Here is a 55,284-nt window from a genome sequence, read left to right on the forward strand (position 1 = left end):
CAGCCTCGTCAGTCACACCACTCCTACCAGTCACGAGAGAAAGGGCAATTGGATGATTTGGGCGGGCTGGGAATGGGAGGGGGGATGGATAGGGGCGGTTGGTGCAGGGGGTGGCGGGGCCCTGGCCATGAGGATGGCCCAAACGTTCCAATTGCTCCCCGATCACTGCCATCCAGTCCCCGCTGCCTCTCCTTCCCCACATCCCCCCCTCCCTCCGCTTCCCAGCCCGCCCGAGCCCCCGCCTCCCCTCGCCCTCCCGCGCCTCCGCCTTCTCCCCTCAGCCCCTCCCCTCACCCCCACTCGGCCGCAATCGCCGAGCCTGCCGGGCGTGCAGGCGAGGCGCGGATGCGTCTCCCCGGCCCCGGACCGCGAGGCAACTGGCGGTAGGGCCAACCCCGGTGAGGTCGGCAAGGGTGGCCCTGATCTCCTCGACCATGTACGCAGGGCGGTGGAAAACGTCCTCGGCGCTGAAGCGGAGGAGGCCGCGGATCTCCGGGCACCGCAGGAGCTGGTTGAAGCGGGCGATGTCCTGGCGGTGGGCGTCACGGGTGCCGCGGTAGGCGTAGCCCTCGATCTCCACGCCCAATCCCGCCGCCCGGAACAGGAAATCGACGGTGCGATGGCGTCCCTCCGGTGTACGCAGCTCGGCCTGGCTCTCGGGGTGAAGAGCAGCGTCGTACATACGGAGTCGGGCAACCGTCTCCGCCGGGGAACCGGCGCGTGGGTCGCACAGGCGCAGCCAACGCCGGGCCCGTACCGAGCCCTGAGCCTGCCCCGCGGACTCCAGCGCGGCCACGACGTCGTCCCACCGGGTGAGGAGTGCCCGGCGGACGTGTCCGACCCTGCGGTAGGTCAGCGCCGAGTCCACGGCGACGACCGCCTCGTTCCTCGGACCGCGTCGGAGCAGGTCGGTGACCGTACGGGTGGGGTTGGTGAGGCGCAGCCCCTGCCGTTCCACCACGTCCGCCGGGTCGAGAAGCAGGCGGTGTACGCGTACGCCGTTGCTCATACGGCGGAGAGTGAGCTCTGGATCAATGAACTCCAACGGCGCCTTACGGCTACCACGGCTGCCGCCGAGCAACTCGATGCGCCAGAGGGCAGCCGCCGAACCGTGGCTCACGATCAGCCGGGGTTCGCGGAACAGCACCGCCCGGAGCCGGGTGAGCAGGTCGGGGTCGCGGCCCGGCTCCGCCCAGGCGCCACGCCGGAGTTGGGTCCAACCCTTCGCGCGCAGCGCACGCGTGAGACCGCGCCGGGGCCAGCCGGCCTCGACGGCACGTGAGGTGAGCAGGACGCCCCTGTCCGCCAGCGCCCTCAGGTCCCTGCGCTCCACCAGGGCAAGATCGCAGAAACCACGCCCTGCCGCTTGCCCTGTGGATAACCCTGCTCAGCCCTTGAGCGAGCCGACGAAGGCGTGCCAGGCGAGGGGCGGGAAGAGGAGCACCGGTCCGCCCTGCGCCTTCTTCGAGTCGCGGACGGGGACCACGCCAGGGTGAGCGTCGGAGACTTCGACGCACTCGCCGCCGCTTCCGTTGCTGTAGCTGCTCTTGCGCCAAACAGCCGTGCTCAGGTCAGTCCCGGTGCTTGCCATCTCGGTAGTCCTCTGCCGCTTGTTCGACCATGGCCAGGGACGCCTCTGGCGGTAGTGCCGCGGCCCTGAGCAGATCGTACGACCTACGGTAGTTCTTCACGAGCGCTGGATAGTCGATGAGTTGGCCATTGTGGAGGCCCTCGGTGTAGGCGACCGGTGGTGCGTCTGGGAAGGTCATGACCCGCATCATTCCCATCATGAACGGGTGGGCGTGCGCCGTTTCCGGGAGGATCTGCAGAACGCCCTGCGTGGAGCGGATCACGTGAACGATGTGTTCCAGTTGCACCGCCATCTCCGCCGACGGGAGGAGAGGTTTGTGGACGAGGGACTCGTGCAGGACAGCCCAGAACGACGGCCGCTCCTCGCGTTTCCAGATCTCCGCCCGCTTCAACCGGGCCTGGACCTGCTTGTCGACCGTCTCGGGCGGCAGCCACGGCAGTGACGTGTGGACGACGGCCTCGGCGTAGGCCTGCGTTTGCAGTAGCCCCGGCACCAGCATGGGCGCCCAATCGTCGATCGTCTCCGCATGCTGCTCCATCTCCGCCACATCCGCGAAGTACTCCGCATGCCCGGACTGCCGTGCCCTGCGCGCGTCTTCACAACGCCGCTCGAAAAACCCGTCCGTCTTCAGGACCTTGTCGACATGCCGGGCCAGATCCACCGGCATGCGGCGCTCGGCGCGTTCGATCTGGCTCAGGAAAGGGACGCCACGGAAGCTTCCTTCCGCCAGTTGTTCCAGGGTCAGCCCTGCCAGTTCCCGTCGGTAGCGCAACTCGGCGCCGTAGAAGGAGGGGACGTTGGCCGAGGCGTCGGGGTCCTTGCGTGGGGGCACAACTCATCACCGCCGTTTGCCTGTTGCTCTGCGTAGCCGAAAGCTCTTCAAACGGTACCTGCGGAGACGCCACTCTGTGACCGTTTCCTCACAGAGAGCACAGGGAGGCGTACGCAGCCATGCCGTCGTCCGAAGCCGGTCACTCCGGCAACTCCGTCTACGACATCACCCTCTGCGTGGATGACCTGCGCGCCGCCCTGTCCGCCCACGGCGTCACCCTGCCGTCCCTCCGGGTGGACCTGCCGAGTTTCGCGGGCGCATACCGGCCACCGGCGGGCCTGGTGGCGCTCGGTAACTGCAATGCCGCCATGGCGCGCAGGCTGGCGGCGGCGCTGCGGGGCTCCGACGCGGCACCGGGCCGGCCGCCACTGGATGTCGAGCTTCCCGCCGTACCGGAGGCGCTGCGGGGGCTTCGCCGTACCGTTCGCCGCTATCTGGGCGCACCCTGCCCGGATGCCGAACTGTGCGTCACCGAACTCGTCACCAACGTGATCCGGCATGTGGGGGAGGGGACATCGGTCCGTGTGCGGGTGGCCCGGACGGACGGTGATCACATCCGCGTCGAAGTGACGGACCCGGCCGGGCAGGCCCTCCCCCTGTCCCGGTCCGCCGCGCTCGACGACGAGGAAGGACGCGGTCTCGCCCTGCTGGAGGCGCTGGCTCTGCGCTGGGGCGTGGAGCGGGGGGTGGAGGGCAAGACGGTGTGGTGCGAGTTGGATGGCGCTGGATGCGCCGACGGGGCCGAGCGCGGGCTCGGCCCCTGCTGAAGTGGTTGTTCAGCTGTGGCTGCCCGTGGCGTGGGTGTTGTCCGGCGACACGATCGTGGCGTGGGTGTTGTCAGGGGTGGTGATCGTGGCGTGGGTGTTGGCCAGCGCCGGGCTCACGGCAGCAGCAGTGGCGCCGAGCACCAGGGCGGCGGTGGCGAGGATCTTCTTGGTACGGCTCACTTCAGCTCCTGTTAGGGGTGTGATCTCCGAACGCACGTGACGCTAGCGCTAAGGGGGGGGCAAATGTTCGAGTAGATCGAAAGGTTCCCGCCATGGATTGGCCTGGATTTACCCCTAGACACACCTCGGCCGCGACGGCTCCCCCTCGGCGCCGTCGCGGCCGGTTCCCCCGTGTGGGAGGTGGCTCAGCTGGGGTCGGACGTGATGTGGACGTTGTCCGTGGTCACCGGGGCGTCGGTGATGTGGACGTTGTCCGTCGTGACCGTACCCGTGCCCTTGGCCGGGGCGTCGGTGATGTGGACGTTGTCGGTGCTCACCGTGTCGGCCACCTTGGCGGGGGCGTCGGTGATGTGGACGTTGTCCGGGGTGACGGTCTCGTCCTTCGTGGTCTCGCTCATGGTGCTTCCTCCCCATTGGCGCTGTTCTCGACTGTCGAGCCCGTCCGGCCGTTCCCCCGATGGACAGCCGGACGGGCCGCGGATCGCCTAACCCTAGATTGTTCGCGTAGGCGACCTCACAGTCGGTCCGTCTGCCCCCCGACGCGACGGATCGACAGGAGGAGACTGCCGTGGCGCGATAAACGAACGATGAACGTGCCCGTCCGCCTGCCCGTTGACTTCAGGCCGCGGCGGACGGCGCCAGCAGCGCACGGACGGTCTCGGTCTCCGGGGAGTGCAGCGACTCGTAGATGGACAGGGCTTCCTGCCAGCACACCTGGGCCCGTCCGGACTGCCCGATGCCGGCCAGCGCCCGGCCGAGGACGGTGAGGACCATCCCGCGCCGCCACTCTCCGCCGATGCCCCGTAGCACGGTCACAGCCGTCTCGGCGCTAACCGAGGCCTGGGCGTGCCGGCCTGCGGCCAGATCGAGTTCGGCGAGCCGGAACAGCGTCATTCCCTCCCACAATCGCTGTCGGCTCTCCCGGAAGACCGTGAGCGCCTCGTGCAGCCGCTCGGCGGCCTCGATGGGCAGGCCGTTCTGCGTGAGGGCCATACCCAGGGCGTAGCGCCCGTTGGCGGTCTTCACGGCATGCCCCAGACCCTCGTACATGCCGACACCCTGCTGGGCCAGTTCCACGGCGCTCTGCGGGCGTCCGGTGGCGACATGGATACGGGACAGGTTGCACAGGACGCTGGCCTCGCCGGCACGGTCACCGCAGTCCCGGAAGTCGGCGAGTGCCTGCTGGAGCAGTTCCTCTGCGTCGGCATAGCGGCGCTGGTAGAAGGCCATGGCGCCACGGATGTTCGCCGCCCAGCAGCGGGCCAGCGCGTCACCGGTGGAGTCGCCCAGCCGCAACGACTCCAGGGCCGAGTCATCCGCCTCCGCGAACCGCCCCGAGAGCTGGTGGGCGTTGGCCAGGACGACCGAAGCCCGCACCTCCGCATGCCGGTTCCCGCAGGACCGGGCCGCGTCGAGCAGGGCGATGGCGGCGGCGTCGTACTCCCGCGAGTTGGCGCCCGACTCGGTCAGGTCCACCGCGGCCCACAACAGATCGATGGCGCGCGGCAGTGTGCCCGGCTGGGCGAACTGCCGCACGCACGCCAGCAGTGAGACGGCCTCCGCGTACAGCCAGTCCTGCGCTCGCTTCCGGTCCTCCAACCGCAGGCCCGGATACTCCGTGCGCTCCAGATGATCCACCAACCGGTCCCCCGGCCGCTCCATCGCATACACCTGTGCCGCCGTCGCCAGGTAGAAGTCCAGCAGGCGGGACATCGCCGCCTCCCGTTCGCTCGGCGGCTGTTCGTCCCTCTCCGCGCACGCACGCGCGTAGAGCCGGACCAAGTCGTGGAAGCGGTAGCGGCCGGGCGCCGCCGACTCCAGCAGAGACGTGTCCACCAGGGACTCCAGCAGGTCTTCCGTCTCCTCCGCCGGGAGGTCCAGGACGGCGGCAGCGGCCGCGAGTGAGATGTCCGGGCCGTCGGCCAGGCCCAGCAACCTGAACGCCCGTGCTTGAGCCGGCTCCAGCTGGCCGTAGCCGAGCTCGAACGTCGCCTTCACCGCCAGGTCACCGGCCTGGAGTTCGTCCAGGCGGCGGCGCTCGTCGGCCAGCTTGGCGGCCAGGACCGAGACGGTCCAGGTGCGGCGGGCCGCCAAACGCGACGCTGCGATGCGGATCGCGAGCGGCAGGAAGCCGCATGCCGCGACCACGTCCAGTGCGGCCTCCCGCTCCGCCGCCACCCGTTCCTCGCCCACGATCTTCGTGAAGAGGGCCAGCGCCTCCTCGGGGGACATCACGTCCAGGTCCACCAGGTGGGCGCCTGCCAGGTCGACCATGCGGACGCGGGACGTCACCAGGGCCGCGCAGCCCTCCGTGCCCGGCAGGAGCGGGCGTACCTGGGCGGCGTCCTTGGCGTTGTCCAGCAGGACCAGTACCCGCCGGCTGTCCAGGACCGAGCGGTACAGGGCCGCCCGTTCCTCCATGCTGTCCGGGATCGCCGAGTCCGCCGTGCCCAGCGCGCGCAGGAACGAGCCCAGGACCGTCTCCGGTTCGGCGGGGCGGGGGCCCGCGCCCTGGAGGTCGACGTAGAGCTGGCCGTCCGGGAAGGCCGTGCGGGCCCGGTGGGCCACGTGCACCGCCAGGGTCGTCTTGCCCACGCCGCCGATGCCCGCCAGCGCGGAGACCGCCATCACGCGGTTGCCGGCGTCCGCCGACTCCGACGCCGAGGCGAGTACCTCGCTCAGTTCCGCGACCAAGGGCTCCCGGCCGGTGAAGTCGGGTACGGAGGCGGGCAGTTGGGCCGGGCGGACCGCACCGACGGCCGGTTCCGCCGACGGGGACGAGGGCTCCGCCAGCGCCGGGTCGGCCTGGAGGATGCGCTGCTGCAGCTCGCTGAGGCCCGCGCGCGGGTCCACGCCGAGCTCCTCGGAGAGCAGGCGGCGGGTGTCGGCGTAGACGGCGAGCGCCTCGGCCTGCCGCCCGCTGCGGTAGAGCGCCAGCATCAGCAGCTCGCGCAGGCGTTCCCGGAGGGGGTGGGCGGCGGTCAGCGCGGTCAGTTCCGAGACGGCCTCCGCGTGGCAGCCCTGCTCCAGGTCCATGTCCAGGCGGGATTCGAGCAGGCCCAGGCGCCATTCCTCCAGGCGGACGCGCTGGGTCTCGGCGTACGGTCCGGGCACGCCCGCCAGGGGTTCGCCGTCCCAGTGGCCGAGCGCGTCGTTCAGCAGGTCGCGGGCCCGGTGCAGGTCTCCGGCGGTGCGGGCCTTGTCCGCCTGTGCCGCCAGTTCCTGCGCCTGTGCCAGGTCCAGGGCGCCCTCGCGCAGGCCCCGGACGGCATAGCCGCCGGACTCGCTGACCAGCACGCCGGGGTCCAGCACCTTGCGCAGCCGGGAGGCGTACGTGCGCAGCGCGGCCAGTGCCTGTGAGGGCGGCTCGGCGCCCCACAGGGCGTCGATGAGTTCCGCCGCGGTCGCCGTACGGCCCTCGCGCAGCAGCAGGGCGGCCAGCAGGGCGCGCTGCTGCGGGGAGCCCGTGCCCAGCGGCTCGGTGCCGCGCCAGGCCCGTACCGGACCGAGTACGCCGAACCGCAGCGCCTGCGCCTCCGTGACGTTCACGGAGGCGGGGCGCCGCTGCTCAGGCACTCGCGGCCCATCGTCCATGCGTTGGTCCCCCTCGGGTCCACGAACAACCCCGTCAGTTTGCCTTGTTCCGGGCGGTTGCGTCAGCCGTGGGAGACGGCGATCACAGGTCGGCGCGACGGAGTGCACAAGGCCCTCACACGGTCTTCGCACACAGTGGACCCCATCTCGGTAGCTGACGGGTCGTCAGATCGGCGCTACCGTGAGGGACATGGAGACACCACAGTTCCCGCTGATCATCTCCGTCGACGACCACACCGTGGAGCCCGCCACCGTCTGGCAGGACCGGCTGCCGAAGAAGTACCTGGACGTCGGACCCCGGATCGTGCGCGCGCCGCTGAAGGAGATGACCTTCCTCGGCGGACGGTTCAGGCCCGTCATGGGCGATCCCGGCAGTGCGGACGGCCCCCTCGGCGACTGGTGGGTCTACGAAGACCTGCGGCGGCCGCTCACCCGGCTCGACACCGCCGTCGGCGTCGACCGCGACGAGGTCAGGCTCGAAGTCATCACGTACGAGCAGATGCGGGCCGGGTCGTACGACGTTCCGGCCCGGCTCGCCGACATGGACGTCAACCACGTCCAGTCGGCCGTCTGCTTCCCGACCTTCCCGCGCTTTTGCGGACAGACCTTCACGGAGGCCGCGGACAAGGAGCTCGGCCTGCTGTGCGTGCGCGCCTACAACGACTGGATGGTGGAGGAGTGGTGCGGGCCGCAGGCGCGCGGCCGGCTGATACCGCTCACCCTCATACCCCTGTGGGACGCCGAGCTGGCCGCCGCGGAGGTGCGGCGCAACGCGGCACGGGGCGTGCGGGCCGTCGCGTTCTCCGAGATACCGCCGCACCTGGGCCTGCCGTCCGTGCACGCCGACGACTGGGACCCGTTCCTCGCGGCGTGCGACGAGACCGGCACGGTCGTCGCGATGCACATCGGCTCCAGCAGCCGGATGCCCTCCACCTCCGCCGACGCCCCGCCCGCCGTCGGCTCCACCATCACCTTCGCCAACTGCTGCTTCTCGATGGTGGACTGGCTGATGAGCGGGAAGTTCGAGCGCTTCCCGAACCTCAGGGTGATGTACGCGGAGGGGCAGATCGGGTGGATCCCGTACATCCTTGAGCGCGCCGACGTGGTGTGGGAGGAGAACCGGGGGTGGGGCGGGGTCGCCGACAAGGTCACCCGGCCGCCGTCCGAGACCTTCGCCGGCCACGTCTACGGCTGCTTCTTCGACGACGCCTTCGGGCTCAGGAACCTCGACTCCATCGGCGTCGGCAACGTCCTGTACGAGACCGACTACCCGCACTCCGACTCCACCTGGCCCAAGTCCCGCGAGGTCGCCGAGACGCAGATGGGGCATCTGGCGGACGACGTGGTCGAGCGGATCGTGCGCGGCAACGCCATCGAGCTGCTGGGGCTGACGGAGGACGGGTTGTGGCGGGGGCCGAAGTGACCTCCCTCGCTCACGGCATGCAGCTGCCCGTCCAGTCGCAGAGCACGATCTACGCCGAGGAGTGGGAGGCCGGGGCCGGGCCCGCCGACCTGGTGGAGATCGCGCGGGCGGCGGACCGGGCCGGGTTCGGCTATCTCGCCGTCTGCGACCACGTGGCGATCCCGCGCCGCCTCGCCGGCGCCATGAGCACGGTCTGGTACGACCCCGTCGCGACCCTCGCCCACCTCGCCGCCGTCACCGGGCGGGTGCGCCTGCTCAGCCACGTCGCCGTCGTCGGCCTGCGGCACCCGCTCCTCACCGCCAAGCAGTACGCCACCCTCGACCACCTCTCCGGCGGCCGGCTGATCCTCGGGGTGGGCGCCGGGCACGTGCGGGAGGAGTTCGAGGCGGTCGGGGCCGACTTCGAGCGGCGCGGAGCGGTGCTGGACGAGACGATCGATGCCTTGCGGGCCGCCCTCGGGCCGGCGGAGTTCCCCGAACACCACGGTAAGTTCTACGACTTCGCCGGGCTCGGCCAGCTGCCCCGGCCCGCCCAGCCGCACGTCCCGCTCTGGGTCGGGGGCTCCTCGCCCCCCGCCCTGCGCCGGGCCGCCCTGAAGGGCGACGGCTGGCTGCCGCAGGGGGATCCCCGGGAGCGGCTGCCCGCGCAGATCGCCCGCATCCGGCGGCTGCGCGAAGAGGCGGGCGTCGAGGGGGCGTTCACCGTCGGGGCCATCACCGAGCCGCTGTACGTCGGGCGGGCCGGCTGGGAGGTCGGGCGGCGGACCCTCACCGGGGCGCCGGAGGAGATCGCCGCGTCGCTGCGGGCGTACCGGGCGATGGGCGTGGACCAGATCCAGGTGCGGTTCCGCAGCCGGAGCCGGGCCGAACTCGTCGATCAGATCTTGGTGTTCGGGGCCGAGGTCGCACCCGGGCTGGGCTGAGAAGGGGGGCCTGGGGCGGCTGGACGGGCGGGTGTTCGCCGTTACGTGGGCTGTGTGCGGCAGTCAGGGGTGCGGGTGGGCTCAGATGTGGCTTCGCGGCTGGAGTGGGGCCGAACTCGTCGATCAGATCTTGGTGTTCGGGGCCGAGGTCGCACCCGGGCTGGGCTGAGAAGGGGGGCCTGGGGCGGCTGGACGGGCGGGTGGCTGCCGTCGCGCGGGCCGTGTGCGGCGGGCCCTGGAGGCGCGGCGGATTCAGATGTGGCTTCGGAGCCGGGTTCGGGCTCCGGCTCAGTCGAGGAGGATTCCATGGGCAAGCTGGACGGGCGGGTCGTCGTCATCACCGGGGCGGCCCGCGGGCAGGGCGAGCAGGAGGCGCGGCTCTTCCGGGCGGAGGGCGCGCGGGTGGCCGTCGCCGATGTGCTGGACGAGCAGGGCGAGGCCCTGGCGAAGGAGATCGGCGCGCTGTACGTGCACCTCGACGTGGGCGACGAGGACGGCTGGCGTTCGGCCGTCGGGGCCGTGAAGGAGGCCTACGGGCGCATCGACGGGCTCGTCAACAATGCGGGCATCCTGCGCTTCAACGCTCTCGCGGACACCCCGCTGGACGAGTTCATGCAGGTCGTGAGGGTCAACCAGGTCGGCTGTTTCCTGGGTATGAAGGCGGTCGTGCCGGAGCTGCCGGACGGCGGCACGATCGTCAACACCGCCTCCTACACGGCGCTCACCGGCATGGCGGCCGTCGGCACGTACGCCGCCACCAAGCACGCCGTGCTGGGGCTGACCCGGGTCGCGGCGCTGGAGCTGGCCGGCCGGGGGATCCGGGTCAACGCGATCTGTCCGGGCGCCATCGACACCCCCATGTCCAACCCGGCCCGCCTGGACCCGGACGCCGACCCGGAGGAGATGAGCCGCGCGCTGGACGAGCTGTACCGCAAGCTCGTGCCGCTCGGCCGGGTCGGGCAGCCGGAGGAGGTGGCCCGGCTGGCGCTCTTCCTGACCTCGGCGGACTCCTCGTACATCACCGGGCAGCCGTTCGTGATCGACGGCGGGTGGCTGGCGGGGGTCAGCGTCATCTGATCCGCGTCCGATCCGCCGGGTGCCCGGCAGGTATCTGACACAGTGTCAACTATTGACGAATCTGACGGTACGTCAGAAAGTTCGTAGGACTCACAGGACTCGCAGGACCACCTGGACCGGGATGGTGAACCGCCGTGGAATTCGGGCTCTTTGTACAGGGATACGTGGGCAAGCGCGCCGCGACCGACCCGCTCGCCGAGCACAAGGCGCTGATGGAGGAGACCGAGTACGTCATCCAGGCGGACCGGTCCGGCTTCAAGTACGCCTGGGCCTCCGAGCACCACTTCCTGGAGGAGTACTCGCACCTGTCCGCCAACGACGTGTTCCTGGGCTACCTGGCGCACGCGACCGACCGGATCCACCTGGGCTCCGGGATCTTCAACCCCCTCGCCCAGGTCAACCACCCCGTTAAGGTCGCCGAGAAGGTCGCCATGCTCGACCACCTCAGTGAGGGCCGCTTCGAGTTCGGCAGCGGGCGGGGCGCGGGGTCCCACGAGATCCTCGGGTTCATACCGGGAGTGACCGACATGAACTACACGAAGGAGATCTGGGAGGAGACGATCGCCGAGTTCCCCAAGATGTGGCGCGAGGACGAGTACGCGGGCTTCCAGGGCAAGCACTGGCAGCTGCCGCCGCGGAAGGTCCTGCCGAAGCCGTACGGGAAGTCCCACCCGGCGATGTGGTACGCGGCCGGGTCGCCGGCGTCGTACGCCATGGCCGCGAAGAAGGGGCTCGGCGTGCTCGGCTTCAGCATCCAGAAGGTCTCCGACATGGAGTGGGTGCTGGAGCAGTACAAGACGGCGGTCGTGAACGCCGAGCCGGTCGGTGACTTCGTGAACGACAACGTGATGGTGACGACGACCGCGATCTGCGCGCCCACGCACGAGGAGGCCATCCGGATCGCGGTCGGCGGCGGGCTGCACTACCTGCCGTCGCTGGTCTTCCGGTACCACGACACCTTCCCCCGGCCGGAGGGCTTCCCGGTCTGGCCGGAGACGCTGCCCCCGTACACCCCGGAGTTCGTGGAGCTGCTGATCGAGGAGGAGCTGCTGATCTGCGGTGACCCGGACGAGGTGCTGCGCCAGTGCAAGCGCTGGGAGCAGGCGGGCGCGGACCAGCTCAGCTTCGGGCTGCCGGTGGGGGTGCCGAAGGAGGAGACGCTGCAGACGATACGGCTGATCGGCGAGCACGTGATCCCGAAGATCGACACGGATCCCGTGCACCGGACGAGCCGGTTCCGGCAAGCGGTCTGAGGGGGTTCGCGGGAATGCTGGACCACGTGATCAAGGGCGCCACCGTCGTCGACGGCACCGGCGCCCCCGCCCGCACCGCCGACGTCGGCATCCGGGACGGCCGTATCGCCGCCGTCGGCGAGGTCACCGAGGAGGCCCGCACCGCCGAGGACGCCGCAGGTCTCGTCCTCGCCCCCGGTTTCGTGGACCCCCACACCCACTACGACGCCCAGCTCTTCTGGGACCCGTACGCCACCCCGTCGCTCAACCACGGGGTGACCACGGTCGCCGCCGGGAACTGCGGGTTCACCCTCGCCCCGCTGAACCCCGCCCGCCCCGAGGACGCCGACTACACGCGCCGGATGATGTCCAAGGTGGAGGGGATGTCCCTGGTCGCGCTGGAGGAGGGGGCGCCCTGGAACTGGAACTCCTTCGGGGAGTACCTGGACGCGCTCGACGGCCGGATCGCCGTCAACGCGGGCTTCATGGTCGGGCACTGCGCGCTGCGGCGGCACGTGATGGGGCCGGACGCGGTCGGCGGGCAGCCGAACGAGGAGCAACTGGCCGAGATCGTACGGCTGTTGCACGAGGCGATGGACGCGGGCGCCTGGGGGTTCTCCACCACCCAGTCCAGCACCCACTCCGACGGCGACGGCAGGCCGGTCGCCTCCCGGCACGCACGGCCCGCCGAACTGCTCGCCCTGGCGCGGGCGGTCGGGGAGCACGAGGGCACGCAGATCGAGGCGATCGTCGCCGGGTGCCTGGACCAGTTCAGTGACGACGAGATCGATCTGCTCGTGGAGATGAGCGCGGTCGCCGGGCGGCCGCTCAACTGGAACGTGCTCACCGTCGACGCGGCCGTACCGGAGCGGGTGCCCCGGCAGCTGAGCGCGAGCGAGCGGGCGCGGAAGGCGGGCGGGCGGATCGTGGCGCTCACCATGCCCATCCTGACCCCGATGAACATGTCCCTGGGCACCTTCTGCGCCCTCAACCTGATCCCCGGATGGGGGCCGATTCTCGCGCTGCCGGTCCCCGAGCGGATCGCCAGGCTGCGGGACCCGGAGGTCCGGGCGGAGATGCTGCGGCGGGCCCGGTCCAAGGAGGCGGGGGTCTTCCGGCGGCTCGCGAACTTCGGGCGGTACGTCATCGGGGACACCTACAGCGAGGCCAACCAGGGCCTGAGCGGCCGGGTGGTGCGGGACATCGCCGAGGAGCGCGGGCTCGACCCCTTCGCCTGCCTGGTGGAGATCTGCGCGGCCGACGAACTGCGCACGGTGCTGTGGCCGATGCCGACCGACAACGACCCCGCCTCCTGGGCACTGCGCGCCGAGACCTGGCAGCACGAGGACGTCCTGCTCGGCGGCTCCGACGCCGGGGCGCACCTGGACCGGATGTGCGGGGCGCCGTACACGACCCGGTTCCTCGGGGACTGTCTGCGCCGGCGGAAGCTGGTCGGTCTGGAGCGGGCGGTGCAGATGCTGACCGACGATCCGGCGCGGCTGTTCGGGCTGCGGGAGCGGGGCCGGATCCGCGAGGGCTTCCACGCCGACCTGGTCCTGTTCGACCCGGAGCGGATCGACGCCGGGCAGGCGCGGCTCGTGCACGACCTGCCGGGCGACAGCCCCCGGCTGGACTCGGCGGCCATCGGCGTCCGGGCCGTGTGGGTCAACGGGGTCGAGGCGATCCGGGACGACGTGGTGAGCGGCGCCGTACCCGGCAAGGTGCTGCGCTCGGGGACCGACACGCGGACGGTGGGGACGCGGTGAGCGACGGGCAGCGGCTGTTCGTCGGCGGCCGGTGGGCGGAGCCGGACGGCGGGTACTACCCGGTGACCGACCCGGCCACCGAGGAGACCGTCGGCCGGGCGCCGGAGGCCTCGCCGGAGCAGGCCAGGGCGGCCTGCGCGGCGGCCCGGGAGGCGTTCGGGCCGTGGTCGCGGACCCGGCCGCAGGAGCGGGCGGCGGTGCTGGCGCGGGCGGCGGAGATCATCCGCGGCCGGCTGGTGCCGTACGCCGAGCTCGCCCGCGCCGAGACCGGGGCGACCACCGCGACCGCCCGGGCCATGCAGGTCGGGGTGGCCGCCGCCCGGTTCCGCCGGTACGCGAGCGTGGAGAGCGCCGAGTGGGCGATCACACCGCAGATCAACGAGGCCGGGCCGATGGGGAAGGCCGGCGTGATGGGCGCGCTGGCGCTGCGGCAGCCCGTCGGCGTCGTCACCTGCATCACCTCGTACAACAACCCCTGGGCCAACCCGGCCGGAAAGGTCGCCCCGGCGCTGGCCATGGGCAACACGGTGGTGGTGAAGCCCGCCCCGCAGGACCCGCTGTCCGTCTACCGGATGGCCGAGGCGCTGGAGGCGGCCGGGGCGCCGCCGGGCGTGGTGAACGTGGTCTCCGGGCGGGACGTGGCCGTGGGCGAGGCGGTGGTCGCGTCCGAGGACGTCGACATGGTCAGCTTCACCGGCTCCACGGCCGTCGGCCGGCGCATCGCCGAGGTGTGCGGGCGGGACATGCGGCGCCAGCTGATGGAGCTGGGCGGCAAGGGCGCGGCCCTCGTCTTCGACGACGCCGATCTCGCCTCCGCCGTCGCGGGCATCGGCACCACGTTCTCCTTCTACAGCGGCCAGATCTGCACCGCGCCGACGCGGGTGCTGGCGCAGCGCGGGGTGTACGAGCGGCTGGTCGACCAACTGGCGCAGTACGCACGCCGGTTGAGGATCGGCGACCCGGCCGCGCCGGACACGGTGGTCGGTCCGGTGATCTCGGCGGAGCACCGGGCGCGGGTCGAGTCGTACGTCGACCTGGGCCGCAAGGAGGGCGCGACGGTGGTCGCCGGCGGTGAACGGCCGCCGCTGGAGCGCGGGTTCTACGTGGCCCCCACCCTCCTCGCCGACTGCGCCAACGACATGCGGGTGGCCCGCGAGGAGATCTTCGGCCCGGTCGTGGTGGTCGTCCCCTTCGACGACGAGGACGAGGGGGTGGCCCTCGCCGACGACTCCGACTACGGCCTCATCGACTACGTCTGGTCCGGCGACGTCGCCCGCGCCTTCCGGGTCGCCCGGCGGCTGCGGGCCGGCGGGGTCGGCATCAACACGGTCGGCCGCAACATGGAGGCCCCGTTCGGCGGCTTCAAGAAGAGCGGGGTGGGCCGCGACGTGGGCTCGTACGCCCTGCACGCCTACAGCGAGGTGCAGGCGATCGTGTGGCCGGGGTGACCCCCGCCGCTCCCGCGCCGCCCTGTCTCAGTCCTCCAGATCCACGCGCACCGTCAGCAGGTCCGTGCCGAACGCCCGTACCGCCGTGCTGTTGAAGAAGGGGAGGGCGCTCAGGCGGGTGCGGGGGTCGTCGTCGGGGAGGAGGTGGGCGGTGCCGTGGTGCCAGCGGCCGGCGAGGCGGACGCGGACCTTCGGGTCGGCCTGGATGTTGCGTACGTACTGCGACTTCTGCCCGAACTCGGAGACCAGCCAGAAGGACTCACCGACCCGACGGCCCCCGACCGGGGTCTGCCGGGGCAGGCCGGAGGTGCGGCCGGTGGTCTCCAGGAGGGTCTGGAACGGCAGCCGCCGGTTGAGGGGGTTGGCGATACGCCGCTGGAAGGCGGTCACGATGCGGTGCTTGCGGTCTGCGGAGGCTGGCATGCCGTTGCTCTCCCGGTCTGATGGCGCGGTGTCGCGGCGGGGATGGTGTGTCGACTCGGTGCGGGGCGCGTGACACCCGGACTTTCGGTCGGCTGTCGCGTGTTAGCCTCCCCCGCGGTCGTGATCATTTCAACGGGGGAGCCTGATGGGCGCGTCTTCGGACGGCTCCACGGTCAGGTCCGGGATGTCCGGACCGGCGAAGGACCTGGACGCCGCGGGCGACGACGCGGGCCGGATCGGCCGGGCGATCCAGCCCGGCATGTGCTACATGGCGCCGCCGCCGGGGAGGCGGAGGCAAAGGCCGTGGAATCGGCGCTGCACGAACTGGCCGACAAGGTACGGCTGGCGAAGGGCGCCTACCACGGCGGCGACAGCCTCGTCGACGCGAGTGTCCGCAGTGTGCGGGTCGGCGACGGCTCCGTCAGCACCATGCCCGCGACCATCATCGCGCAGCAGGGCGACAAGCTGCAGGTCTGCAACCCCTGGGGCTCGACGACCTGGGTCAGCGAGAACGACCTCATCGACGGACACATGAGCAAGGCAGCGGACAGTGGACTCAACGACGCGTACAGCGTGTACCTTCCGACGGCGAAGTCGGGCGGGCGGCGCCGTCGCGGCGGCCGGGCTGCTCGCGCTCGTCGCGGGCTGCGGGTCGGGCACCGCCGCGCCCACCCCCGTCGCGCACCCCACCGGCGAATCCCGCATCACCACGAAGGTCGGGGAGCGCTTCACGCTCACCGTCCACGAGAACGCCTCCGCCCGCGAGCACTGGTACCTGTCCGCCCCCCGGCCGGACGCCGCGGTGGTCCGCGACCGGGGGCAGCACAGCGCGTCGGACTCCGGCGACAAACACCTGGTGGGCGGCGGCAGCAGCCTCACGTTCACCTTCGAGGCGACCGGCCGGGGCAGCACCCGGATCGTGCTGACCCACTGCACGTTCGCCACCACCTGCGGCGACGGCGACGGTACGCCGGCTCCGGCGTCGACCGCCCCGTACCGGGAGTCCGCGCCCGAGCGCGTCGTCTACACCGTCACCGTCCGCTGAGCCGACCCGCCGAGAGCGATTCCGAGACCGCCGTGAACCCCGACCGCACGGACGACGAACTGGCCCGGCTCGACATGGGCGTGCTGCTCCGCTACGGCCTGACCGCACCGCCCGGCCCCCGGCGCACCGCCCTGTTCGGCGACGGCGCCGCGGGCGCGGCCGTGCTGCTCGACCGCCTCGGCACCCAGCCGCGTTCGGTGGCCTTCCTCGCCGACACCGTCCGGGCCGGCGGCCTCGCCTACGCCGCCGGGCTCCCCGAGCCGCTGCCGCATCCGGAGGCGGCGGTTGGCGAGGACCGGGCGGAGCTGACCGTCATGACTCGCCGGGCGTCCCGAGGAACACCGGGTTCGTGAACGCGGCCAGCGCTCCCGGCACCGGTCCGGCCGCCGTCTCGTGCCGCACCTCGGCGCGCACGTAGGCCGCGTAGGAGGGCGTCGTACGCCACTCGACCGTGCCCGTGCCCGCCACCGGCAGTGGATCGCTGGTGAACAGCACGCCCTGGTCAGTGACGAAGCGGATCGAGCAGCGCGGGGCCCCCGAGACCTCCAGCCGTACGGTCACCGGGGTGTCGGCGGCCACGTCCAGCCGCTCCCCGATGCCCGCCTGCTGCCCGCGTCCGCCCGACACCGTGAAGCCGAGGGTCACGTTCTTCGACTCGGCCACGTACGAGCGGCCCGCGCGGATGCCCTCCTGGATCGCCTCCCGGGTCAGGTCGTCGGCGAGGACGACGGTCTGGGGCGAGCCGACGGCGTCCGGGTCGCGGTGTGCGTCGCTGTTGCCCATCGCCGGGAGCCAGGCCCGCCCCTGCCGTACGGAGGCGACCAGCTGGTTGTCCCAGTCGGCCAGCGTGATCTCGTCGTCCGGGGTGTACGGGCCGTTCCACACCTCCACGGCGTCCGCCTCGGCGAAGCCGAACTTCCAGCCGCAGCCGACGCACGTGGCGTGCGGGTGGGCGGGGACGACCAGGCCGCCGGCGCGCCGGATGTCCCGGGCGAAGCGGGCCCAGCGGTTGTCCCGGGCGCGGTAGCGCCAGTCCACGAAGGTGCCGGGCTCGGTGCCGAGCGCGACCACGTGGCCGTTGCGGGTGGTGACCTCCTCGCCGAGCATGATCAGCAGGTCGTCGCCCGCCTGGTCCGCCCAGTGCGGGTGCGCGGAGTGGGTGTTGTGGTCCGAGGAGTTGATGAAGTCCAGGCCCGCCGCCCGCGCGAGGGCCGCGATCTCGGCCGGGGTGCGGCGGCCGTCGGAGTACCAGGAGTGCAGATGGCAGTCGCCCCGGTACCAGGCCCGGCCCCGCCCCTTCGCCCGGGACGGCGGATAGACGGGCCGCGGGGTCGTCCCGGCCGTGCCGTAGGTCAGCGTGATCGTCAGCTCGTAGGCGAGGCCCTGCGGCGCCACCGTGTAGGGGCCCAGCGCGACGTACCAGGTGCCTGCCCGCACCGGGCCGGGGACGTACCCGGGGGTCGCGTCGTCGGCCCGGACGAAGAACTCCGTGCGCGCCCCGCCGGACCAGCCGCGAAAGCCCCGGCCGCCCAGGTCGGTGCCGTGGTCGTCGAAGAGGCCGATGTCGAGCGCGTTGCCCTGGGTGCCGGCCGGGACCGAGGGCCTGTCGTAGGTGTAGGAGACCCTGATCTCCCGTACGCCGGCCGGGACTTCGACCGGGACGTACACGAAGTCGGGGGAGCCGGGCGGCAGCGTTCCGCGTACCGTCCGCGTCTCGTGGTCCTGCCCGTCCGCCGCTGCGAAGCTCACGCTTCCCAACGTAAGGGCAGCCGCGGCTCCCGTCACGAACAGCGCGCGTCTGCCGATGCCATGGGCGTGATCGTGCGTGTCGTCACACATGGTGCTCACTGTCCCCTCCCGACGTGAACGTCCCCGGAAGAAAAGGGAATCCACAGGCATCCGTATCCCGGTGCGCGGCGACACGGAAGGCGGGACACGGGACGACATAGGATGCCGACCAGTCGGTATGGACACTTCGCGCCATCCCCGGTACAGATGGGTCATGCGCATCGCCGTCACGATCTTCCTCACCGACGAGACCATCGCTCCGGTCCGGCTCGCCCGCGAGCTGGAGGCACGTGGCTACGCCGGCCTGTACCTGCCCGAACACACCCACATCCCCGTCGAGCGGACCACCCCGTACCCGGCCGGCGGCGACCTGCCGCGCGAGTACGGCCGCACCCTCGACCCCTTCGTCGCCCTCGGGCAGGCCGCCGCCGTGACCGAACGCCTCGGCCTCGGCACCGGCATCACCCTGGTCGCCCAGCACGACCCGATCGCCCTCGCCAAGCAGATCGCCACCCTGGACCACCTCTCCGGCGGCCGCTGCACCCTGGGCCTCGGCTACGGCTGGAACGTCGAGGAGGCCGCCGACCACGGCGTCGACTGGCGCGCGCGCCGCGAGCTGGTCCGGGACCGGGTGCGGCTCATGCAGGCGCTGTGGGCGGCGGAACCGACCGCCTACGAGGGCGAGTTCGGCTCGGTCCGGGCCAGCGACGCCCACCCCAAGCCGGCGCAGAAGGCGCGCGGCCCGGTCACCGGCCCGCGCACGCTCGTCGGCGGGGCGGCCGGGCCGAAGCTGTTCGCGCACATCGCCGAGTACGCCGACGGCTGGCTCCCGATCGGCGGGCGCGGCCTCACCGAGTCCCTGCCGGTGCTGCGCACCGCCTGGGCGGACGCGGGCCGCGACCCGGCCGCCCTCCAGGTCGTCCCGTACGCGGTCCTGCCGACCCCCGGCAAACTCGCCCACTACGCCGAGCTGGGCATCGAGGAGGCCGTGCTCCAGCTGCCGCCGGCGCGGGAGAAGGAGGTGCTGGGGGTGCTGGACGAGTACGCGGGTTTTCTGTAGGCCGGACGGAGTCATCAGGGCCTGATCACCTCGAACGTATGGTGGAGGGATGACGACTTCCGCGACCTCCGGAACCGGCCCCACCGAGAACTCCATGCGTCGCGCCCTCAAACGCGCCCGGGACGGCGTCGCCCTCGACGTCACCGAGGCGGCGGTGCTCCTCCAGGCGCGCGGCGAGGCCCTGACCGACCTCGCCGCGTCCGCCGCCCGGGTGCGCGACGCGGGTCTCGAACAGGCGGGCCGGCCCGGCGTCATCACGTATTCGAAGAGCGTCTTCATCCCCCTCACCCGGCTGTGCCGGGACAAGTGCCACTACTGCACCTTCGTCACCGTCCCCGGCAAGCTGCGCCGCGCCGGGCACGGGATGTTCATGTCCCCGGACGAGGTGCTGGACATCGCCCGCAAGGGCGCCGCCCTCGGCTGCAAGGAAGCCCTGATCACCCTCGGCGACAAGCCCGAGGACCGGTGGCCCGAGGCCCGCGAGTGGCTCGACGCGCACGGCTACGACGACACCATCGCCTACGTCCGCGCCGTCTCCGTCCGCATCCTGGAGGAGACGGGCCTGCTGCCCCACCTCAACCCGGGCGTGCTGACCTGGACGGACTTCCAGCGCCTCAAGCCGGTCGCCGCGTCGATGGGCATGATGCTGGAGACGACCGCGGACCGGCTCTGGTCCGAGCCGGGCGGCCCCCACTACGGCTCCCCGGACAAGGAACCGGCCGTACGGCTGCGGGTGCTGGAGGACGCGGGCCGCTCGTCCGTCCCCTTCACCTCCGGTCTGCTGATCGGCATCGGCGAGACGTACGAGGAGCGCGCCGAGTCGGTCTTCGCGCTGCGCAAGGTCTCCCGGGCCTACCACGGCGTTCAGGAGCTGATCATCCAGAACTTCCGCGCCAAGCCGGACACGGCGATGCGCGGCATGCCGGACGCCGAACTGGACGACCTGGTCGCCACGGTGGCCGTCGCCCGGCTCATCATGGGCCCGAGCGCCTGCCTCCAGGCGCCGCCGAACCTGGTGGACAGCGAGTACGAGCGGCTGATCGGCGCCGGCATCGACGACTGGGGCGGCGTCTCGCCGCTCACCATCGACCACGTCAACCCCGAGCGTCCCTGGCCGCAGATCGAGGACCTGGCCGAGCGGTCCGCGGCGGCCGGCTTCGAGCTGCGTGAACGCCTCTGTGTCTACCCGGAGTTCGTGCGCCGCGGCGAGCCCTGGCTGGATCCGCGGCTGCGCCCGCACGTGGCCGCGCTCGCCGATCCGGAGACGGGGCTCGCGCGCGAGGGCGCGGTGGTCGAGGGCCACCCCTGGCAGGAGCCGGAGGAGGTGTTCGTCGCGTCGGGCCGCACGGACCTGCACGCGTCGATCGACACCGAGGGCCGCACCGCCGACCGGCGCGACGACTTCGACGAGGTCTACGGCGACTGGGAGGCGCTGCGCGAAGCGGCCGCGCCGGGGATGGCCCCGGAGCGGATCGACACGGACGTACGCCAGGCGCTGCGCACCGCGGCCGACGACCCGACCAGGCTGACCGACGCCGAGGCGCTCGCCCTCCTGCACGCGGACGGCCCGGCGCTGGACGCGCTGTGCCGGGTGGCCGACGACGTCCGCAGGTCGGCGGTCGGGGACGACGTGACGTACATCGTCACCCGGAACATCAACTTCACCAACGTCTGCTACACCGGCTGCCGCTTCTGCGCCTTCGCCCAGCGCCGGACGGACGCCGACGCGTACACGCTGTCGCTCGATCAGGTGGCGGACCGTGCCCAGCAGGCCTGGGACGTCGGCGCGGTCGAGGTGTGCATGCAGGGCGGCATCCACCCCGACCTGCCGGGCACGGCGTACTTCGACATCGCGAAGGCGGTCAAGGAGCGGGTTCCCGGCATGCACGTGCACGCCTTCTCCCCGATGGAGGTCGTGAACGGCGCCACCCGCACCGGCATGAGCATCCGGGAGTGGCTGAGCGCGGCGAAGGAGGCGGGCCTGGACACCATCCCCGGGACCGCCGCCGAGATCCTGGACGACGAGGTCCGCTGGGTGCTGACCAAGGGCAAGCTGCCGGCGGCCACCTGGACCGAGGTCGTCACCACGGCCCACGAGCTGGGCATCCGCTCGTCCTCGACGATGATGTACGGCCATGTCGACCAGCCCCGCCACTGGCTCGGCCATCTGCGCACCCTGGCCGGGATCCAGCAGCGCACCGGCGGCTTCACGGAGTTCGTCACGCTGCCCTTCATCCACACGAACGCGCCGGTGTACCTGGCGGGCATCTCCCGGCCCGGCCCGACGACGCGGGACAACCGGGCGGTGACCGCGGCGGCCCGGCTCCTTCTCCACCCCTGGATCCCGAACATCCAGACAAGCTGGGTGAAACTGGGCACGGAGGGTGCGGCGGAGATGCTGCGCTCGGGCGCGAACGACCTGGGCGGCACGCTGATGGAGGAGACGATCTCCCGGATGGCGGGCTCGTCGTACGGCTCGTACAAGTCGGTCCACGACCTGGTGGCCGTGGCCGAGGCGGCCGGCCGCCCGGCGAAGCCGCGCACCACGCTCTACGGCGACGTCCCGGCGGAGCGGCAGCGCGCGGCCGAGGCCTCCGACGGACACCTGCCGGAACTGCTGCCCGTCCTGGACTGAGTACGATGATCCGACCCCGGACCGCGTAGGGACGGGGACCCGTAGCGGAGGAGATGCGTACCCGTGGCTGCCCGACTGCCCTCCTGGGCCTGGGTCACCGGTCTGACGGCCGGTGCGACCGCGGCCGTCGTCGCCCTCGCCGTACAGGCGAACCACGGGCCGCATCCCACGGCCGCCGTGGCGAAGCCGCGCCCGTCGGCCTCGGCGGGCGCGCACGCGTCCGCCACTCCGCACTCCTCGGCGCCGCCCGCCCTGCCGGGCGGGTCGGGCGAGGGGCGGCGGATCGTCTACTCCGTGGGGGCGAAGCGGGTGTGGCTGGTCGACGCGACCGGCCGGGCCGCCCGCACCTTCCCGGTGTGGCCGGGCACGGTGAGCCCGCAGCCCGGCCGCTACTCGGTCACCCTGCGCATCCAGTCCCTCAAGGGCTCGGACGGCGTGGAGATCGAGCACGTCATGTACTTCACCAAGGTCGACGGCGTGAACGTCGCCTTCTCCAACGCCCTGGACGGCGCCTCGCCGCCGCCCGCGGACGGCAAGAAGCTGGGCGGCATCCGGATGGACAAGGGCGACGGGACCGCCCTGTGGTCCTTCGGCGACCAGGGCACGACGGTGACGGTCGTCAGCTAGCGTCCTCCTGCCGTCCGCCCGTCATGAGATTGACGATGAGGGCGACACCGGCGAGCGTGAAGACGCGGATCGCTGCGTCCTCGCCGTTCCACGTCTTCGACTGCCACATCGAGAACCACTCGCCGCCGATCGCGATGAACCCGGCACCGAAGAGCAGCAGCAGCATCAGCAGGCCGTACGTGGAGATACGCCGGGCAAGGTCGTCTTTGCGCCATGCCCAGAGCCAGGTCCCTCCGATCAGTACGAGCGCCGCCACGGTCTCCCACACGATGATGAGGACATAGGCCGTGTCCTGAAGACCCTTGCTGGTGACGGCCCGCCACATCAGATCGTGGTCCTTGAACGTCGTGTCCATCGCCAGCACATGCCGGACGAACTGCTGGTTCGTACCGAAGTCGGTGATGTTCCCGAGGGCGACGAGGGCGATGTAGAGGGCGAGTATCCCGGTGAGGACACCGGCGGCCAGCCTGAGGCTGGAGTTACGCGTGGGGGTGGTGGTCATGGCTGAATTCTCCCCTGTTCCGGGCCCGGTCAGCACGTGCCCATTGCGCCACAATGAAAGGGCGGGCTCCGGGGGAAGGGCGGGCGTACGGATGGCGCAGGCACGGCCGTCGATGCAGGAGCTGATCGGACGGCGCAGACGGGCGGGATTCGTCGGCCGCAGCGACGAACGGGCCGCGTTCCGGGAGAACCTGGACCTCCCGCCCGAGGACGAACGCCACCGCTTCCTCTTCCACGTCCACGGCAACGCGGGCGTCGGAAAGACCTTCCTGGTCCGGGAGTTGGAGCAGATCGCCCGCGCGCGCGGGGCGCTGACGGGGTACGTGGACGAGGGCGCGGGCAGCGTGCCGGAGGCGATGGCCGTGCTCTGCCGCCAACTCGACCGGCAGGGCCACCGGTTGAAGAAGCTGGAGGAGGCGCTGGTCGCCCACCGCGAGCGGCGGCACGAGGCGGAGGCGGAGGCGGCGGCGCTGGAACCGGCCCCCGACGGATCCGCCCCCGACGGCCCCTCCCCGCTGACCACGACCGCCGTCCGGCTGGGCATGGCCGGCGTGGGCGCCTTCGTGCCCGGCGCCGGCGCCTTCGTCGGAGCGGTCGACGCGGGCCAACTGGCCGACGGCGCGGCCCGCTTGAAGGCACGGCTCAGCGCCCGCTTCCGCAGCCAGGAGGACGTCCAGCTGGTCCTCTCTCCCGAACGGATCCTGACCCCGAAGCTCCTGGACGAACTGACGGACGTGACGGCGTCGGTCCCCTGGCTGGTCCTGTTCTTCGACACCTACGAACGCACGGCCCCCTTCCTCGACGGCTGGCTGCACGCGCTGATGACCACCGACCGGTACGGCGCCCTGCCCGCGAACGTCCTCGTCGTCACCGCCGGCCAGCGCCCCTTCGACACCGCCCGCTGGGGCGGTTTCGCCGACTTCATGACCGACCTGCCGCTCGGCCCGTTCACGGAGGCGGAGTCGCGCGGGCTGCTCGCGGACCGGGGCGTCGTGGCCGAACCGGTGGTGGCGGAGGTGCTCCGGCTCACCGGCGGCCTGCCGGTCCTCGTCTCCACCCTCGCCGAGGCCCGCCCCGCGGACCCGGACGACGTGGGCGACCCGAGCGCGACGGCCGTGGAACGGTTCCTGAGGTGGGAACCGGACCCGGTACGGCGCTCGGTGGCCCTGGCCTGCGCACTGCCCCGCAGCCTGGACGCCGATGTGTTCCGGGCGGTGGCGGCGGCGGAGTGCGGCGAGGACGAGGCCGACGCCGACGCGCTGTACGACTGGCTGCGGAGCATGCCGTTCGTCAGCGAGCGGGGCGAGCGGGTGCAGTACCACGATGTCGTACGGGCACCGATGCTGCGGCTGCAGCGCAGGCGCTCGCCACGAGGATGGACGGAACGGCACCGGCGGCTCGCGGACACGTTCCGGGGGTGGCGTCAGGAACGGCAGGAGGACCTCACCGACCCCTGGGCGGACGAGGAATGGCGGGAACTGCGGCTGGCGGAGGCCTACCACCGGCTGTGCGCGGGGGAGCGGAGCGCGCCGGCGTTCGCGCTCGACGGGGTGGTACGGGCCTGCGGCTGGCGCGACGAGGAGGCCCGCCGCTGGGCCCGGATGCTGGCCGAGGCCGGAGCGGACGCCCCGGCCGAGGACGCGGCGCGCTGGGGCCGGGACCTGCTGAACGCCATGGCCTCGGGTACCGTCGAACAGGCACTGACCCTGCTCCTGGACCGCGCCCCTCTCGACACCGCGTCCCGGGCCGTCGGGCATGCGGGCCGCGGCACCCTGCTGCGCCTGGCCGACGCCCCCGAGCGGGCGGTCGCCGACTACGACCGGGCCCTCGCCCTCGACCCGGATCTGACGTCCGCCCGGTACGGCCGCGCCCACGCCCGTGCGGCCCTGCGGGACTACCCGGGCGCGGTGGCGGACCTGGACCGGATCCTCGGCCAGGATCCCGACAACGCCGACTGCCTGCGCGCCCGCGGCGACTACCTGCGGCTGTGCGGGCGCCACGAGGAGGCCCTGCGCGACCTGGACCGGGCGATCGACCTGGACCCCACCCTGCGGGCCGCCTGGGGCGCGCGCGGCGCCACCCACCACGCCCTGCGCCGCTACGACGACGCGCTCGCGGACCTGGACCGGGCCTTGGAGATCGACCCGGAGTTCGTCTGGGGCCTGGTACGCCGGGCCCGGCTACAGCGCTCCCTCGGCGACCGGGAACGCCAACTGGCCGATCTGGAACGTGCGTTGGAGCTGACTCCCGAAGCGCCGTGGGTCCTGTGCGAGCGCGGCGACGCGCTCGCGGCGGTGGGCCGCGAGGCGGCGGCGCTGGCCGACTACGAGAAGGCGATCGGCCTGGCCCCGGACTACGCCTCCGCGTACGCCAGCCGGGGCGCCCTGCACGGCAGGCACGGCCGCGACACGGAGGCCCTGGCCGATCTCGACCGGGCGCTGACCCTCGTCCCGGACTACCCCTGGGCCCTGGTGCACCGCTCCCAGGCACACCGGCGCCAAGGCGCGTTCGACCGCGCGCTGGCCGACGCGCGCCGCGCGGTGGAACTCGACCCCGAGGGCGCGTGGGCCCTGTCGAACAGGATCCAGACCGACATCGGCGTCGGCCGGCTGGAACAGGCGCAGTCGGCCGTCGAGCGGTACGTCGCCCTGGGCGGCGACCCCGCCTGGGCCGACCGCGAGGCAGCCGCGCTCCGTCCGGACGCGCGCCTGGGCGTGGCCCTCAGCCTGGCCCTGGAGACCAGCCGGCGGGAGGGCATGGCCGCCGCCCGCCCCCGATGGACGAGCTGCGCGCGTCTGGCCCGCCACCTGGACACCCACCCCAACACCCCGCACGACCTCGTCGAGGTGCTGATCAACGCGGGCCTGCAGGCCTGGTCCGACCTGGACGACCGCCTCCACCAGGCGCTCTCCGTCCCGCACGAGTGGCCCGACCTGGCCACCCTGGCCTCCGGCCTCGACACCCTCCTCCACAGCCCCGACGCCGACCACGCCCGGCTCGCCCCCGCCCTGGCGACGGTGACGGCGGCGCGGGACGCGCTACAGGCGCGTTACGCGGACTGAACGGCGAAGTCGAGGAACTCGGTCCACGTGGTGCCGGTGACGGTGAGTTGGGCGCGGTGCTTGTCCTTGGAGTCGCGGATGTGGATGGTGGCGGGGGTTATCGCCACTTCGACGCAGTCGGGGCCTTCGTTGCTGCTGTAGCTGCTCTTGAACCACGTCAGCGTGTGGGTGGTCATGTCTCTTCTCCCAGCACTTTCTCGATGAAGGTCAGTGACTCCCGGGGCGGGAGAGCCTGCGCTCGGATGATTCCATAGCGGATCTCGAGAAGCTGGACTTCCCGGGGATCGCTGATCAGTCGGCTGTAGGTCTGTCCTTCTTCGTGGGCGACGGTCTTGCCGTTCCGGAGCTTCAACAGACGGAACGGCCCGCCCATGCCCGCGTGGTCCTCTCGGTCGGTCGGCATCACCTGAATCTCGACATGCCTCAACTTGGCGATATTCAGAAGGTGTTCCAGTTGCCGCCGCAGGGCCGCACCGCCGCCGATGGGGCGCCGCAGCGTCACTTCTTCCTGGACGAAAGTGATCGACGGGCTCGGTACGCGCTCGAAGACCACCTGTCGTGCCAGGCGGGCACCGACACGACTGTCGATGTCCTCTTCGGTGTACGACGGGCGCCGGATCGTGTACAGGGCCCTCGCATACTCGGGGATCTGCAACAGGCCATGCACGTAGTGGTTGGCGTAGGCACTCAGCTCAACCGACTCGTCCTCCTGCCGCTTCAGATCCCGAACGTTCTTCGGATACCGGGCCTTCTCGACGTCCTCCTTCATTGCGGACAACTTCCCGCCCGCACCGAGTACTTCATCGGCGGCGTCGAGGAAGTCCGACTTCGGAGACCGCCGCCCGCGCTCCACGGACGAGACCATCTCCTCGCTGTACTTGATCCGCGCTCCGAGCTCTCCCTGCTCATCCCGGCGGCCTCCCGCCAGAACTTGATCTGCCGCCCGACCATCTTGAGTACGGCCTCGGCTTCTTCGTCCTCCACGTTGCCCCCTTGCTACGTACGAGCCGTACGACCACGCCAACCGCCCGGACAGTCACGCTGCGTACCGTGGTCGTCGCTGTTCGGAGTAGGGAAGCGCGACCACGCTGGGTGACATGAATCAGAAAAACCACCTCAGGATCCAGCTGTCGGCGACCCGAAGAGGCGCCCGCCTGGCCCGGCTCCTCACCGGGCGTCAACTGGCCGAGTGGGGCGCGCCGTTCGAGGAGGCGACGCAGGTGGTGGCGGAGCTGGCGTCCAACGCCGTACTGCACGGGCGGGTACGGGGGCGGGACTTCCGCCTGGGCCTGACACTCCACGACGACGGCACCCTGCGGATCGAGGTGACCGACGCCCGGGGCGACCGGGTCCCGCGTCTCCACGACCCGGTGGCCGAGGAGTCGGAGTGCGGCCGGGGTCTGCGGATCGTGGCGGCCTACGCGGACCGCTGGGGCGTGGCGGAGGCGTTGGCCGGGGCCAAGATCGTCTGGGCGGAACTCGTACCGGGGCGCGGCGGGCCGTGACCCGGCGGCGCCCGACGCCAAAGACCAAAGAACCGGGGAAAGAACCGAACCCACCCCCACCGCCCCCGTCGCTCACTCGCCGGAGTGAATATGCCCAACGCAACTGGCGTGGCGGGGCAGTTGTGGTGCAGCGTCGGCTGCAACAGCCCGTAGACATGCATCGGCCCTCGCCGGGACTGGCATCCCACTGCGAGGGCCTGATCACCAAGGAAGCAGACCCTTCCCCGTGACTGAGAAGAAGCGTAACGCGCCCGCGCGTCCCAGGACCCGTCCTTCGTCCGGCGTCACCCACGAGAACGAACCCCTCCGCGACAACTTCACCGTGATCAGCAACGAACTGCTCCAGCACCCGGAGCTGTCCACGCTGGCGAAAGGCCTCGGGAGCTACATCCAGTCGCTGCCCGAAGGCACCCCGGTCGGCATCAAGGCGCTGGCCGAGCGGTTGCCCGAGGGCGAGATCCGGATCGCGGCGGCGCTGCGCGAGCTGGAGAAGCACGGGTTCCTCTCACGCACCAAGGAGCGCCTTCCATCGGGGCAAGTGACGACCCGGACGACCTCGTACAACAAGCCCCGACGCGCCCTGGCCGCGGCGGCACCGCCCACCCCTCCCGAGGCCGTAGCCAAGGCCAAGGCCGACCGGCCGTCCCGCGGGGCGAAGGCGAGCGATCTGCTGGCCGGGCTGCGGGCCCATGACTCCCGGCTGCTCCTCACCGAACGGGACGTACACCGCCTGGCCCCGGCCGTCGCCGAGTGGCTGGAGCGGGGGGTGCCGCCCACGGCCGTCGTACGAACCCTCACGACGGGCCTGCCCCAGGACCCGATCAAACACCCGGCGGCCTTCCTGTCCCACCGCCTCACCGCGCAGCTCCCCCCGCACCTGCCTGCCCCGCCGCCCAGCCTCACAGCGCCCCGTCCGGATCCCCTCCAGACCTGTGACGGCTGCGACCGGGCGTTCCGCGCCACCCGTCCAGGCCGCTGCCGCGACTGCCGAGGCGCGGCGGCCGCGGCATGAGCACCGCGTCATCGGCGTACCGACGCCTCCACCGGTACCGTACGAGGACCGACTCACCTGCACCGGAGGTCACCGTGAGCGCACAGACCGACGGCCCGTACGGACCGCTGATCCCCATGCCCGAGCTGACCCCGGACGCGCTGCGGGCGGCGGTGACCCGCATCGCTCCAAGTCGGATTCCCGCTCTCACGCAGCACCTCTTCGAAGCCACGACCAACGCGCAACAGATGCAGAGCCTTGCTCCGCTGCGCGCCTTCGTGCATTCGTGGGCCGTGTTCGTGGCCATCGAGCGGCATCCGCAACAGGCGGCCCGCTTGCGGGAGTTGGAAGCCGTCGTGGACGCGGGGGAGCAGGATCCGGTGGCCGCCATCGCGGAGATCCGGGCGATCCGCGAGGCGGCAGAGGCGGAGGCCGGGCTGTGACGGACTGGGCTTGGGACTACAACCCGAGCGCGGAGTATGTCGCGGGAGGGCTGCCGTCGGGAGTGGTTGCCGAGGTGGAGCGCCTCGCGGTCGAACTGGCAGCGCTCGGCCATGACTCCGTCAAGGTCGGCCGACCCCTCGATCGGGAGGGCGGACTCCGCGAGTTCGACATCCTCGGCGGACGCGGTTTCATCAGCTTTCTCGCCGTGCCTCGTCACGAGTGCGTCTACGTCTGCAACGTCACGTGGTACGGCTGACCCCGCCCTGACGTCCCCCCTCAGCCACCCGCCGCCTCCCCCGTCACCACCGGCCACACCCTCGTCAGCATCAGGTCCAGGAACTGCTCCGGGTGCCGGAATGACGCGAAGTGGCTCGCCTCGCGGATCAGGGCGAAGTCCTTCACGGGGGCCGTGACCGCCTCGTAGAAGCGGCGGGCCGGTTCCGGTGGGGTGAGGACGTCGTGGTCGCCCTGGAAGAGGAAGAAGGGGAGGCGGAAGGCGGTGCCCTCGGCGTGCTCGTCGACCGTCATCGCCTGGGGGCCGAGTTGTTCCGAGAAGGTCATGCCCTTCAGGTAGGCGCGCAGGCCGCGCAGGGTGTGGAGCGGGGAGAACCAGAGCGAGCGGATCACGACCGTCTTCATCGTGTCGTAGGTGAGGGGGTCGGTCGTGACCACGGTCTTGGCGTACTCCGACCACTGCTCGGGACTCCAGGCGGACCGGTCCGGGCCCATCGCTGCCACCTTCGCCCGCTCCTTCTTCTTGCCCGCTTTCGCCAGGCGGGCCAGCAGCGCCTCGTAGGAGGAGGCGTCGCGGCCGCCGCCGATGATGTTCTGGTCGGTGCCGACGTAGGCCGAGTAGAGCTCGGGGTGGTCGCGGGCCAGGCGCAGGCCGGTGACCGTGCCGAAGCTGTTGGCGAGCAGTACGACCCTGTCCACACCCAAGCGGGTGCGGATGTGGTGCGTCACCTCCAGGGCGTCGGCGTACATGCGGTCGAGGGTCATCTCGCCCTGGCCCTCGGGGCCGCCCGCCGCGAAGGTCTTGCCGGCGCCGCGCATGTCCCAGCGGACGATCGTGAAGTGCCGCTCCCAGGGGCGGGTGCGCGGGGTGAAGACGAGGTTGGAGGCGCCGGGGCCGCCGTGGACCTCCATGATCACCGGGTTCGACAGGTCCTCGCCCCGGATCGACATCCACTGGTCGATGCCGCCGATGCGGACGTACGACGCCTCGTCGATGCCGTTCGGCGTCCGGATCTCCAGCTTCTTCGCGTTCGCCCGGCGCTTGAGAGCGCGGTAGGTCAGCAGCATGGTGTCCCCCCTAAACTGTTTATGACGTCAGCTATTTGGATGTGCTTACGGTATATACAGTTGTCTGGTGGAGTCAACGGGTCACGAGCGGGAGGGTTCATGAGCGGACGGAACAAGGACCAGGACGGGTCACGCGACCCTCGCGCCGGCCTCGCGCTGCTGTGGGGCGAGCAAGGGCAGCCGACCCGGGGGCCCAAGCCGAAGCTGAGCCCGCGGCGCATCGCCGCCGCGGCCGCCGAACTCGCCGACGCGGAGGGGCTGGACGCCGTCTCCATGAGCAGGGTGGCGGGCGGGTTCGGGGTCTCGGCGATGGCCCTGTACCGGTACGTCCCCGGCAAGACCGAACTCGTCGCGCTGATGGTCGAGTCCGTGCTGGCCGAGGCCCCGGACCTGTCCGGGGTGCCGGAAGGGGACTGGCGGGCGGCCGTACGCGAGTGGACCCGGTGCTGCGCGCGCGTCTACGCCGACCATCCCTGGCTGCTCGGGGCCACCGCCATGCGGCGCCAGCTGATGGGCCCCTGCCAGCTGTCCTGGCTGGACGCGGCGCTCGCCGCCCTGGAGCCCACGGGTCTCGGCGCCGCCCACCGCCACCAGGTCTTCCTGCTGCTGATCGGGCTCGTCCGCAACCTTGCCCAGCAGCTCGGTGACCAGGACGAGGAGGGGAGCGAGGAGTGGGACCGGCTGAGCGGTGAGCTGCTCGCACGGCATGCCGACCGCTTCCCCGCGCTCGCTCGGGCCGTCGCCGAGGGCGCCTTCGAGCCGGACGGCACCGACGCGCTGGCGTTCGGGCTCGACCGCATTCTTGACGGGGTCGAAGCGCTCATGACTGGGCGGGAATGACCCTTCGGGGTCGGTTTGCCCCACTGAACGGGCCGTTCCAGGTCGATTACAGTGCTGAGCGTCGTACGGACGGACGGTGCCGTGAGGAGGTCTTCAGTGAGTGCGACGACCGGCGCCGTCTGGGGACGCGCCGAGCAGCAGGACTTCCGGAGCAGGGTGCGCGGCACACTCCTCGGGGCCGCCGTGGGCGACGCGCTGGGCGGGCCCGCCGATCCGCTGGCCCTGGAGGAGATCCGGGCCGCCTACGGCCCCGAGGGGCTGCTCGACCTCGCCTTCGGGCAGGGCCGGCGCGGCACGGTCACGCACCACACGCAGCTCACCCTCTTCACGGTCGACGGGCTGATACGCGCCCAGGTGCGCCGGGACACCGGCGCCTGGCATCCGCCGACCGATCTGCACCGGGCGTATCTGCGCTGGGCGGCGACCCAGCGGGACTGGGGGCCCGACGAGCGCCGCAAGGACGACGGCTGGCTGGCCCGCGAGGAGTGGCTGTACGCCCGCCGCGAGCCGAGCCGGGGCCTGCTCACCGGGTTCGGCGACGAGACCATGGGGACGCTGGAGAAGCCCAAGAACCCGGGGGAGTCGGGGCCGGAGGCGGTCGCCCGCTCGGCGCCGTTCGGGCTGCTGGTCGGCTGGGAGCCGCAGCTCGTCGCCCAGCTCGCCGTGGAGTGCGCGGCACAGAGCCACGGGCATCCGATCGCCTACCTGTCGGCGGGCGCGTACGCCGTGATCGTGCACGCGCTGGCCCGCGGCGAGAGCCTCGACGGGGCCGTGCAGCGCGCCCTCGGCCTGCTCTCCGCGCGCCCCGGCCACCAGCCCGTCTCCGACGCCCTCCAGCACGCGCTGGGTGCGGTGCGCCAGGGCATCCCGGGCCCGACGCGGGTGGAGGAGCTGGCCGGGGACGGGACGGCGGACGGACTGCTGGCCGCGTCCGTGTACTGCGCGCTGGTGGGGGAGGACGTGCGGCACGGGCTGTGCCTGGCGGTGAACCAGAGCGGCCCGTCGGCCGCCGCGGGCGCCCTCACCGGCGGGCTCCTGGGTGCCCTGCACGGCGAGACGGCGCTGCCGCCGGGCTGGCTGGCGGAGTTGGAGGGCCGCCCCACGATCCTGGAACTCGCCGACGACTTCGCCATGGAGATGACCCAGGGCCCCGCCCTGCACGGGCCCGCGGGCTCGTCACCGGGGTGGCTGGCCCGCTATCCGCGCTAGCGGCCCGCGTGGCCGGGCGGCGCGCCAACTCCCTTTAGTTCAGGGAGGTTTACTCGACTTCGTACACACGGAAGAGGGTTCGTCCCGCCGGGCTGGTCACTCAGCGTCCTCGTGCGGATACCTTGAGGAGTGGAACCAGAAGGTCGCGTTCCGTTCCCATCTCTTCTCACCTCCACAGGAGACATCTGTGCGCCGACAGCTCACCAAGCTCGCCGGACTCGTCACCGCAGGCCTTCTCGCCCTGACCGCCGCCCAGACCACCGCCCACGCCGCACCCGCGAAGGCCGCCGGCGAACGGGCGTACTTCGTCATGACGGACATCACCCACGAAGACTTCGTCATCGAGCTGACCGACCCCGCGAAGATCGAGCACGCCCGGGAGCTGGTCAACGGCGAGACCACGGACAGGCCGCACGTGATCGGACGCATCCTCAAGCGCACGGCGCCCTACAACCCGCGGTGGAGCTACCACTACAACCCCGACACCACCGACTTCTTCGACGTGTCGATCGAGGTCTGCGACGCGACCATCCCGTACGTCGAGGACCACCTCGACGAGGCGGGCGGGGCCTTCCTGCCCGGCTTGTACTTCTGCCCGTGGACCTCGCGGCTGGTACGCGAGATTCCCCGGCCGTAACTCCCGGGCCGGACAGGCCTAGTCCGTCGCCGGTGCCCCGATCACGTCGTCCCCGGCGCTCGCGGGCACCGGCACCGCCGCCACCCCGTCCCCGTCCGTGTTGACCTTCTCGATGATCGCGAGCCGCTCGGGGGTGTCCTCGGGCCTCAGGTAGCCGATGACGATGTACAGGACCAGGGACACCGCCAGTGGGACCGAGACCTGGTACTGCAGGGGGACGCCGCCGGAGACGCTCCAGTTGACGGGGTAGTTGACCAGCCAGAAGGCCAGCAGGCCGGCCGCCCAGCTGACGAGGGCCGCCGTGGGGCCGGAGCGGCGCAGCGGCCGGAGCAGGCCCAGCATCATCGGGATCGCGATCGGACCCATCAGCCCGGCCACCCACTTGATGACGACGGTGATGATGTCCTTGAACGTGGGGGAGTTGACCTGGGTCGCCACCGCCATCGACAGGCCGAGGAAGACCACCGTCGTCACGCGGGCCGCGACCAGCCCCGAGCGCTCGCTCCACGCCCGGGCCTGCCGTGACAGCACCGGCGCGACGTCCCGGGTGAAGACGGCGGCGATCGCGTTGGCGTCGGAGGAGCACATCGCCATCGTGTGGGAGAAGAAGCCGACGACGACCAGACCCAACAGGCCGTGCGGGAGCAGCTGTTCGGTCATCAGGCCGTAGGAGTCGGAGCCGTCCGGCTTCTGCGCGTGCACCAGGAGCGGGGACATCCACATGGGGAAGAACAGGACGACCGGCCAGACCAGCCACAGGATCGCCGAGAGCCGGGCCCCGCGCTCGGCCTCGCGCGGGCTGCCCGTCGCCATGTAGCGCTGGGCCTGGTTGAGCATGCCGCCGTTGTACTCGAAGAGCTTGATGAAGAGGAAGGCCAGCAGGAAGACGGTGCCGTAGGGGCCGACGAGCGGCTTGCCGTGGCCGTGCAGGGCGGGCTGGTTCCACGCGTCGAGGAAGCCGATGTGCTTGTCGTGCAGCTTCAGTACGACCGCCACGAACATCGAGGCACCGGCCAGCAACTGGATGACGAACTGGCCGAGTTCGGTCAGCGCGTCCGCCCACAGGCCGCCGATCGTGCAGTACACGGCCGTGATCGCGCCGGTGATGAGGATGCCCTGGTTCAGGGTGATGCCCGTGAACACCGACAACAGGGTGGAGATGGCGGCCCACTTGGCGGCCACGTCCACGATCTTCAGCAGCATGCCGGACCAGACGAGCGCCTGCTGCGTGGAGAGGTTGTAGCGGTTCTTCAGGTACTCCAGCGGGGAGGCCACATGGAGCCGGGAGCGCAGCCGGTTGACGCGGGGCGCGAACAGCTTCGACCCGATGGCGATGCCCAGCGCGATGGGGAAGGACCAGGTGACGAAGGAGGTGACGCCGTAGGTGTAGGCGATCCCCGCGTACCCGGTGAACATCACCGCGCTGTAGCCCGACATGTGGTGGGAGATGCCGGACAGCCACCAGGGCATCTTGCCGCCGGCCGTGAAGAAGTCGGAGACGTTGTCCACGCGCTTGTGCGACCAGACGCCGATCGCGACCATCACGCCGAAGTAGCCGATGAGCACGGCCCAGTCGAGACTGTTCATGTGCTCGATCGTGAGTGCGGCCGCATGAACGCGACAAGCAAGCGTAAGGTCAAGTCACCGTAAAATCGTTCGGCTTGATGACCCCTGTTCACTGACATGAACCGCTACCGCATCAACTCCCCGGCGTTCACCAGCAATGACTGTCCCGTGATCGCCCGTGCCCGGTCCGAGGCGAGGAACACCGTCGCGTCCGCCACGTCCCCGTCCGTCGCCAGCTCCGGCAACGCCATCCGCTCCGTCAGCCGCCCCAGCACCTCGGCCTCCGGCACGCCGTCCGCCTGTGCCGTGAAACGGACGTACGCCTGTACCGGCGGGCCCCACATCCAGCCGGGCAGCACGGTGTTGACCCGGATCCGCTGCGGTCCCAGCTCCCGCGCCAGGGAGTACATCGCGCTCGTCAGCGCCCCCTTCGACGCGGCGTACGCCGCCTGCCTCACCTGCGAGGGCGCGGCGACCGCCGACTGCGTGCCGACGAAGACGACGGATCCGCCCCCGCCCGCCTTCAGTGCCGGGAGGCACGCACGCGTCATCCGCAGCGTGCCCAGCAGGTTCACGTCGATGACCGACTGCCAGGTCGCGAAGTCCGCGTCCTCCAGCCCGCCGAAATAGGAGTCCCACGCGGCCACCTGCACCACCGCGTCGATCCCTCCGAACCGCTCCCGCGCCAGCGTGGCCAGCGCCTCGCACTGCCCCTCGTCGGTGATGTCCGTCGCCCGGTACGCCGTGTGCGCGCCGGCCGGATCGATCTCCGCCGCGCTCTTGGCCAGGTTCGGCCCGGTGCGGGCGCCCAGGACGGCGTTCCCTCCGTCCCGTACGACGGCCGCGGCGACCTGGTGGCCGAGTCCGGCGCCGACTCCCGATACGACCACTGTCTTGCCGGTGAGCAGGGACATCGGTGCCTCCCGCGGTCTGGCGCTTCATCTGACGGGGCGTCAGGATATGGGTCACGGCAGGAAAGGGGAACCGCATGAGCGAGGAGACGGACACCCGCAGCGAGGTGTACGGAGAACTGGCCGCCCTCGGCCCCTACGGCGTGCACCCCGGCCACGCCCTGATCACCATGGTCGAGCCGCACCCCGGGCACGAGTACGCCTACAACCGCTGGTACGAGGACGACCACTACTACGCCGGCGCCATGGCCATGCCCTGGATGTACGCGGGCCGGCGCTGGGTGGCGACCAGGGAGCTGCAACTGCTCCGCTCCCCGGAGAAGTCGGCGATCGCCCAGCCCGTCACCGCCGGCTGCTACCTCTCCACGTACTGGATCACCGCCGGCCGCTACGACGACCACATGCGGTGGACCGTCGCCATCAACAAGCGCCTCAACCGCGACGCCCGCGTCCACCACGCCCGCACCCACGTCTTCACGGCCTTCCAGGACCACGAGACCACGGTCTACCGCGACGGCGCCGTCGGCCCGCGGGACTTCCACGCCCTCGACCACCCGTACGCCGGCCTGGTCCTGGAGGTGATCGACGCGCACGAGCCCGGGCAGCGCCCGCAGCTCCTCGACCGGCTCCGCACCCGCGACCTCCCCCGCCGCCTGGCCGGCTCCCCCGCCGCCATGGTCACGGTCTTCCGGCCCACCCCGCTGCCCGGCGACCGCATGACCTACGTCAAACAGGTCGAGGGCACGGGCACCCGGCTGACCCTGCTGTGGTTCCTGGAGCAGGACCCGCGGGAGTGCTGGGAGGAGCACTTCACGGGACGGGAGAAGGACATCTCGGACTCGGGCCTCGGCCGCCTGGAGCTGCTGGCGCCGTTCATCCCGACGGTGCCGGGCACCGACCGGTACGTCGACCGGCTGCGCTGAACCTCACCGCGGCTTGAGCTCGTCCGGACAGGGAGTGCCGCGCGGCAGCTGGTACGGCGCCGCCAGCCGGTAGGTTCCCGCCCTCGGCGCCAGCAGCATCGTCCACTTGTCGCCGTTCGCGTCCTGCGGCGTCTCCGCCAGACACCCGTTGAGGTTGTCGTACGACTTCGGCGTGCCGTCCGCCCGGTGCTTGGAGGCCTCCGTCTCCTGCGGCGGCTTCACGCTCTTGCCGTGCTCGTCGACGATGCTCAGCCACGGCGAGTACGGGATGCGGATCAGGATCCGCCCGGCCTTGCGCACCTGCAGCGTCATCTCGCCCTGCTCGGCCCGGTCCACCACCGCGTTCGGCTCGGCGAGCGGCGCCGGATCGGTCACCTGGAACAGCTGCCAGTTGGCGTCGCCCCAGATCTGCTTCAGATACGGCATTCCGCGCTGCAGCAGCGCCCGCTCCCGCTCACCGCCGTCCCCGTCCGGGTTGTCCTTCGGCAGCACCACGAAGTGCACGGCCCACCGCTGCAGCCACTCGTGGTAGTTCGCCGAGTTGAGCGTGTCGTCGTAGAAGAGCGGGTTGCGCTCCATGTCGGCCTGCCGGTTCCAGCCGCGCGCCAGGTTGACGTACGGCGCGAGCGCGGAGGCCTCCCGGTGCGAGCGCGCCGGGACCACCTCGACCCGGCCCTTCTCGGCGCCGACCTTCTGGAGCTGGTTCACCAGCGGCGCCAGCTCGCGCGCCCACGACGCGGCCGGGGTGGTGTGGATGATGTCGTCGACCGACTTGTAGCCGACCCAGCCGACGAAGCCCAGGAACGCCAGCACGGTCAGATACCACTGGCGCGACTTCGGCACCGTGAACGGCAGCGCCGCGATCAGCGCCGCACCCGCGAACAGCATCGGCAGCCGCGAGATGTTGGACCCGATCTGCGAGCTGATCAGCCACACCAGCACGACGCTGAGGCTGTAGACGGCCGCCGTCAGCCGCACCGTGATCCACTGCTTCGGCACCAGGAACAGGCACAGCAGGCCGTACAGCAGCGGCATGACCACCGAGCCGAACGTCATCGGCTGGGTGCCGGAGAACGGGAAGAGGAAGTAGGAGGCGGCGACCACCACGGCCGGGGCGAGCCCCAGCGACCAGGTGCCGGGCCGCCGCTTCTGCAGGAACAGCGCGACCGCGACGAAGCCCACGAACAGCCCCGAGACCGGCGAGGACATGGTCGACAGCGCGGCCAGCGTCGCGGCCACCGCCGCCTTCGACCGGAGTTTGTGCCGCCACCGGTGCGGCCAGCAGAACACCGCCGCGACCGCGCCGAGCGCGAACATCGTGCCGAGCCCGAAGGTCACCCGGCCCGAGACCGCGTTGGCCAGCAGCGCGAAGACCCCGGCGAGCGAGGCCCACAGCGGGTTGCGCACCGCCCGGCTGCGGATCAGGACCATGGTCAGCAGGCCCGCCGAGGCCGTCCCGGCGATCATCATCGTCGTACGGACGCCGAGGACGGCCATCAGATACGGCGAGACGACGCTGTACGACACCGGGTGCATGCCGCCGTACCAGGCGAGGTTGTACGCCGAGTCCGGGTGCCGGCCGACGAACTCCGCCCAGGCGTCCTGCGCCGCGAGATCGCCACCGCTGTTCGCGAACGTGAAGAACCAGATGATGTGCAGGACCCCCGCGAGCGCGGTGATCGACAGCACGGGATGCCGGAGCATCCGCTGCCGCAGGGGCTCGGCGGCGACGAGGAGACGCGCGAGCCTGCCGGGCCGTACGCCGTCGCCGCGACCGTCCGCGTCGTCAGCCCTGGGCAGGCCCGTGTCAGCTGCGGGCAGGCGTATTCGCGGGCCGGACCCCGGGGGGTTTCCCGGGCCCGGATCGGCGTCGTCGGCGCGTGTCGGCTCCGCTGTGGCCACCTGAAGGCACTCCCCGTGTCCCGTCTCTTGTTCTCGGCCGCGTCCCTCGGAGGTTCCCCGTGGGTCCCGAGGTGTTCTCGGCCGCTTCTCGTGCTGTTGGCCGCCCCGTCCCGTGACCGACGACCTGCCCCGATTCGTGACGCTAGCACGCACCCCGCCGCCGGGCTCCCGGGGTGGGGCTCCGACGACGGGGTGCGGGGGCGGTGCGGGGGTGGTGCGTCCGCCCGGACGGGGCGGCTCGCGCGGGTCAGCTCACGCGGGTCAGCTTCGCGCCGAAGCCGGGCTCGGCGAGATCCTTCTGGAGGGCCACCGGAACCTTCACCGCTCCGGCCGAGCCGTCACCCACGGTCAGCGTGCCCACCGTGGTGCCGGCCTTCGCGGTGTGCGGAACGGCGTCGGAGGCGAAGGACAGCTTCACCTTCAGCCCGGACCAGCCGACCGCCGTCACGTCCTTGGTGACCACGATCGGGGTCTGCCCGCCGAGCTGGTCGTCCACGTAGCCGACCACGTCACCCTTCTTGAGGATCTTCTCGCCGGTCAGCGCCTGCTGGGCGCCGGTCAGCGCGGTCTGGCTGACCTGGTTGACCGTGTCGAGGATCGACGGCTTGTGCTGGCCGAGGATCGCGCCGACGATCGTGACCGTCTGGCCGCCGACCGTCTTGCGGGAGGCGAAGAGCAGATTGCCGCCGGCCGCGGTGGTGCTGCCGGTCTTGATGCCGATCGCGCCCATGCGGTAGGGCAGCGCGTTCCAGTTGGGCCAGTTGTGACCGGTGGGGTCCGTCCAGCTGGCCGCGCTGGTGATGGCCACCAGGGCGGGGATCTTCACGACCGCGCGGCCGATCTTCACCTGGTCCTCGGCCGTGGAGACCGTGGTCTCCTTCAGACCCGAGGGGTCGGTGTACGTCGTGTTCGTCATCCCCAGCTCCTTGGCGGTCGCGTTCATCTTCTTGACGAACGCCGCCTCCGAGCCCGCGTCCCAGCGCGCCAGCAGCCGGGCGATGTTGTTCGCGGAGGGGATCATGACGGCCGACAGGGCCTGCTTCTCGGTGAGGTAGTCGCCGGCCTTGATCGTGTTGAGGGTGGACTCACCGCTCTTGTCGTAGCCGCCCTCTTTCTCGGCCGTCGAGTCGACCTTTATCTTCGGCCCCTCCTCGCCGGGCTTCAGCGGGTGGTCGCGCAGGATGATGTACGAGGTCATCGTCTTGGCCACCGAGCCGATCGCGACCGGCGTCTGCTTGCCGAAGTGGCCCATCGTGCCGATGCCGTCGCCGTCCATCCAGCCCTGGCCCTCGCTCGGCCAGGGCAGGTTCACCGCGCCGCCGTCGAAGGTGTAGCTGTCCTTCGCGGTCAGCGCGAGCGTGGGGGACGGCAGCGGGCGCAGCGCCTGTACGACGACGAAGACGATCGCCAGCAGTACGACGAGCGGGGTCCAGATCTTGACCCGGCGCACGAGCGTGCGGACCGGGGTCTCCGGGGGCGGCGGTGTGTTCGTCAGCTCCGCCAGCAGGTCCAGCGGGGGCTTGGGCGGCAGGGGCTGCTGCGTCGTACGCTCCGGGCCGACCTGCGGGACCGGGGTGGTGACGTCGGCCTTGGCCTCCGGCTTCGGCTCCCGCAGATCCGGCTTGAGCGCGACGAACTTGCTGGTGCGCTCGGGGTCGGACGCGGGGTCCTTCGGAGACTCGGGGGCCTTGGGGGACTCGGAGGCCTTGGTGGCGCCGCCCAGCTTGAGCATGGTCGTCGGCTGATCGACCTGCGGCTTCCGCACGGTCTTGAAAACGGCGGTCGGCTGGTCGACGGCCTTCGCCTCCGGCGCGTCGGCGGGATCGTCGGCCGCCTCGGCCTCCGGTGCGTCGCCGGCCTCGGTCTTCTCGGCCTCCGCGCCCGCCTCGGGCTTCTCAGCCGCCTCGGGAGCTTCGGCGGCGTCCTCGGTGTCCCCGGTGCCCTCAGCCTCCGCGTCGGCCTCGTCGTCGGCCGTCACGGCGTTCTCGGCCTTCTCGGCGTCCCCGGCCCCGGCCTTGTCCTCGTCGGCGTCCGCCTTCGGCTCGGCCTCCGTCTCGGCTCCGTCCTTCGCATCTGCAAGCGCTTCTGCGTCGGTCTCGGCGGCCGTGTCGTCGTCGGTCTCCGGGGCGGCCTCCGCGGTGTCCGCGGTGTTCTTCGCGTCAGCGGACTTCGTGTCCCCGTCGGCTCCGCGCACCCAGGCGGACACGGCGTCGCGCAGGGCGGCGTCCGCATCGGAGGCGGTCGTCGACGCGGTCTCGGCAGGCTCCCCGGAGTCGGCCGTGTCGGCCGTGTCGGCCGTGTCGGCCGTGTCGGCCGGGTCAGCCGTGTCGGTCGTATCGGCCGCGTCGGCGTCGGACTCGGCGGTGTCCCGCACCGTCAGGATCTTCGTCGCCGTGTCCACGCCGCCGCCCGAGGAATCCTTTTCCCGGGAGACCGCGAGGCGCGGATCGGGGGTCTCGGGAACCGAGCCCCCGCTCCCCGGCGTCGGTTCCGCCGACGACTCGCGCTGCTTCGACCTGTCGGGGGACTCGCCCGCCACCGATGCCTCCTCCGTGCGGCGCGCGGCTCTGTCCGCGCGCCCTGTCCGAACCATGTACCAGTGTCCTGTGTGAGGGCTTGGCCACTGCGGTAGACGAGAACGACATACCTACCGGTTCCCTCACGAACCGGTCACGCACCCTCGACAGACCAATGTGAGAGGGGTCACCCTGTCATTCATCCACGCGGGGAGGCATGGATGGGCAGGAGCCGCAGAACAATTCCGGAGGAGCTTCTGCTGCTCGCACTGGACCCGGCCACGGGTACCACTGCGCAGCCGCAGTCGCTCGACCTCGGTCTGGCCGGAGCACAGCTAGTGGAGCTGGCGCTGGCCGGACGGATAGCCCCAGACGGGGATCGTATCGCCGTGGTAGCCCCACGGCCGACTGGAGATCCAACACTGGACTGTGCGTTGGAGTTGCTGCGCAGGCGCGGCGCTCCCGTGCGTGCCGTCCACTGGATCGGCGGGCCCCGGCTGGGGCTCCGGCAGACGTATCTCTCGCATCTGGAGCGGTGCGGCATGGTCGCCGCCGTGCCGGGTCAGATGTGCGGGGTGCTGCCGACGACGCGCTACCAGGCGACGGACACCGCCATCAGCCGGGAGATCAGGGCCCGGCTGGATTCCGCGATCCGCACCGGCGTACCGCCGGACCCGCGGACCGCGGCGCTCGCCGCGCTGGCGCACGCCGTCGGGCTCGGAAAGCACCTGTATCCGGGGAACGAGGGCCGCTCGTCCCGCTCCCGGCTGCGGGACCTGATCCGGCACGATCCGATGGGCGGTCTCGTCGCGCACGCCGTGATGGACGTCCAGAACGGTGCGGTCGCACAGCCGCGTCGCCCTCCCGCCGCCGCCGGGCGGCAGGGTGCGGCCGGCGCCAGGACCGCGCCGGAACCCGCACGCGGGGTTCCGATGCAGCCGCACCGCGGGTCCATGGCACGCGCCGTGGCCCACTAGGCCGTAACCCCCGTCCCCACAGACCCGGTTCGGGAGCCGCTGGTCGGAGCGGGACGGCGAGACCCTCGATTCGAGAGGTGTCTCGCCGTCCCGCTCGACTGCATGTGTGGCGGGGGGTGGCGAACTGACGTGCACGCGCCGCATATCCCTCGTTTCCCAGCGGTAGAAAGCACCCAGGTGGCAGTCTGCTCAACAGCAGATACGGAAAGTGTTAAGCAACAGGCAGGCAGCCGGAGGTGCACGTCCCGTGGCGTCCAATGTCAATCCCACCGTCAGGCGGCGCCGGCTCGGCCAGGAGCTGCGCAGGCTCCGTGAGCTCAAGGGCATGACGGCCGAGGAGGTTGCGGAGCGGCTGCTCGTTTCGCAGTCGAAGATCAGCCGGCTGGAGAACGGCCGCAGAAGCATCAGCCAGCGCGACGTGCGTGACCTGTGCGGGGTGTACGAGGTCGAGGACCAGCGGATCGTCGACTCGCTGATGGAGATGGCCCGCGACTCCCGCCAGCAGGGCTGGTGGCACACGTTCGGGGACATCCCGTACAGCGTCTACATCGGGCTGGAGACCGACGCCGAGTCGCTGCGGGTGTACGAACCCCAGCTGGTGACCGGCCTGCTGCAGACCCACGCCTATGCCGAGGCGCTCGTCCAGGGCGCCCTGCCGGAGACGTCGCCGGCCGACATCGAGAAGCGGGTGCAGGTGCGCCTGCGCCGACAGGAACGTATCACCGCCGAAGGCAACCCGCTCCGGCTGTGGGTGGTGCTCGACGAGGCGGCGCTGCGCCGGGTCGTGGGCAGCAGGCTGGTGATGCGCGAGCAGCTCGACCACCTCATCGAGATGTCGCAGCTGCCGCATGTCACCGTGCAGGTCCTGCCGTTCGAGGTGGGCGCGCATCCGGGGCTCAACGGCCAGTACGCGATCCTGGAGTTCACCGACGCGGCCGACTCCAGCGTGGTCTACCTGGAGGGCGTCACCAGCGACCTGTACCTGGAGAAGGCTCAGGACGTGCAGAAGTACGCCGTGATGTACGAGCACTTGCGGGCGCAGTCCCTCAATGTGGAGCAATCCCGGCAGTTCATTGCGAAGGTGGCCAAGGAGTACGCGGACTGAGCCGGTGTCGCGAAAGGCGCGGGATCGTACATCACCGGTCCACTCCATTGGAAGGCCCGTCTGGAATATGCCATCCGGTCGAGTGAACGACTACTCCAGCAGAGGCAGTTGCCCGGTAGCGTCGATCACGCCAATCAGCCAAGAAGGTTGGCGTGAACCGCACCATCGCAACTCGCACAACAGGAGTGGACATGGCACTGATTCAGGGCGCTTCGGAGACGTGGATGAAGTCCTCCTACTCGGCGGGCAACGGCGCCTGCGTGGAGGTCAGGAAGGCCACCGCCGCCGAGCTGTCCGTCCGTGACTCCAAGGACGTCGCGGGCCCGGTCCTGGCCTTCCCCGCCGACGCCTGGAACGCCTTCGTGGCCACGGTCAAGGCCTAGGGGGCTCTCCCTGACTCCTGGCGTCACTGACGAGGATCGCAACGGTGTCGCTGGCGAGGATCGCAACGTAGAGCCCACAGACGACACAACTGCACAGCACCACCTCCCACAGAGCCCTCTCGACCGGTCGCCGTCCTTGCCGAGAGGGCTCGGTGCTGTTCAGTTCACGTCGCCTCGCACATCACCGCGCGGCGACCGGAAAGGCGACGTCGCACACCGGGTCCTGCGGCCCCGCCGCGTCCCAGTCGGCGAAGTAGACCTCCCGGCACGGCCCGGCCATCTCCAGGCCCTGGCCGGCCAGCCACTGCTCCACCGCCTCGAAGGCGGCCAGGATCTGCGGATGCGCGACCTGCGCCTTGGTGATCCGCGTGAAAGCCAGCCGCGCAGCCGGCTCCACCCGCACCCCCGTCTGCCAGGCCCGCCCGGCGCGCTCGGCCCACGATCGCGCCGCCGCCTCGTCGGCCACCGGCACACAGGACTCGGCCGGCCCGTCGCTCTCCATCGACACCTCGGCGTGGTAGACCACGAACGGCGCCCCGGTCACGCCGCCGCACTCACGCGCACCGGCTTCCAGCCGCCCGAGCGACGCGCCGATCCACGTCGGCAGCTCGTCCGCGAGCGTGTGCCGCGACTCGGTGAGCACCACCTGCGCCGGTACGTCGACGGTCTCGACCACGAACTTCTCGTACATCTCGGAGCTCCTCCCCGACAGTCGTCCACGGAGGTACTCGGCAAGGGTCCGCTGCCCGGCCACCCGGGTCTCCACGTCCGCCCACCAGCCAGTCAGCCGCTCGGCGGCCTGTGCGCCGCCCTCCGCCCCGACCACCTCGGCGATCCGGGCGAGCGGCATGTCCAGCTGCCGCAGCAGGGCCACCAGCCGGGCGCGTTCGACCTGGTCGGCGCGGTAGCGGCGGTAGCCGCTGACCTCGTCGACATGCGCCGGGGTCAGCAGGCCGAGCCGGTCGTACAGGCGCAGGGCCTTGGCCGACAGCCGGGCCCGTGCGGCGAACGCGCCGATGGTGAGCAGTTCGTCGTCCACGGGAGCATCCTCCGTCACCGGGCGCGGTCCGCCCGGTGACAGGGACGCTCGGCCCTGCCCCAGGGGCAAGGTCAACCGTGCGGGGCGGCCCGCTCAGCCGAGCTGGGCCTCGATCGCCGAGACGACCTCGGCGGACTCCGGCTCGGTCTGCGGCGAGAAGCGCGCCACGACCCGGCCGTCCCGTCCGATCAGGAACTTCTCGAAGTTCCAGCGGATGTCCCCGCTGTGCCCCTCGGCGTCCGCGAAGCCGACCAGCCGCTCGTACAGCGGGTGCCGGCCCTCGCCGTTCACCTCCACCTTCTCGGTCAGCGGGAAGGTCACGCCGTACGTCGCCGAGCAGAACTCCGCGATCTCCTCGGCGCTGCCGGGCTCCTGCCCGAGGAACTGGTTGCAGGGCACGCCGAGGACGGTGAAGCCCTGTGCGCCGTACCGCTCCTGGAGCTTCTCCAGGCCCGTGTACTGCGGCGTCAGACCGCACTTGGAGGCCACGTTCACGATGAGCACGGCCTGGCCGGCGTACCGGGCCAGCCCGGCGGGGCCACCGGTGAGCGCGCCGATCTCGACATTCAGGGGGGTGTGGTCAGCAGTCGTCATGCCCGAAGGCTAGCTCTGCCCCTCCCGGTCCCCTCCGCGGCCTCCCCCAGGACGTCGCCCGCCGGTGTCCGCCCGTACAGCACCGAGCGGCCCGCCCGTTGACGCGGCCCTGCGCGCCTGCAGCGAAGCCGCTTACTGGGCCGGTGACGTGGCTTTCGCGAAGGATGTGAAAACCAGCACGTGATCAAGAAAGTGTGCGATGCGTACGCCACACTGAGGGCCCATCCGAAGGCCGGGAACCTGGGCAGGCCGGGTTCGAAGCGGTACCGCCGTGCCGTGGAGAAGCCGATCACGTTCCGCGCGCAGGGGGCGCAGCCGTACGACGACCGGATGCTGTCCTGGCAGATCGACCAGCGCCGGTGTGCCGGGACGGTATGTGGTTTCTGATGGCCGCCTGCGAGGTGCCACGTCCGACGGCGAGATCACGGCCGGACGGGCATCTGCGAGCGGGTACGGCTTCGCAAGCCCCAACGGGCCACCCTCTCCAGGTCTCGCAGGCCCGCTTCGCGTGCCGGTCCTGCGGATTCGTTGATCACGCGGACCGGACGCAAACGCCGCGCCACAGCCAGTGGCGCCCGTGGTGCAAGCCCGCCGCTTCAGCTGCGGGTAGCGCGGCGCTGGCCGGCACCGTGGTCCAGGTCACCTCGCCCGCCGCGGGGATGACGACGATGGCGGCGGGCTCGGTGCTGGTGACACTGGCGCTGGTTACGGCCGGCCGTCGCTCTCCGGAGCCGGGGCCGGGGTCTGCTGCGGCGGCCGGGGCGACCCGGGCGACCGGGGCGCGTCGGGGTTGAGGTCCGCGTCGATCTTCTGCACGGCCCGGTCGAAGTAGCGCAGCAGCTCGACGGGGAACGGCATGACGAGCGTGGAGTTCTTCTCGGCGGCCACCTCGACGACGGTCTGGAGGAGGCGCAGCTGCATGGCCTCGGGCGTGTCCGACATGATCCGGGACGCGTTGGCGAGCTGCTGCGCCGCCTGGAACTCACCGTCGGCGGTGATGACCCGGGCCCGCCGCTCCCGCTCGGCCTCGGCCTGCCGCGACATGGACCGCTTCAGCGACTCGGGCAGCTGGACGTCCTTGATCTCGACGCGGTCGATGTGGATACCCCATCCGGCGGCCGGGCTGTCGATCATCAGCGCCAGCCCTTCGTGCAACCGCTCCCGGTCGCTGAGCAGGTCGTCCAGATCGCTCTTGCCGATGATGGACCGCAGGGAGGACTGGGCGACCTGCCCGACGGCGAAGACGTAGTCCTGCACCTCGATGGCCGCGCGCACCGGGTCGGTCACCCGGAAGTAGACGACGGCGTCGACCTTCACCGACACGTTGTCCCTGGTGATGCCCTCCTGGGTGGGCACGGGCATGGTCACGATCTGCACGTTCACCTTGCGCATCCGGTCGGCGAACGGGATCAGGAAGGTGACGCCGGGCTGCCGGTGGTTCGGCAGCGCCTTCCCCCACCGGAACACCACCCCGCGCTCCACCTGGTTGACGACCCGCATCCCGCTCTTCAGCACGAGCAACAGCAGCAATGCCACCACGACGACCGCCACCACGGTGCCCTCCATGGCACTCCCTTCCTCGCGACCGGCACGAGCGCCGGTACGGACACCGGCAAGGACACCACCCGGGCCCGGCCGGATGCGACCCCCGCGTCAGGACTCCGTCAAAACGCGTCTCCGGGCCGGGTCGTGACGCCCGGTCAGCGGGGCGGGGCGTAACCACGGGTGCGGACGAGGTCGTGGGTGAGCTCGGCGAAGGCGCGGGCGGCGGCGCTGCGGTAGGCGCCCTCGCGGTGCAGGAGGGTGACGGTGCGCGGGGGCAGCGGCGGGTCGAGGGCGACGGGGGTGAGGTGGGGGTGGTCGTGGGTGACGGCGTCGGGCAGCACGGTCGCCAGGGGGGTGCGCCGCACGATCTCGGTGAGGGCCTGCACGGAGTTGGCCTCGACCGCGATGCGCGGGGCGACCCGCTGCCGCGCGACGTAGGCGTCGATGTGGGCGCGGGTGGCGAAGTCGCCGCTGAGCAGCGCGAGTTGCACGTCCCCCAGGGACCGTACCGGCAGGGGCTCCGGCAGCGTCCGCAGGTGGTGGGTGCCGGTGACGAGGCCGAGGGTCTCGGTGAACAGCGGCGTCGGGGCGACACCGGGCAGGTGGGCGCCGCTGAACGCGATGCCGAGGTCGAGGTCGTCGGCGAGCAGGGCGGTCTCGATCCGGTCCTGGGTCGTCTCGGTCAGGGCCAGGCTGACGCCGGGGTGGCGGGCGTGGAGCGCGGCGGTGAGCGGGCCGACGAGGTAGGCGGTGAAGGTGGGGGTGACGCCCAGGCGCAGATGGCCGCGGGAGAGGTCCTGGACGTCGTGGACGGCGCGTTCGGCGGCGGCCAGGTCGCGCAGCACGCGGCGGGCGTGGTCGGTGTAGACGGCGCCTGCGTCGGTGAGCCGTACCGTGCGGCCGGTGCGGTCCAGCAGTTGCACGCCCAGGGTGCGCTCCAGCTGCTTGACCTGCTGGGAGAGCGTGGGCTGGGAGATGTGCAGCTCCTCCGCGGCGCGGGTGAAGTTGCCGTGTTCGGCGACGGCGAGCAGATAACGCAGGTGACGCAGCTCCAGTACGGCCATGAACACCACTGTAGCCGTAACTATAGATACGACCACTTACTCTCATGCCCAACAGCTCTTGGACTCTATAGGAGCAGGTCATGCATGGTGGATTTCGCCAGCCCGCAGGGGCCGGTCACCACCGAAGGGAGTGATCCATGCAGGACCTCGCCGAGGGCGTCGCCCGTTTTCAGCGGGACGTCTTCCCGGCCAAGGCGGAGCTCTTCGCCCGCCTGGCCACGCATCACACGCCCCACACGCTGTTCATCGGCTGCTCCGACGCCCGCGTCGTCCCCGAGCTGATCACCGGGTGCGAGCCCGGTGAGCTGTTCGTCATCCGCACCGCCGGCAACCTGGTCCCTCCGCACACCCCCGGTGCCGACGGAGTGGCGGCGAGCATCGAGTACGCCGTCGGCGCGCTCGGTGTCACCGACATCGTCGTCTGCGGCCACTCGGCGTGCGGCGCGATGACCGCCCTGGCCGAGGAGCACGACCTCAGCGACGCCCCTGCGGTCGCAGCCTGGCTCCGGCACGCCGACGCCTCCCGGGCCCGCACCGCCGCCTCCGGCGACGTGCCGTCCCTGGTACGGCAGAACGTGCTCGCGCAGCTGGCGAACCTGGCCACCCACCCGTCGGTCGCCCGCGCCCTGGCGGAGCGGAAGGCCACCCTGCACGGCTGGGTGTACGACATCGGCACCGGCCGCGTGACGCACCTGCCCACCACGGCCACCGCCCCCGCCGCCTGACCCCCATCCGGACGAGAAGGAAGTACTGATCATGACGCACGCCCAGTTCGCCCCCGCCGCCCGCCAGGCCCTGGCCGCCGCGGCCGTGGACGCCAAGACCCGCAAGGACCTCTCCTGGCAGCAGATCGCCGACGCGGCCGGCCTGTCCGTCGCCTTCGTCACCGCCGCGGTCCTCGGCCAGCACGCCCTGCCGGAGGACTCCGCCCGGGCCGTCGCCGAGCTGCTGGGCCTGGACGAGGACGCCGCGATGCTGCTCCGGACCATTCCGACCCGCGGCTCGATCCCCGGCGGCATCCCCACCGACCCGACCATCTACCGCTTCTACGAGATGCTCCAGGTCTACGGCACCACCCTGAAGGCGCTGGTCCACGAGGAGTTCGGGGACGGCATCATCTCCGCGATCAACTTCAGGCTGGACGTGAAGAAGGTCGCCGACCCCGAGGGTGGCGAGCGCGCCGTCATCACCTTGGACGGCAAGTACCTGCCGACCAAGCCGTTCTGACCTCTCCCCGTGCGGTCCACCGCCCGCGTGGGTGTCAGGCCGTGTGCTGATAGGCCGGATAGGTGAGGTAGCCGCTGTCGCCGCCCTCGTAGTACGTGGCCTCGTCCACGGGGGCGACCGGCAGGCCGGCGCGGAGGCGTTCGACGAGGTCGGGGTTGGCGAGGAAACCGCGGCCGAAGCTGATCAGGTCGGCGCCCAGGCCCAGCCAGTGACCGGCTTCCGCGGAGCCGGTCTGCTTGGGGCCCATCGGGAGGACCGGATTGACGACCAGGGTGCCGGGCCAGGCGCGGCGCAGGCCGACGAGCACCTCCTCGTCCGTGGTCAACTCCAGGTGGACGTAGGCGAGTCGGAGCCGGTCCAGCTCCGTCAGCAGCGCGGTGTTGAGGGCGAGCGCGTCGCTCTCCTCGACACCCCAGAAGCCGCCTCCCGGGGAGAGGCGGATGCCCGTCCTGGTCGCGCCGATCGCGTCCACCGTCGCGGCCACGGCCTCCACGGCGAACCGGATCCGGCCCGCGATCGAGCCGCCGTAGCGGTCCGTGCGCCGGTTGGCGTTGGAGGAGAGGAACTGGGAGATCAAGTAGCCGTTGGCGCCGTGGAGTTCGACTCCGTCGAAGCCTGCGTCGATCGCCCGGTGGGCCGCCTCGGCATAGGCGTGGATGTGCTCGGGCACCTCGGCGGTGTCCAGCGCGCGGGGCACGGGCGCGGGCTGGGGGCCGGTCGGGGTGAAGACGTCGCCCACCGCGGCGATCGCCGACGGGCCGACCGGCTGGTGCCCGGTCGTGTCGGGGTGCGAGACCCGGCCACCGTGCATGAGCTGGGCGAAGATCCGGCCGCCGTTGACGTGCACGGCGTCGGTCACGGCACGCCACGAGGCGACCTGCTCCGCGGTGTGCAGTCCGGGCGTGCCCGGGTTGGACTGCCCGACGAGGCTGGGCTGCACTCCCTCGGACACGATCAGTCCGGCCGTCGCGCGTTGCGCGTAGTACGTCGCCATGGACGGGGTGGCGAGGCCGCCGGCCGCGGCCCTGACACGGGTCATCGGGGCCATCACCATCCGGTTGGGCAGGGTCAGGTCGCCGAGTCGGTAGCTGCTGAACAAGGTCGGCACGTCAGGCTCCTTCATCCGTACGTCGCGTGCATCCGTACATCGCGTGCCCGGACGCCGGGCACAGCGCTACGCTAGAACCTGACATTGATGTCAGGGGCAAGTGATGTGACCCGGCTCACCACGGGAGGCAGTCGTGCGGATCGGCGAACTCGCGGCGCGCACCGCCGTCAGCGTCCGGTCGCTGCGCTACTACGAGACGCAGGGACTGCTGACCAGCAGCCGCAGCGCCGGTGGGCAGCGGCACTACACGGACGCCGAGGTGGAGCGGGTGCGATTCATCCAGCGTCTGTACGCGGCGGGCCTGTCCAGTCGTACGATCGCGGAGCTGCTGCCCTGCGTCGACGCGCCCAGCGAGGGCAACTCCGACGCGGCTCTCGAACGGATGGCGCAGGAGCGCGACCGGCTCTCCGAGCACATCGCCGAACTCATGCGTACCCGGACGGCCTTGGACGGCCTGATGGCCACGGCCCGGGCCCAACGGGCCCGCTGCGCTTCACTGGACGGGGCGAGCACCCCACGCGCTCTGGAGAGCTGACCGCACGCCTTCCCCGAGGACGAGGTGCGTCGTCCCGCCCGGCAGGGTGGGCAGCCCGGCCCAGTGGGTCACGGTCTCGGCACTGGTACCGCCGTAGGGCAGCCGGACCACCCCGTCGGAGTCGACGAAGCAGTCCCTGTGCTCCGCCCCGTCCTCACTCCAGTGCAGACTCGTGAAGACCATCGGCCGCACCAGCCAGAACTCCTCGCCCAGGGCCGTACCGGCCGTGGACCCGGTGGTGCTGTCGGCCGGATACCGGCCGGTGACCGCCGCTGCCACCGGCGTACCGTCGCGAGGCAGCCTCTCGCGTGCGTCGACCCACGTCACCACGGTGTTCAGAGGTGTCATCCCCACCCTCGCTCGGGCCCTCGGGCCCACTCCGCACATCGTCTTCCGGTCCCTGCATCCGACAAGACCGACCGGCGCCCGCGAGGGTTGACTTCCCCGTCCCCGGGGTGCAACCGGTCCCTGGGGGTGCCGCGTCTCCCCGACCGCGGGGACTCGACGTGCCGGACGGAACGGGAAGAGCGGCCGATGTCGGACGGAACCACGGGCGCGGTGCTGTGCGCCGCGGCCGGCGTGCTGCTCTTCGTCGTCGCGTGGCGGGAGACGGCCGTGCTGCGGCGGCTGCGGCGGGACGGCGTTCGCACGCGAGGCGTCGTGGTCGACAACACGCAGGTCACCGGGGACGACGGGCACATCTGGGTGCCGCTCATCGCCTTCTACGACCAGCAGGGACACCGCGTGGAGTTCTCACCCCGGATGCGGGGGACCGGAATGGGCCTCGCGACCGGGCGTGAGGTTCCGGTGGTGTACGACAGCCGGCACCCCCGAACGGCACGGGTGCGCATGTGGCGGCACATGACCGGGCCGGTGGTGTTCCTGCTGTTCGGCGCGGTGCTCTTCCTGGGCGCGGCCGTACTGGTCGTCCTGACGAAGTGACGGACCGACACCGGCGGATGCCCGGCACGTCCTGACGCACCGCCATGTCGCCGTGCGGCGCCCGGCCCGGAAGACGCCTGAACCGGCTGAGTACGGCGCCGGCCCGCCCCGGCCGAGCCCGACGGCCGTCTCATCCGCGGGCTGCGGCGACCGCCTCGTCGAAGGCCCGCTCCATGTCGAGGGTGCCGCCGCTGCGCACCCAGGCGTCCGTCGCGGCATCCAGGCAGGCCAGGGCGCAGCCGACGAGCGCGCGGGCCCGCAGCTCGTTCATCGGGTCGGTGGTGGCGCCCAGGCGTCGCACGATGTCCGGGACGAGCAGTTCCGTCCACTGCTGGCGCTTCTCCAGCCGGCGCGCCCGCAGGGAGGGCGAGGCGTGCAGCATGCCGGTGATCCTGAGGAAGTCCTCAGGCGCGTACGGGAGCGAGTCGTGGAGTGCCTTGAGGGCGGCTCGGAGGGCTTCCCACGGCGGTTCGCCGGCCGGACGCGCGTCCAGTGCGGCGCGCAGGGCCTCGCCGTGCTCGGCGTGGTCGCCGAGCACGATGTCCTCCTTGGTGCCGAAGTAGCGGAACAGCGAGCGTCGCGAGATGCCGATCTCGTTCGCGATCTGCTCCATCGTGGTGGCCTCGAAGCCGTGCTCGAGGAACAGCCGCATCGCAGTGGAGACGATCTCGGCCTGCACAGCTCGCCGGGTGCGCTCCCGCAGCCCTGCCGGTTTCCCCGCGCGATGGTCCATGACTCCGTACTCTACCGCGCTCCGCACCCAGTACCAGTCTGGCACTGGGTGACAGTTTAGGCGTACAGTGCCAGGCAGTGTCACCGCCGAGAGTGTCCACCGCGTCCCTGGAGCAGCCCATGAGCACCGTCGACTACCACGGCCAGACCACCCTCATCACCGGCGCCAGCGCCGGCATCGGTGCCGAGTTCGCCCGGCAGTTGGCCGCGCGGGGCTCGGACGTCGTCCTCGTCGCCCGCCGCGCGGAACGGCTGGAGACGCTGGCCGCCGAACTCACCGCGGCCCACGGCGTACGGGTCACCGTCATCCCGCTCGACCTGAGCCTGCCCGCCGCGGGGCAGACCCTCGCCGAGGAGGTGGCACGCCGAGGCCTGGAGGTGACCGGTGTCGTGAACAACGCCGGATTCGGCACCTTCGGCCCGTTCCACACCGAGGACCCCGAGCGGCTCGGCCAGGAGATCAGCGTCGACATCGCGGCCGTCGTCGACATCAGCCGGGCGTTCATCGAGCCGCTGCGGGCCGCCGGCACCGGCGTCCTGGTCAACGTCGCCAGCATGGCCGCGTACTTCCCCGTCCCGAACATGGCCGTCTACGCGGCGGCCAAGGCGTTCGTGCTGAACTTCACCGAGGCGCTGTGGCACGAATCCCGCGGGACCGGGCTGCGCGTGCTCGCGCTGTCGCCCGGGGCGACCAGCACCGAGTTCTTCGACGTCGTCGGCACGGACGCGGCGGACGGCGGCAGCAAGCGCCAGTCCCCGCAGGAGGTCGTCGCCACGGCACTGCGCACACTCGACCGCCGCACCCCACCGCCGAGCGTCATCTCCGGCCGCCTCAACCGCGCGATGGCAGCCCTGGCCCGCACGGCCGGCCGACGCCGCACGGTCCAGTTCATGGGATCCACGACCGCCGCACCCGGATCCCCCACCGCCGCCTGACGTCCGTCCACCGCTCTTCGACTTCCCGCTCCGGTTCCCCCCGCCGTGCCCGACCGAACGACCTGGGGCACCCGCTTGAGGAGTTTTCCCGGAGCGGGGCTGTGACCGCGGAAACGTCGGCCAGGGGTCGGCCAGAGGGTGTCTGGCCCGGGAAAACACCCCTCCATGGTTCCCGTGTGTTCACGCGTGCTGTGGAGGCAGGGGCCTGGCCGTCGGGTGTCGTGGGTCGAGGGCCGGTGCCCGGGGGTGCGGGTGCGGTGTCAGTCGTCGATTGCCCGGTGGAGCGTGGTCCAGAAGTCGTGGATGAGCCGCGCGGGATCCGGGGTGGACATGCCGACCCGGGTGGACAGGATTGGGTTGGTCGGCCTCGCCAGCCGCGTCGGTGTCGTGTCCGTCTGCCTCGGGTTGGCCACCCGTCTCCGCGGGTTCGGCCGCAGGCGGGGACGACGGCGTGCTGGAGCGCGGTGTGTGGATGGTGTAGCGGTTGCTCGTACGACGGCCGTGGGCGAACCGCGCGCTGGAGACGATGAACCCTTGGCCCTCCAGCCAGTCCAGGTGCCGGCGGACCGTGCGTTCGCTCTGGCTGGTCTTGGCGGCAAGGGTCTCCTGGCCCGGGAAGCAGGACCAGGACTCGTCCGCGAAGTCGCACAGGGCCAGCAGCACCAGCTTCGCGCCCGGGACGCGGATCTCCTGCTTGAATCCCCAGGACAGAGCCCCGATACTCACGGCCGTCCCCCTTCCTCCAGCGCAGGGCGCACGGACGGGACGCCGTCCGCGAAGGACGACTCGTCGCTGGGACCGACCGGTTGGCCGTCACCGTTCAGGATGGTCAGGGCCTCGTTGGGACGCCCGGCGCGCAGCAGGCGTACCGCCTCTGCGTTCGCCTGCTCCAGGGTGACGGCCAGGTCCCGGGCTCGGTCACGTTCGGCCAGCGTGGCCACCGTGTGCCGACGCCAGGTTCGTGCAGTCTCGTGAAGCTGGGCGATGACTGGTGAGACGACCTCCAGCGCATCGCGGGCGAGATCGGTGGCGAAGTCGCCGAAGGCGAGGCGGGGCCAGGACACGGCGAGGCGATCCGCCATGCGTTGCAGCAGTACGGGCGCCGGCGGGCAGCCGGGTACAGCGTCTGATCCCAGCTCCTCGCGAGGCGGATCGAGGACGGTCAGAAGGTCACGGGTGAGAGGGGTAAGGGTGTCGCCGACGTGGTCGGTCAGGATCCGCACCGCGGCGTCGATGCGCAACTGGGCGCTGTCCCTCGGAGAGCAGCTGGGCGTGGGGGAGTGCCTCAGGTCGGTGGTGGGCATGCTGGATCGCTTCATCCTTCTGTTTTCCGTAGCGGAAGCTACTCGTGGTTGGTCGGTGCCTGCGGCTGCTGCCGACGGCGTTCGCGCTCGGCCAGGGTGATCACTTCGGGTGTCGTCTCGTCCCGTGCGCGCTGGTGGGCGGTTTCGTGCTCTCGGCGTGCCGTTCCGGCGTAGGTCCGCAAGGCCGGGGTGGGATTCTCGGGTGGGCTGGAGTGGTCCATGGGTCCTTCCACGTGCAGGTGCAGCGATCGGGCAGGGTCGTGACTGGGGCTCGCCGACGAGCCCCGGTGACGGGAGAAGGTGAGCTCAGGACGTCTCCGGGTCGGGGACGCGGGAGACGTTGATGGTGCGTGAGGTGCGACCGCCGGACTTCAGGGGAATTTCGAGGTCCAGGCTCTCGATGATGTGGACCATCGCCTCGGGGTCCGGTACGGGCGGGCGAGGGTTGCCGCCGGACCAGGAGAGCTTGAAGTCGCCGTACGTGCCCGGTTCGGCGGCGTCCAGGATCTTGCGGGCCTTGGCCTTGCGCTTCTTCGCGGCGCTCTCGGTTTCCGCGGCGTCCGCGTACGCGCTCAGCGCCGCGGTGATGTCCGCGGCGTCCTCGGCGAGGATCGTCTGCGGCGCGCGATCGGGGACCTGGCGGGGGTCGAGCTGCCAGCAGGCGCTCCTGAAGGGGCAGTTGTCGCAGATGATCGACAGACCGGGCCCGTCGAGGTCGCGCGGCATCGCGTCGGGGTTGGGACTGTCGAGCACGTCCTCGGCCCAGGCGAGGGCCTGCTGAGTGACGTCCTTGTCGTAGGGGCGCTGGTGGACGACGACCTGTCCGTACTCGCGACCGACGTAGCGCAGGCGTACGACGTCGACGGGGAGCGGTTCACCGGCGGCAAGGTACGGGTGTTCGGTGAGAGCGCCCGTGCGCAACAGGTGAGCGTACAAGTCGACTTGGAACCACTCGTGCCGACTGGGCCCCTGGCGTACGACGACGTCGAGGGCCCGGGTGGACTTGGTCTTGACGTCCTCGACGACTCCCAACTCACCAGCGTTTACTGAGCCGTTGTGGTCTGCGACTCCAG

At 71.4% G+C, this 55,284-nt stretch carries 55 protein-coding genes and 2 pseudogenes (1 of these 57 only partly in view); 30 read left to right on the forward strand and 27 right to left on the reverse strand.

The window, feature by feature from the left end; translation table 11 throughout:
* Positions 1-277: 277 nt before the first annotated feature.
* From BIV25_RS53570 to BIV25_RS37690, 3 genes are read right to left on the reverse strand one after another with little or no spacing between them, the layout of a single operon-like run.
* The gene (locus BIV25_RS53570) at positions 278-1,333 is read right to left on the reverse strand and encodes a hypothetical protein (protein WP_071377050.1); all 1,056 of its coding nucleotides are present in this window, start codon (positions 1,331-1,333) and stop codon (positions 278-280) included.
* Between the two features lie 54 nt (positions 1,334-1,387).
* Entirely contained in the window at positions 1,388-1,591 is a 204-nt protein-coding gene (locus tag BIV25_RS37685; RefSeq protein ID WP_071377051.1) for a DUF397 domain-containing protein, read from the reverse strand.
* Positions 1,572-2,423, reverse strand: a complete 852-nt coding sequence (locus BIV25_RS37690; protein ID WP_071377052.1) for a helix-turn-helix transcriptional regulator — start codon at positions 2,421-2,423, stop codon at positions 1,572-1,574. Before BIV25_RS37690 ends, BIV25_RS37685 begins: the two co-directional genes overlap by 20 nt.
* A 119-nt stretch (positions 2,424-2,542) precedes the next feature.
* Here BIV25_RS37690 and BIV25_RS37695 point away from each other — a divergent pair, with 119 nt between their 5' ends.
* The gene (locus BIV25_RS37695) at positions 2,543-3,190 is read left to right on the forward strand and encodes an ATP-binding protein (protein WP_071377053.1); all 648 of its coding nucleotides are present in this window, start codon (positions 2,543-2,545) and stop codon (positions 3,188-3,190) included.
* Positions 3,191-3,199: 9 nt separating this feature from the next.
* Here BIV25_RS37695 and BIV25_RS51605 read toward each other — a convergent pair whose 3' ends face one another.
* The 3 genes from BIV25_RS51605 to BIV25_RS37705 all read right to left on the reverse strand — a co-directional run bounded on the left by BIV25_RS51605 (position 3,200) and on the right by BIV25_RS37705 (position 6,964).
* The gene (locus BIV25_RS51605; RefSeq protein WP_177235549.1) at positions 3,200-3,370 is read right to left on the reverse strand and encodes a hypothetical protein; all 171 of its coding nucleotides are present in this window, start codon (positions 3,368-3,370) and stop codon (positions 3,200-3,202) included.
* Positions 3,371-3,555: 185 nt separating this feature from the next.
* Positions 3,556-3,768 carry a hypothetical protein gene (locus tag BIV25_RS37700; RefSeq protein WP_071377054.1) on the reverse strand — a complete coding sequence of 71 codons (213 nt, stop codon included), beginning with the start codon at positions 3,766-3,768 and terminating at the stop codon, positions 3,556-3,558.
* Between the two features lie 220 nt (positions 3,769-3,988).
* Positions 3,989-6,964, reverse strand: a complete 2,976-nt coding sequence (locus BIV25_RS37705) for a BTAD domain-containing putative transcriptional regulator (protein WP_071377055.1) — start codon at positions 6,962-6,964, stop codon at positions 3,989-3,991.
* Between the two features lie 190 nt (positions 6,965-7,154).
* Here BIV25_RS37705 and BIV25_RS37710 point away from each other — a divergent pair, with 190 nt between their 5' ends.
* From BIV25_RS37710 to BIV25_RS37735, 6 genes are all read left to right on the forward strand, one after another.
* A complete protein-coding gene (locus tag BIV25_RS37710) occupies positions 7,155-8,387 on the forward strand; it encodes an amidohydrolase family protein (RefSeq protein ID WP_071377056.1) in 1,233 nt (410 codons plus the stop codon).
* A 17-nt stretch (positions 8,388-8,404) separates the two neighbouring features.
* On the forward strand, positions 8,405-9,310 hold the full coding sequence (locus tag BIV25_RS37715) for an LLM class F420-dependent oxidoreductase (protein WP_071377157.1): 906 nt from the start codon (positions 8,405-8,407) through the stop codon (positions 9,308-9,310).
* Between the two features lie 306 nt (positions 9,311-9,616).
* Positions 9,617-10,387, forward strand: coding sequence for an SDR family NAD(P)-dependent oxidoreductase (locus BIV25_RS37720; RefSeq protein WP_071377057.1), 771 nt, complete (start codon positions 9,617-9,619; stop codon positions 10,385-10,387).
* Positions 10,388-10,521: 134 nt separating this feature from the next.
* The gene (locus BIV25_RS37725; RefSeq protein WP_079177134.1) at positions 10,522-11,640 is read left to right on the forward strand and encodes an LLM class flavin-dependent oxidoreductase; all 1,119 of its coding nucleotides are present in this window, start codon (positions 10,522-10,524) and stop codon (positions 11,638-11,640) included.
* A 14-nt stretch (positions 11,641-11,654) separates the two neighbouring features.
* On the forward strand, positions 11,655-13,385 hold the full coding sequence (locus BIV25_RS37730) for an amidohydrolase family protein (protein ID WP_071377059.1): 1,731 nt from the start codon (positions 11,655-11,657) through the stop codon (positions 13,383-13,385).
* Positions 13,382-14,833, forward strand: coding sequence for an aldehyde dehydrogenase family protein (locus BIV25_RS37735; protein ID WP_071377060.1), 1,452 nt, complete (start codon positions 13,382-13,384; stop codon positions 14,831-14,833). Before BIV25_RS37730 ends, BIV25_RS37735 begins: the two co-directional genes overlap by 4 nt.
* A gap of 27 nt (positions 14,834-14,860) precedes the next feature.
* On the opposite strand, the gene BIV25_RS37740 is transcribed toward BIV25_RS37735, so the two are convergent.
* Positions 14,861-15,256, reverse strand: a complete 396-nt coding sequence (locus BIV25_RS37740; protein WP_071377061.1) for a nitroreductase/quinone reductase family protein — start codon at positions 15,254-15,256, stop codon at positions 14,861-14,863.
* 550 nt (positions 15,257-15,806) lie between these two features.
* Here BIV25_RS37740 and BIV25_RS37745 point away from each other — a divergent pair.
* Together BIV25_RS37745 and BIV25_RS37750 are read left to right on the forward strand one after the other, a co-directional pair.
* Positions 15,807-16,301: a protease inhibitor I42 family protein gene (locus BIV25_RS37745; RefSeq protein ID WP_079177135.1), complete on the forward strand. Its 495-nt coding sequence runs from the start codon at positions 15,807-15,809 to the stop codon at positions 16,299-16,301.
* A gap of 32 nt (positions 16,302-16,333) precedes the next feature.
* Complete coding sequence (locus tag BIV25_RS37750; protein ID WP_256257071.1) at positions 16,334-16,654, forward strand: hypothetical protein; 321 nt, start codon at positions 16,334-16,336, stop codon at positions 16,652-16,654.
* Here the strand turns inward: BIV25_RS37750 and BIV25_RS37755 are convergent.
* Positions 16,614-18,140: a CehA/McbA family metallohydrolase gene (locus BIV25_RS37755; RefSeq protein WP_071377159.1), complete on the reverse strand. Its 1,527-nt coding sequence runs from the start codon at positions 18,138-18,140 to the stop codon at positions 16,614-16,616. The two genes, BIV25_RS37750 and BIV25_RS37755, sit on opposite strands and share 41 nt — an antisense overlap.
* 163 nt (positions 18,141-18,303) lie before the next feature.
* On the opposite strand from BIV25_RS37755, the gene BIV25_RS37760 reads away from it, so the two are divergent.
* From BIV25_RS37760 to BIV25_RS37770, 3 genes are all read left to right on the forward strand, one after another.
* Positions 18,304-19,149 carry a TIGR03619 family F420-dependent LLM class oxidoreductase gene (locus BIV25_RS37760; RefSeq protein ID WP_071377062.1) on the forward strand — a complete coding sequence of 282 codons (846 nt, stop codon included), beginning with the start codon at positions 18,304-18,306 and terminating at the stop codon, positions 19,147-19,149.
* A 49-nt stretch (positions 19,150-19,198) separates the two neighbouring features.
* A complete protein-coding gene (locus tag BIV25_RS37765; protein WP_071377063.1) occupies positions 19,199-21,784 on the forward strand; it encodes a bifunctional FO biosynthesis protein CofGH in 2,586 nt (861 codons plus the stop codon).
* Positions 21,785-21,847: 63 nt separating this feature from the next.
* Positions 21,848-22,411 (forward strand): hypothetical protein, encoded by a 564-nt coding sequence (locus BIV25_RS37770; RefSeq protein ID WP_071377064.1) that lies wholly within the window; start codon positions 21,848-21,850, stop codon positions 22,409-22,411.
* Here BIV25_RS37770 and BIV25_RS37775 read toward each other — a convergent pair.
* On the reverse strand, positions 22,404-22,913 hold the full coding sequence (locus BIV25_RS37775; protein ID WP_071377065.1) for a DUF2165 domain-containing protein: 510 nt from the start codon (positions 22,911-22,913) through the stop codon (positions 22,404-22,406). The genes BIV25_RS37770 and BIV25_RS37775 overlap by 8 nt on opposite strands.
* Positions 22,914-23,004: 91 nt before the next feature.
* Here BIV25_RS37775 and BIV25_RS37780 point away from each other — a divergent pair, with 91 nt between their 5' ends.
* Positions 23,005-25,974 carry a tetratricopeptide repeat protein gene (locus BIV25_RS37780; protein ID WP_071377066.1) on the forward strand — a complete coding sequence of 990 codons (2,970 nt, stop codon included), beginning with the start codon at positions 23,005-23,007 and terminating at the stop codon, positions 25,972-25,974.
* Here BIV25_RS37780 and BIV25_RS37785 read toward each other — a convergent pair.
* Entirely contained in the window at positions 25,962-26,150 is a 189-nt protein-coding gene (locus BIV25_RS37785; RefSeq protein WP_071377067.1) for a DUF397 domain-containing protein, read from the reverse strand. The genes BIV25_RS37780 and BIV25_RS37785 overlap by 13 nt on opposite strands.
* Positions 26,147-26,958 (reverse strand): annotated as a pseudogene (locus tag BIV25_RS37790) (helix-turn-helix domain-containing protein). Before BIV25_RS37790 ends, BIV25_RS37785 begins: the two are co-directional and overlap by 4 nt.
* 113 nt (positions 26,959-27,071) lie before the next feature.
* On the opposite strand from BIV25_RS37790, the gene BIV25_RS37795 reads away from it, so the two are divergent.
* The 4 genes from BIV25_RS37795 (at position 27,072) to BIV25_RS37810 (ending at position 29,170) form a co-directional block, all read left to right on the forward strand.
* Positions 27,072-27,479 carry an ATP-binding protein gene (locus BIV25_RS37795; RefSeq protein ID WP_071377068.1) on the forward strand — a complete coding sequence of 136 codons (408 nt, stop codon included), beginning with the start codon at positions 27,072-27,074 and terminating at the stop codon, positions 27,477-27,479.
* Between the two features lie 226 nt (positions 27,480-27,705).
* Positions 27,706-28,491 (forward strand): DNA-binding protein, encoded by a 786-nt coding sequence (locus BIV25_RS37800; RefSeq protein WP_071377069.1) that lies wholly within the window; start codon positions 27,706-27,708, stop codon positions 28,489-28,491.
* A gap of 74 nt (positions 28,492-28,565) precedes the next feature.
* The gene (locus BIV25_RS37805) at positions 28,566-28,913 is read left to right on the forward strand and encodes a hypothetical protein (RefSeq protein WP_071377070.1); all 348 of its coding nucleotides are present in this window, start codon (positions 28,566-28,568) and stop codon (positions 28,911-28,913) included.
* Positions 28,910-29,170: a hypothetical protein gene (locus tag BIV25_RS37810; RefSeq protein ID WP_071377071.1), complete on the forward strand. Its 261-nt coding sequence runs from the start codon at positions 28,910-28,912 to the stop codon at positions 29,168-29,170. Before BIV25_RS37805 ends, BIV25_RS37810 begins: the two co-directional genes overlap by 4 nt.
* 20 nt (positions 29,171-29,190) lie before the next feature.
* On the opposite strand, the gene BIV25_RS37815 is transcribed toward BIV25_RS37810, so the two are convergent.
* The gene (locus tag BIV25_RS37815) at positions 29,191-30,216 is read right to left on the reverse strand and encodes an alpha/beta fold hydrolase (RefSeq protein WP_071377072.1); all 1,026 of its coding nucleotides are present in this window, start codon (positions 30,214-30,216) and stop codon (positions 29,191-29,193) included.
* Between the two features lie 99 nt (positions 30,217-30,315).
* On the opposite strand from BIV25_RS37815, the gene BIV25_RS37820 reads away from it, so the two are divergent.
* The 3 genes from BIV25_RS37820 to BIV25_RS37830 all read left to right on the forward strand — a co-directional run bounded on the left by BIV25_RS37820 (position 30,316) and on the right by BIV25_RS37830 (position 32,902).
* Complete coding sequence (locus BIV25_RS37820; RefSeq protein ID WP_071377073.1) at positions 30,316-31,056, forward strand: TetR/AcrR family transcriptional regulator; 741 nt, start codon at positions 30,316-30,318, stop codon at positions 31,054-31,056.
* Between the two features lie 96 nt (positions 31,057-31,152).
* Positions 31,153-32,265, forward strand: a complete 1,113-nt coding sequence (locus tag BIV25_RS37825) for an ADP-ribosylglycohydrolase family protein (protein ID WP_071377074.1) — start codon at positions 31,153-31,155, stop codon at positions 32,263-32,265.
* Between the two features lie 187 nt (positions 32,266-32,452).
* Positions 32,453-32,902, forward strand: coding sequence for a calmodulin-binding protein (locus BIV25_RS37830; protein ID WP_071377075.1), 450 nt, complete (start codon positions 32,453-32,455; stop codon positions 32,900-32,902).
* Positions 32,903-32,920: 18 nt separating this feature from the next.
* Here BIV25_RS37830 and BIV25_RS37835 read toward each other — a convergent pair whose 3' ends face one another.
* Both BIV25_RS37835 and BIV25_RS37840 read right to left on the reverse strand, forming a co-directional pair.
* On the reverse strand, positions 32,921-34,489 hold the full coding sequence (locus BIV25_RS37835) for a sodium:solute symporter family protein (RefSeq protein ID WP_071377076.1): 1,569 nt from the start codon (positions 34,487-34,489) through the stop codon (positions 32,921-32,923).
* A gap of 104 nt (positions 34,490-34,593) precedes the next feature.
* Complete coding sequence (locus BIV25_RS37840; RefSeq protein WP_071377077.1) at positions 34,594-35,382, reverse strand: SDR family oxidoreductase; 789 nt, start codon at positions 35,380-35,382, stop codon at positions 34,594-34,596.
* Positions 35,383-35,456: 74 nt separating this feature from the next.
* Here BIV25_RS37840 and BIV25_RS37845 point away from each other — a divergent pair, with 74 nt between their 5' ends.
* Positions 35,457-36,302: a hypothetical protein gene (locus BIV25_RS37845; RefSeq protein ID WP_071377078.1), complete on the forward strand. Its 846-nt coding sequence runs from the start codon at positions 35,457-35,459 to the stop codon at positions 36,300-36,302.
* Between the two features lie 3 nt (positions 36,303-36,305).
* On the opposite strand, the gene BIV25_RS37850 is transcribed toward BIV25_RS37845, so the two are convergent.
* Both BIV25_RS37850 and BIV25_RS37855 read right to left on the reverse strand, forming a co-directional pair.
* Positions 36,306-38,204 carry an MFS transporter gene (locus tag BIV25_RS37850; protein ID WP_177235550.1) on the reverse strand — a complete coding sequence of 633 codons (1,899 nt, stop codon included), beginning with the start codon at positions 38,202-38,204 and terminating at the stop codon, positions 36,306-36,308.
* A 247-nt stretch (positions 38,205-38,451) separates the two neighbouring features.
* Positions 38,452-40,743: a D-alanyl-D-alanine carboxypeptidase gene (locus tag BIV25_RS37855; protein ID WP_071377079.1), complete on the reverse strand. Its 2,292-nt coding sequence runs from the start codon at positions 40,741-40,743 to the stop codon at positions 38,452-38,454.
* 198 nt (positions 40,744-40,941) lie between these two features.
* On the opposite strand from BIV25_RS37855, the gene BIV25_RS37860 reads away from it, so the two are divergent.
* The 3 genes from BIV25_RS37860 to BIV25_RS37870 all read left to right on the forward strand — a co-directional run bounded on the left by BIV25_RS37860 (position 40,942) and on the right by BIV25_RS37870 (position 43,185).
* Positions 40,942-41,697, forward strand: coding sequence for a GPP34 family phosphoprotein (locus tag BIV25_RS37860; protein ID WP_071377080.1), 756 nt, complete (start codon positions 40,942-40,944; stop codon positions 41,695-41,697).
* Between the two features lie 247 nt (positions 41,698-41,944).
* Complete coding sequence (locus BIV25_RS37865; protein ID WP_071377081.1) at positions 41,945-42,802, forward strand: helix-turn-helix transcriptional regulator; 858 nt, start codon at positions 41,945-41,947, stop codon at positions 42,800-42,802.
* A 191-nt stretch (positions 42,803-42,993) separates the two neighbouring features.
* Positions 42,994-43,185: a DUF397 domain-containing protein gene (locus BIV25_RS37870; RefSeq protein WP_071377082.1), complete on the forward strand. Its 192-nt coding sequence runs from the start codon at positions 42,994-42,996 to the stop codon at positions 43,183-43,185.
* Between the two features lie 181 nt (positions 43,186-43,366).
* Here BIV25_RS37870 and BIV25_RS37875 read toward each other — a convergent pair whose 3' ends face one another.
* Together BIV25_RS37875 and BIV25_RS37880 are read right to left on the reverse strand one after the other, a co-directional pair.
* Positions 43,367-44,242: a MerR family transcriptional regulator gene (locus BIV25_RS37875; RefSeq protein WP_071377083.1), complete on the reverse strand. Its 876-nt coding sequence runs from the start codon at positions 44,240-44,242 to the stop codon at positions 43,367-43,369.
* Between the two features lie 75 nt (positions 44,243-44,317).
* Complete coding sequence (locus BIV25_RS37880; RefSeq protein ID WP_071377084.1) at positions 44,318-44,818, reverse strand: glutathione peroxidase; 501 nt, start codon at positions 44,816-44,818, stop codon at positions 44,318-44,320.
* Positions 44,819-44,882: 64 nt separating this feature from the next.
* Here BIV25_RS37880 and BIV25_RS54730 point away from each other — a divergent pair.
* Positions 44,883-45,175: pseudogene (locus BIV25_RS54730) on the forward strand (RNA-guided endonuclease TnpB family protein); the annotation flags it as partial.
* Positions 45,176-45,523: 348 nt separating this feature from the next.
* On the opposite strand, the gene BIV25_RS37890 reads toward BIV25_RS54730, so the two are convergent.
* Both BIV25_RS37890 and cynR read right to left on the reverse strand, forming a co-directional pair.
* Positions 45,524-46,384: a slipin family protein gene (locus BIV25_RS37890; protein WP_071377086.1), complete on the reverse strand. Its 861-nt coding sequence runs from the start codon at positions 46,382-46,384 to the stop codon at positions 45,524-45,526.
* A 134-nt stretch (positions 46,385-46,518) separates the two neighbouring features.
* Positions 46,519-47,427 carry a transcriptional regulator CynR gene (gene cynR / locus BIV25_RS37895; RefSeq protein ID WP_071377161.1) on the reverse strand — a complete coding sequence of 303 codons (909 nt, stop codon included), beginning with the start codon at positions 47,425-47,427 and terminating at the stop codon, positions 46,519-46,521.
* Positions 47,428-47,564: 137 nt separating this feature from the next.
* Between cynR and BIV25_RS37900 the strand changes: the two genes are divergently transcribed.
* Both BIV25_RS37900 and cynS read left to right on the forward strand, forming a co-directional pair.
* A complete protein-coding gene (locus BIV25_RS37900) occupies positions 47,565-48,152 on the forward strand; it encodes a carbonic anhydrase (RefSeq protein ID WP_071377087.1) in 588 nt (195 codons plus the stop codon).
* 31 nt (positions 48,153-48,183) lie between these two features.
* A complete protein-coding gene (cynS, locus tag BIV25_RS37905) occupies positions 48,184-48,654 on the forward strand; it encodes a cyanase (protein ID WP_071377088.1) in 471 nt (156 codons plus the stop codon).
* A gap of 34 nt (positions 48,655-48,688) precedes the next feature.
* Here cynS and BIV25_RS37910 read toward each other — a convergent pair whose 3' ends face one another.
* The gene (locus BIV25_RS37910; protein WP_071377089.1) at positions 48,689-49,762 is read right to left on the reverse strand and encodes an alkene reductase; all 1,074 of its coding nucleotides are present in this window, start codon (positions 49,760-49,762) and stop codon (positions 48,689-48,691) included.
* A 133-nt stretch (positions 49,763-49,895) separates the two neighbouring features.
* Between BIV25_RS37910 and BIV25_RS37915 the strand changes: the two genes are divergently transcribed.
* Positions 49,896-50,297, forward strand: coding sequence for a MerR family transcriptional regulator (locus BIV25_RS37915; RefSeq protein WP_071377090.1), 402 nt, complete (start codon positions 49,896-49,898; stop codon positions 50,295-50,297).
* Here the strand turns inward: BIV25_RS37915 and BIV25_RS37920 are convergent.
* Positions 50,256-50,645, reverse strand: coding sequence for an AQJ64_40280 family protein (locus BIV25_RS37920; protein ID WP_071377091.1), 390 nt, complete (start codon positions 50,643-50,645; stop codon positions 50,256-50,258). The genes BIV25_RS37915 and BIV25_RS37920 overlap by 42 nt on opposite strands.
* 186 nt (positions 50,646-50,831) lie before the next feature.
* Between BIV25_RS37920 and BIV25_RS37925 the strand changes: the two genes are divergently transcribed.
* Positions 50,832-51,239 (forward strand): DUF3592 domain-containing protein, encoded by a 408-nt coding sequence (locus BIV25_RS37925; RefSeq protein WP_071377092.1) that lies wholly within the window; start codon positions 50,832-50,834, stop codon positions 51,237-51,239.
* Between the two features lie 130 nt (positions 51,240-51,369).
* Here the strand turns inward: BIV25_RS37925 and BIV25_RS37930 are convergent, their stop codons facing one another.
* Positions 51,370-51,972 (reverse strand): TetR/AcrR family transcriptional regulator, encoded by a 603-nt coding sequence (locus tag BIV25_RS37930; protein WP_071377093.1) that lies wholly within the window; start codon positions 51,970-51,972, stop codon positions 51,370-51,372.
* A gap of 119 nt (positions 51,973-52,091) precedes the next feature.
* Between BIV25_RS37930 and BIV25_RS37935 the strand changes: the two genes are divergently transcribed.
* Positions 52,092-52,907 (forward strand): SDR family oxidoreductase, encoded by an 816-nt coding sequence (locus BIV25_RS37935; protein WP_071377094.1) that lies wholly within the window; start codon positions 52,092-52,094, stop codon positions 52,905-52,907.
* Positions 52,908-53,087: 180 nt separating this feature from the next.
* Here BIV25_RS37935 and BIV25_RS50570 read toward each other — a convergent pair whose 3' ends face one another.
* The 4 genes from BIV25_RS50570 to BIV25_RS37950 all read right to left on the reverse strand — a co-directional run.
* Positions 53,088-53,633, reverse strand: a complete 546-nt coding sequence (locus BIV25_RS50570; protein ID WP_143076772.1) for a helix-turn-helix domain-containing protein — start codon at positions 53,631-53,633, stop codon at positions 53,088-53,090.
* Entirely contained in the window at positions 53,630-54,211 is a 582-nt protein-coding gene (locus tag BIV25_RS37940) for a hypothetical protein (protein WP_143076773.1), read from the reverse strand. Before BIV25_RS37940 ends, BIV25_RS50570 begins: the two co-directional genes overlap by 4 nt.
* A gap of 38 nt (positions 54,212-54,249) precedes the next feature.
* A complete protein-coding gene (locus BIV25_RS37945; RefSeq protein ID WP_071377096.1) occupies positions 54,250-54,432 on the reverse strand; it encodes a hypothetical protein in 183 nt (60 codons plus the stop codon).
* Positions 54,433-54,517: 85 nt separating this feature from the next.
* Positions 54,518-55,284, reverse strand: partial view of a PD-(D/E)XK nuclease family protein gene (locus BIV25_RS37950; RefSeq protein WP_071377097.1) — the 3' portion only. The gene runs 325 nt beyond the window's last position; the window shows 767 of its 1,092 coding nt (coding positions 326-1,092); the start codon falls outside the window, past its right edge; the stop codon is at positions 54,518-54,520.

Source organism: Streptomyces sp. MUSC 14, assembly GCF_001866675.1.
GTDB lineage: Bacteria > Actinomycetota > Actinomycetes > Streptomycetales > Streptomycetaceae > Streptomyces.

What these genes read in the sequence shown, in the direction of transcription:
- BIV25_RS37775 (WP_071377065.1), bottom strand. Translation starts at nt 22,913, where the DNA reads ATGACCACCACCCCCACGCGTAACTCCAGCCTCAGGCTGGCCGCCGGT.
- BIV25_RS37925 (WP_071377092.1), top strand. Translation starts at nt 50,832, where the DNA reads ATGTCGGACGGAACCACGGGCGCGGTGCTGTGCGCCGCGGCCGGCGTG.
- BIV25_RS37765 (WP_071377063.1), top strand. Translation starts at nt 19,199, where the DNA reads ATGACGACTTCCGCGACCTCCGGAACCGGCCCCACCGAGAACTCCATG.
- BIV25_RS37835 (WP_071377076.1), bottom strand. Translation starts at nt 34,489, where the DNA reads ATGAACAGTCTCGACTGGGCCGTGCTCATCGGCTACTTCGGCGTGATG.
- BIV25_RS37740 (WP_071377061.1), bottom strand. Translation starts at nt 15,256, where the DNA reads ATGCCAGCCTCCGCAGACCGCAAGCACCGCATCGTGACCGCCTTCCAG.
- BIV25_RS37840 (WP_071377077.1), bottom strand. Translation starts at nt 35,382, where the DNA reads ATGTCCCTGCTCACCGGCAAGACAGTGGTCGTATCGGGAGTCGGCGCC.
- BIV25_RS37710 (WP_071377056.1), top strand. Translation starts at nt 7,155, where the DNA reads ATGGAGACACCACAGTTCCCGCTGATCATCTCCGTCGACGACCACACC.
- BIV25_RS37820 (WP_071377073.1), top strand. Translation starts at nt 30,316, where the DNA reads ATGAGCGGACGGAACAAGGACCAGGACGGGTCACGCGACCCTCGCGCC.
- BIV25_RS37685 (WP_071377051.1), bottom strand. Translation starts at nt 1,591, where the DNA reads ATGGCAAGCACCGGGACTGACCTGAGCACGGCTGTTTGGCGCAAGAGC.
- BIV25_RS37760 (WP_071377062.1), top strand. Translation starts at nt 18,304, where the DNA reads ATGCGCATCGCCGTCACGATCTTCCTCACCGACGAGACCATCGCTCCG.
- BIV25_RS37890 (WP_071377086.1), bottom strand. Translation starts at nt 46,384, where the DNA reads ATGGAGGGCACCGTGGTGGCGGTCGTCGTGGTGGCATTGCTGCTGTTG.
- BIV25_RS37700 (WP_071377054.1), bottom strand. Translation starts at nt 3,768, where the DNA reads ATGAGCGAGACCACGAAGGACGAGACCGTCACCCCGGACAACGTCCAC.
- BIV25_RS37730 (WP_071377059.1), top strand. Translation starts at nt 11,655, where the DNA reads ATGCTGGACCACGTGATCAAGGGCGCCACCGTCGTCGACGGCACCGGC.
- BIV25_RS37755 (WP_071377159.1), bottom strand. Translation starts at nt 18,140, where the DNA reads ATGTGTGACGACACGCACGATCACGCCCATGGCATCGGCAGACGCGCG.
- cynR (WP_071377161.1), bottom strand. Translation starts at nt 47,427, where the DNA reads ATGGCCGTACTGGAGCTGCGTCACCTGCGTTATCTGCTCGCCGTCGCC.
- BIV25_RS37795 (WP_071377068.1), top strand. Translation starts at nt 27,072, where the DNA reads ATGAATCAGAAAAACCACCTCAGGATCCAGCTGTCGGCGACCCGAAGA.
- BIV25_RS37940 (WP_143076773.1), bottom strand. Translation starts at nt 54,211, where the DNA reads ATGCCCACCACCGACCTGAGGCACTCCCCCACGCCCAGCTGCTCTCCG.
- BIV25_RS37780 (WP_071377066.1), top strand. Translation starts at nt 23,005, where the DNA reads ATGGCGCAGGCACGGCCGTCGATGCAGGAGCTGATCGGACGGCGCAGA.
- BIV25_RS37715 (WP_071377157.1), top strand. Translation starts at nt 8,405, where the DNA reads ATGCAGCTGCCCGTCCAGTCGCAGAGCACGATCTACGCCGAGGAGTGG.
- BIV25_RS37860 (WP_071377080.1), top strand. Translation starts at nt 40,942, where the DNA reads ATGGGCAGGAGCCGCAGAACAATTCCGGAGGAGCTTCTGCTGCTCGCA.
- BIV25_RS37920 (WP_071377091.1), bottom strand. Translation starts at nt 50,645, where the DNA reads ATGACACCTCTGAACACCGTGGTGACGTGGGTCGACGCACGCGAGAGG.
- BIV25_RS37900 (WP_071377087.1), top strand. Translation starts at nt 47,565, where the DNA reads ATGCAGGACCTCGCCGAGGGCGTCGCCCGTTTTCAGCGGGACGTCTTC.
- BIV25_RS37870 (WP_071377082.1), top strand. Translation starts at nt 42,994, where the DNA reads ATGGCACTGATTCAGGGCGCTTCGGAGACGTGGATGAAGTCCTCCTAC.
- BIV25_RS37845 (WP_071377078.1), top strand. Translation starts at nt 35,457, where the DNA reads ATGAGCGAGGAGACGGACACCCGCAGCGAGGTGTACGGAGAACTGGCC.
- BIV25_RS37785 (WP_071377067.1), bottom strand. Translation starts at nt 26,150, where the DNA reads ATGACCACCCACACGCTGACGTGGTTCAAGAGCAGCTACAGCAGCAAC.
- BIV25_RS37945 (WP_071377096.1), bottom strand. Translation starts at nt 54,432, where the DNA reads ATGGACCACTCCAGCCCACCCGAGAATCCCACCCCGGCCTTGCGGACC.
- BIV25_RS37935 (WP_071377094.1), top strand. Translation starts at nt 52,092, where the DNA reads ATGAGCACCGTCGACTACCACGGCCAGACCACCCTCATCACCGGCGCC.
- BIV25_RS37930 (WP_071377093.1), bottom strand. Translation starts at nt 51,972, where the DNA reads ATGGACCATCGCGCGGGGAAACCGGCAGGGCTGCGGGAGCGCACCCGG.
- BIV25_RS37880 (WP_071377084.1), bottom strand. Translation starts at nt 44,818, where the DNA reads ATGACGACTGCTGACCACACCCCCCTGAATGTCGAGATCGGCGCGCTC.
- cynS (WP_071377088.1), top strand. Translation starts at nt 48,184, where the DNA reads ATGACGCACGCCCAGTTCGCCCCCGCCGCCCGCCAGGCCCTGGCCGCC.
- BIV25_RS37815 (WP_071377072.1), bottom strand. Translation starts at nt 30,216, where the DNA reads ATGCTGCTGACCTACCGCGCTCTCAAGCGCCGGGCGAACGCGAAGAAG.
- BIV25_RS37720 (WP_071377057.1), top strand. Translation starts at nt 9,617, where the DNA reads ATGGGCAAGCTGGACGGGCGGGTCGTCGTCATCACCGGGGCGGCCCGC.
- BIV25_RS37705 (WP_071377055.1), bottom strand. Translation starts at nt 6,964, where the DNA reads ATGGACGATGGGCCGCGAGTGCCTGAGCAGCGGCGCCCCGCCTCCGTG.
- BIV25_RS37695 (WP_071377053.1), top strand. Translation starts at nt 2,543, where the DNA reads ATGCCGTCGTCCGAAGCCGGTCACTCCGGCAACTCCGTCTACGACATC.